Annotated in this window: 42 protein-coding genes (1 of these 42 running past the window's edge); 27 read left to right on the forward strand and 15 right to left on the reverse strand. The window is 63.8% G+C overall.

What is annotated here, in order from left to right; genetic code table 11:
* Nucleotides 1-790 precede the first annotated feature (790 nt).
* The 15 genes from mraZ (at nt 791) to lpxC (ending at nt 17665) form a co-directional block, all read left to right on the forward strand.
* Complete coding sequence (gene mraZ, locus V3330_RS18375; RefSeq protein ID WP_354696918.1) at nt 791-1243, forward strand: division/cell wall cluster transcriptional repressor MraZ; 453 nt, start codon at nt 791-793, stop codon at nt 1241-1243.
* A gap of 43 nt (nt 1244-1286) precedes the next feature.
* Nucleotides 1287-2216, forward strand: a complete 930-nt coding sequence (gene rsmH, locus V3330_RS18380; protein WP_354696919.1) for a 16S rRNA (cytosine(1402)-N(4))-methyltransferase RsmH — start codon at nt 1287-1289, stop codon at nt 2214-2216.
* Nucleotides 2213-2482 carry a cell division protein FtsL gene (gene ftsL, locus V3330_RS18385; RefSeq protein WP_354696920.1) on the forward strand — a complete coding sequence of 90 codons (270 nt, stop codon included), beginning with the start codon at nt 2213-2215 and terminating at the stop codon, nt 2480-2482. Before rsmH ends, ftsL begins: the two co-directional genes overlap by 4 nt.
* Nucleotides 2479-4200 (forward strand): peptidoglycan D,D-transpeptidase FtsI family protein, encoded by a 1722-nt coding sequence (locus V3330_RS18390; protein ID WP_354696921.1) that lies wholly within the window; start codon nt 2479-2481, stop codon nt 4198-4200. The genes ftsL and V3330_RS18390 overlap by 4 nt, the downstream gene beginning before the upstream one ends.
* On the forward strand, nt 4197-5660 hold the full coding sequence (locus tag V3330_RS18395; protein ID WP_354696922.1) for a UDP-N-acetylmuramoyl-L-alanyl-D-glutamate--2,6-diaminopimelate ligase: 1464 nt from the start codon (nt 4197-4199) through the stop codon (nt 5658-5660). The genes V3330_RS18390 and V3330_RS18395 overlap by 4 nt, the downstream gene beginning before the upstream one ends.
* Nucleotides 5657-7006: a UDP-N-acetylmuramoyl-tripeptide--D-alanyl-D-alanine ligase gene (locus tag V3330_RS18400; RefSeq protein ID WP_354696923.1), complete on the forward strand. Its 1350-nt coding sequence runs from the start codon at nt 5657-5659 to the stop codon at nt 7004-7006. Before V3330_RS18395 ends, V3330_RS18400 begins: the two co-directional genes overlap by 4 nt.
* Nucleotides 7006-8088: a phospho-N-acetylmuramoyl-pentapeptide-transferase gene (mraY, locus tag V3330_RS18405; RefSeq protein WP_354696924.1), complete on the forward strand. Its 1083-nt coding sequence runs from the start codon at nt 7006-7008 to the stop codon at nt 8086-8088. Before V3330_RS18400 ends, mraY begins: the two co-directional genes overlap by 1 nt.
* Nucleotides 8089-8099: 11 nt before the next feature.
* Nucleotides 8100-9284 carry a putative lipid II flippase FtsW gene (gene ftsW / locus V3330_RS18410; protein WP_354696925.1) on the forward strand — a complete coding sequence of 395 codons (1185 nt, stop codon included), beginning with the start codon at nt 8100-8102 and terminating at the stop codon, nt 9282-9284.
* Nucleotides 9281-10369, forward strand: coding sequence for an undecaprenyldiphospho-muramoylpentapeptide beta-N-acetylglucosaminyltransferase (murG, locus tag V3330_RS18415; protein WP_354696926.1), 1089 nt, complete (start codon nt 9281-9283; stop codon nt 10367-10369). The genes ftsW and murG overlap by 4 nt, the downstream gene beginning before the upstream one ends.
* Before the next feature lie 26 nt (nt 10370-10395).
* Entirely contained in the window at nt 10396-11799 is a 1404-nt protein-coding gene (gene murC / locus V3330_RS18420) for a UDP-N-acetylmuramate--L-alanine ligase (protein WP_354696984.1), read from the forward strand.
* Nucleotides 11796-12737 (forward strand): D-alanine--D-alanine ligase, encoded by a 942-nt coding sequence (locus V3330_RS18425; protein WP_354696927.1) that lies wholly within the window; start codon nt 11796-11798, stop codon nt 12735-12737. The genes murC and V3330_RS18425 overlap by 4 nt, the downstream gene beginning before the upstream one ends.
* On the forward strand, nt 12734-13501 hold the full coding sequence (locus V3330_RS18430) for a cell division protein FtsQ/DivIB (protein WP_354696928.1): 768 nt from the start codon (nt 12734-12736) through the stop codon (nt 13499-13501). The genes V3330_RS18425 and V3330_RS18430 overlap by 4 nt, the downstream gene beginning before the upstream one ends.
* Nucleotides 13502-13688: 187 nt before the next feature.
* Complete coding sequence (gene ftsA, locus V3330_RS18435; RefSeq protein WP_354696929.1) at nt 13689-14921, forward strand: cell division protein FtsA; 1233 nt, start codon at nt 13689-13691, stop codon at nt 14919-14921.
* A gap of 38 nt (nt 14922-14959) precedes the next feature.
* A complete protein-coding gene (gene ftsZ, locus V3330_RS18440) occupies nt 14960-16135 on the forward strand; it encodes a cell division protein FtsZ (protein WP_354696930.1) in 1176 nt (391 codons plus the stop codon).
* Between the two features lie 618 nt (nt 16136-16753).
* Nucleotides 16754-17665 carry a UDP-3-O-acyl-N-acetylglucosamine deacetylase gene (gene lpxC / locus V3330_RS18445; protein WP_354696931.1) on the forward strand — a complete coding sequence of 304 codons (912 nt, stop codon included), beginning with the start codon at nt 16754-16756 and terminating at the stop codon, nt 17663-17665.
* A gap of 138 nt (nt 17666-17803) precedes the next feature.
* Here the strand turns inward: lpxC and V3330_RS18450 are convergent, their stop codons facing one another.
* The gene (locus tag V3330_RS18450) at nt 17804-18220 is read right to left on the reverse strand and encodes a DciA family protein (RefSeq protein ID WP_354696932.1); all 417 of its coding nucleotides are present in this window, start codon (nt 18218-18220) and stop codon (nt 17804-17806) included.
* 160 nt (nt 18221-18380) lie between these two features.
* On the opposite strand from V3330_RS18450, the gene V3330_RS18455 reads away from it, so the two are divergent.
* Together V3330_RS18455 and secA are read left to right on the forward strand one after the other, a co-directional pair.
* A complete protein-coding gene (locus V3330_RS18455; RefSeq protein ID WP_354696933.1) occupies nt 18381-19133 on the forward strand; it encodes a M23 family metallopeptidase in 753 nt (250 codons plus the stop codon).
* A gap of 162 nt (nt 19134-19295) precedes the next feature.
* Complete coding sequence (secA, locus tag V3330_RS18460) at nt 19296-22097, forward strand: preprotein translocase subunit SecA (RefSeq protein WP_354696934.1); 2802 nt, start codon at nt 19296-19298, stop codon at nt 22095-22097.
* Here the strand turns inward: secA and coaE are convergent.
* From coaE to V3330_RS18510, 10 genes are all read right to left on the reverse strand, one after another.
* The gene (gene coaE / locus V3330_RS18465) at nt 22089-22694 is read right to left on the reverse strand and encodes a dephospho-CoA kinase (RefSeq protein WP_354696935.1); all 606 of its coding nucleotides are present in this window, start codon (nt 22692-22694) and stop codon (nt 22089-22091) included. The two genes, secA and coaE, sit on opposite strands and share 9 nt — an antisense overlap.
* Before the next feature lie 10 nt (nt 22695-22704).
* A complete protein-coding gene (locus V3330_RS18470; RefSeq protein ID WP_354696936.1) occupies nt 22705-23571 on the reverse strand; it encodes a prepilin peptidase in 867 nt (288 codons plus the stop codon).
* A 35-nt stretch (nt 23572-23606) separates the two neighbouring features.
* The gene (locus tag V3330_RS18475) at nt 23607-24827 is read right to left on the reverse strand and encodes a type II secretion system F family protein (RefSeq protein WP_354696937.1); all 1221 of its coding nucleotides are present in this window, start codon (nt 24825-24827) and stop codon (nt 23607-23609) included.
* Nucleotides 24828-24830: 3 nt separating this feature from the next.
* Nucleotides 24831-26543 carry a type IV-A pilus assembly ATPase PilB gene (pilB, locus tag V3330_RS18480; RefSeq protein WP_354696938.1) on the reverse strand — a complete coding sequence of 571 codons (1713 nt, stop codon included), beginning with the start codon at nt 26541-26543 and terminating at the stop codon, nt 24831-24833.
* A 43-nt stretch (nt 26544-26586) separates the two neighbouring features.
* Nucleotides 26587-26742: a hypothetical protein gene (locus V3330_RS18485; RefSeq protein ID WP_354696939.1), complete on the reverse strand. Its 156-nt coding sequence runs from the start codon at nt 26740-26742 to the stop codon at nt 26587-26589.
* Nucleotides 26743-26751: 9 nt separating this feature from the next.
* Complete coding sequence (locus V3330_RS18490; protein WP_354696940.1) at nt 26752-27225, reverse strand: pilin; 474 nt, start codon at nt 27223-27225, stop codon at nt 26752-26754.
* Nucleotides 27226-27522: 297 nt separating this feature from the next.
* Entirely contained in the window at nt 27523-27951 is a 429-nt protein-coding gene (locus tag V3330_RS18495) for a pilin (protein ID WP_354696941.1), read from the reverse strand.
* A gap of 218 nt (nt 27952-28169) precedes the next feature.
* Nucleotides 28170-29741, reverse strand: coding sequence for an O-antigen ligase family protein (locus V3330_RS18500; protein WP_354696942.1), 1572 nt, complete (start codon nt 29739-29741; stop codon nt 28170-28172).
* Complete coding sequence (locus tag V3330_RS18505) at nt 29734-31143, reverse strand: sigma-54-dependent transcriptional regulator (protein ID WP_354696985.1); 1410 nt, start codon at nt 31141-31143, stop codon at nt 29734-29736. The genes V3330_RS18500 and V3330_RS18505 overlap by 8 nt, the downstream gene beginning before the upstream one ends.
* Nucleotides 31144-31192: 49 nt before the next feature.
* Complete coding sequence (locus V3330_RS18510) at nt 31193-32887, reverse strand: sensor histidine kinase (RefSeq protein ID WP_354696943.1); 1695 nt, start codon at nt 32885-32887, stop codon at nt 31193-31195.
* Nucleotides 32888-33096: 209 nt separating this feature from the next.
* Here V3330_RS18510 and sucC point away from each other — a divergent pair, with 209 nt between their 5' ends.
* From sucC to V3330_RS18525, 3 genes are all read left to right on the forward strand, one after another.
* A complete protein-coding gene (sucC, locus tag V3330_RS18515) occupies nt 33097-34269 on the forward strand; it encodes an ADP-forming succinate--CoA ligase subunit beta (protein ID WP_354696944.1) in 1173 nt (390 codons plus the stop codon).
* Nucleotides 34266-35141, forward strand: a complete 876-nt coding sequence (gene sucD, locus V3330_RS18520; RefSeq protein ID WP_354696945.1) for a succinate--CoA ligase subunit alpha — start codon at nt 34266-34268, stop codon at nt 35139-35141. The genes sucC and sucD overlap by 4 nt, the downstream gene beginning before the upstream one ends.
* Before the next feature lie 119 nt (nt 35142-35260).
* Nucleotides 35261-36886 (forward strand): NAD+ synthase, encoded by a 1626-nt coding sequence (locus V3330_RS18525; RefSeq protein WP_354696946.1) that lies wholly within the window; start codon nt 35261-35263, stop codon nt 36884-36886.
* Nucleotides 36887-36907: 21 nt separating this feature from the next.
* Here V3330_RS18525 and V3330_RS18530 read toward each other — a convergent pair whose 3' ends face one another.
* Entirely contained in the window at nt 36908-37768 is an 861-nt protein-coding gene (locus V3330_RS18530) for an outer membrane protein assembly factor BamD (protein ID WP_354696947.1), read from the reverse strand.
* Between the two features lie 40 nt (nt 37769-37808).
* Here V3330_RS18530 and rluD point away from each other — a divergent pair, with 40 nt between their 5' ends.
* Both rluD and pgeF read left to right on the forward strand, forming a co-directional pair.
* Entirely contained in the window at nt 37809-38792 is a 984-nt protein-coding gene (gene rluD, locus V3330_RS18535; RefSeq protein WP_354696948.1) for a 23S rRNA pseudouridine(1911/1915/1917) synthase RluD, read from the forward strand.
* Complete coding sequence (gene pgeF, locus V3330_RS18540) at nt 38789-39622, forward strand: peptidoglycan editing factor PgeF (RefSeq protein ID WP_354696949.1); 834 nt, start codon at nt 38789-38791, stop codon at nt 39620-39622. The genes rluD and pgeF overlap by 4 nt, the downstream gene beginning before the upstream one ends.
* Here the strand turns inward: pgeF and V3330_RS18545 are convergent.
* Both V3330_RS18545 and V3330_RS18550 read right to left on the reverse strand, forming a co-directional pair.
* Nucleotides 39586-41715 (reverse strand): tetratricopeptide repeat protein, encoded by a 2130-nt coding sequence (locus tag V3330_RS18545; protein ID WP_354696950.1) that lies wholly within the window; start codon nt 41713-41715, stop codon nt 39586-39588. The genes pgeF and V3330_RS18545 overlap by 37 nt on opposite strands.
* 77 nt (nt 41716-41792) lie before the next feature.
* On the reverse strand, nt 41793-42836 hold the full coding sequence (locus V3330_RS18550) for a threonine aldolase family protein (RefSeq protein WP_354696951.1): 1044 nt from the start codon (nt 42834-42836) through the stop codon (nt 41793-41795).
* A 134-nt stretch (nt 42837-42970) separates the two neighbouring features.
* On the opposite strand from V3330_RS18550, the gene hrpA reads away from it, so the two are divergent.
* Nucleotides 42971-46681, forward strand: a complete 3711-nt coding sequence (gene hrpA / locus V3330_RS18555) for an ATP-dependent RNA helicase HrpA (RefSeq protein ID WP_354696952.1) — start codon at nt 42971-42973, stop codon at nt 46679-46681.
* Between the two features lie 28 nt (nt 46682-46709).
* Entirely contained in the window at nt 46710-48896 is a 2187-nt protein-coding gene (locus V3330_RS18560; protein ID WP_354696953.1) for a RelA/SpoT family protein, read from the forward strand.
* A 24-nt stretch (nt 48897-48920) separates the two neighbouring features.
* Here V3330_RS18560 and V3330_RS18565 read toward each other — a convergent pair whose 3' ends face one another.
* Nucleotides 48921-53462, reverse strand: a complete 4542-nt coding sequence (locus tag V3330_RS18565; RefSeq protein ID WP_354696954.1) for a glycosyltransferase — start codon at nt 53460-53462, stop codon at nt 48921-48923.
* A gap of 157 nt (nt 53463-53619) precedes the next feature.
* Here V3330_RS18565 and mrcB point away from each other — a divergent pair, with 157 nt between their 5' ends.
* The 3 genes in view from mrcB to yoaA are tightly spaced (each overlapping or abutting the next) and all read left to right on the forward strand, a layout consistent with a single transcriptional unit that may run on beyond the window.
* Nucleotides 53620-55980, forward strand: coding sequence for a penicillin-binding protein 1B (gene mrcB, locus V3330_RS18570; RefSeq protein WP_354696955.1), 2361 nt, complete (start codon nt 53620-53622; stop codon nt 55978-55980).
* Nucleotides 55964-56497: a tetratricopeptide repeat protein gene (locus V3330_RS18575; RefSeq protein WP_354696956.1), complete on the forward strand. Its 534-nt coding sequence runs from the start codon at nt 55964-55966 to the stop codon at nt 56495-56497. The genes mrcB and V3330_RS18575 overlap by 17 nt, the downstream gene beginning before the upstream one ends.
* Nucleotides 56475-57671 carry the 5' portion of a DNA repair helicase YoaA gene (gene yoaA / locus V3330_RS18580; protein ID WP_354696957.1) on the forward strand. It continues 756 nt past the right edge of the window, so the window shows 1197 of its 1953 coding nt (coding positions 1-1197); it begins with the start codon at nt 56475-56477; its stop codon lies beyond the right edge, outside the window. The genes V3330_RS18575 and yoaA overlap by 23 nt, the downstream gene beginning before the upstream one ends.

A 57671-nucleotide genomic window follows, 5' to 3' on the forward strand; every position in this document is an offset into this window, starting at 1 on the left:
GATGCGGCGCGTTCCCCTCAGGGGTCTCGCCGCCAGGACGGCGGCGCGAAGGCCCCAGGGAAGGGTCCACGCCGTCCACTGAGGGGAATGTGCCGCAGCACCTGCCTACTCGAAGGCACGGTTTCCATGAGCCTACCAGATAAGCGGAATTCAGCTAACGCGAAACCAACAAGGTCTCCAGGCTGTTGCACCAAAGCCCTGAGGGGAAAGCACCGCAGCACCTGCCTGCTCGAAGGCACGTTCTTCCATGAACCTTCCGGATAAGCAGAATTCAGCTAACGCGAAACCCGCAAGGTTTCCAGGCTATTTCGCCAGAGGCCAAAGGAGAATGCGCCGCAGCGCCTGCCTGCTCGAAGGCACGGTTTCCATGAGCCTTCCAGATGAGCGGAATCCAGCTACCGCGAACCCAGCAGGGAGCGAGAGCTGTTGGGTCAGTGGGCTGATTGGGGATGTGTTCGGTTTGGGCTGGCAATGAGAAGTGGGAATTGCGGTCGGAGACTGCTTGAACGGCCCAATGCTCATCGGAGCCCAGGTTGGACAAATGACATCGGCGAACGAAATCGAACACGAACGGCCGTGCAAAAAAGAGCGCATTGTAATTCCGGAATGGAAACAAGATGTTCCGCGAAAGCCGCCACTGAAAAGTCAGGATTCCGCCGCACCGGCTCCCGATGCGGTTGATTTAATGATGGCCTAAGTACTTGCCCTGCTTGACATACGACTTGAAATTCCACTATTGTGCACTTTAGTGGGAATAAGTGGTAAATAGTGTCATCCAGGTGGAAACATTGTGTTTTTCGGCGAAACAGCAATCAACCTGGACGCCAAAGGGCGTCTGGCCATACCGATGCGCTACCGGGACTCGATCCAGGAGCAGTGCGGTGGCCGGATGGTATTGACCTACAGCGCATTCGATTCAGGGGCGCTGTGGTTATACCCCGAACAGGAATGGGAAAGAGTCAGGGACGAAGTGACAAGCCTCAGTACCTTCAATCCAGGCCATCGCAGCCTCCAGCGCCGCCTCGTCGGCAGCGCGGCGGCCGTGGAGCCGGATGGGACAGGGCGAATCCTTCTGCCAGCCACCCTTCGCCAGGTGGCCGGATTGGAAAAACACGTCGTGCTTCTGGGCATGGGCAGCCGTTTCGAGGTCTGGAACGAAGCCATATTGAACCAGAAACGCGTCGAGGAAGAGCGCAGCCTGAGTGAGGCCGCGTCGGAAGAAATGGCCCGCCTGGTGCTTTGATGGGTGGGTGGAACCGAATTGCCAGAGGTGCTGATCGCGAACGATGAGCAATGACCAACACCAGCCGGTATTGCTGGAAGAAGTGTTGGAAGGGCTCAAAATCCGCGCAGACGGAAACTATCTCGACGGCACGTTTGGCAGAGGTGGACACAGCAGGGCCATTGCGGACTGCTTGTCCGGGGAAGGCTGTCTTGTAGCGCTGGACAAGGATCCTGAAGCGATAGCAGCCGGGTTGGGGATGTTCAAAGCGAACCCGTGCTTCAGGATTACCCAGGGCAGCTTTGCCGACATGGAGCGCCACGTCCGTGACTGGGGCCTGGAAGGGAATCTGGATGGAGTTCTTCTCGATCTCGGAGTTTCCTCGCCGCAGCTGGACAATCCGGAACGGGGCTTTTCGTTCATGGGCGACGGCCCCCTGGATATGCGCATGAACCCATTACAGGGTGTTTCCGCGGCCGAGTGGCTGGCGGAGGCGCCGGAACGGGAAATATCCCGGGTGTTTTGGGAGTACGGAGAGGAGCGCCACGCGCGCAGGATTGCCAGGAGCATCGTAATGGCCCGGCAGCAACGGCAGATGGAAACGACCGGTCAGTTGGCAAAACTGATTGAGGAAACCATCGGCCGTCGAGAACCAAAAAAGCATCCGGCCACACGGTGCTTTCAGGCAATCCGGATACATATAAATAACGAATTGGCAGATCTGGCCCAGGGGCTGGACGCCGCGATAACGGAGTTGCGCCCGGGAGGACGGCTGGTCGTGATCAGCTTTCACTCCCTAGAGGACCGCCTGGTCAAGCGGACATTCAGAGAAGCCGCACGACCAGGCAAGGTCCGTCGCAACCTGCCCGAGCATCCGGACCTGAAGCCCAGGCTCCGTCTGGTCGGGAAAGCCATTCGTCCATCCTCCTCCGAACTCTCCGCAAATCCCCGGGCCCGAAGCGCCATCATGAGGATTGCGGAGAAACTCGCTTGAATGCCCGGCTGCTGATAGTTCTGATCGTCCTGGTTGCCGTAATCGGCAGTGCGCTCGGTGTTGTGTATGCGCGTCACGACAGCCGGCGCCAGGCTGTGCGTCTGGGCGAACTCGAAAACGAACGAGACGCCCTGATTGCCGAATGGAGCCGGCTGCAGCTCGAACAGGCGTTTCTGGCGGACGCCGGACAGGTTGAGAGCCGGGCACGTGATGACCTTCGCATGCAATCGCCGGAATCCGTGAATATCCTGGTGGTGCGGCCATGAGTTCCGAAGAACGCACCGCCGTGCCGCTGACCCGGCTGTATGCTTTCCTGCTGGTGTTCGCGCTGTGTTCGGTCGCGCTGGTGGCGCGGGCCGTAAACCTCCAGGTGATGGAGTCCGAGTTCCTGCAGGGACAGGGCGAGGCCCGGTTCATGCGCGAGGTGGAGGTTCCGACCCGCCGCGGCAATATCCTGGATCGCAGTGGTGAACCGCTGGCGGTCAGCACGCCGGTCGATTCCGTTTGGGCTCATCCCGGCGAACTGTTGCAGACGCCGGAAGACATCGCTCCGCTGGCCGCGATACTCGGAGCGGACGCCGATGAAATCGAACGGCGGCTGAACCAGCGCTCCGGGCGGTCGTTCGTTTGGCTGCGTCGCCGTCTGCACCCCGACGTGGCGGAAGAAATTCGTGCCGCCGACCTCGACGGTGTGTACCTGCAGAAGGAGTACCGCCGCTTCTATCCTGCCGGTGAAGTGGCCGCACACGTCATCGGCTTCACCAATATCGACGACATCGGCCAGGAAGGCCTGGAGTTGGCCTACAACGATTGGCTCCAGGGCAAGCCGGGTCGCAAGCGGGTGATTCGGGACCGCCTGGGCCGGACCGTCGAGCACGTGGAATTACTGCGCGAGGCCGAGCACGGTCATGACCTCGCGCTGACGATCGATCGCCGCCTGCAGTACCTCGCCTATCGCGAGTTGAAGCGCACCGTGCTCAAGCACGGTGCGCGCTCGGGCAGTATCGTGCTGCTGGATATTCCATCCGGCGAAGTGCTGGCGATGGTGAATCAACCTTCGTTCAATCCCAACCAGCCCAATATCGACAGCGACGGCTTGCGCAACCGGGCTGTCACCGACGTGTTCGAACCCGGTTCGGTCATGAAGCCGTTCGCGGTCGCCGCTGCGCTCGAAGCCGGCATCGTGCGGCCGGATACGCCCATCGACACCACCCCCGGCACCATCAATATCTCCGGGCACACCATTTCGGACCATCGCAACTATGGCCCCATCGACGTCACGCGGGTGATCACGAAATCGTCCAACGTCGGCGCCACCAAGCTGGCCCTGGCGATGGAAGCCGAGCAGTTGTGGAGCGTTTACGATCGCTTCGGTTATGGCGATGTCACCGGCATCGGCTTCCCGGGGGAATCCGCCGGTGTGCTGCGTAACCACCGGCGCTGGCGCCGGGTCGAGCAGGCAACCCTTTCCTACGGATACGGACTTTCAGTGACCACCCTGCAGCTCGCGTCGGCCTTTGCCGCGTTGGCGGACGAGGGCCGCATGCGTCCGCCGAGCCTGATCCAGGGCGCGACGAATCCCGCCGTTTCAGTCCTCGATCCGGAAATCGCACGCCAGGTCGCCGCGATGATGGAAACCGTCACCGGCCCTGATGGTACCGGCAAGGCCGCGCGGGTCACCAACTACCGCGTGTCGGGAAAAACCGGTACATCGCGCAAGGCCAGCGCGGCCGGCTATGCCTCGCGCTACGTCTCGACCTTCGCCGGGTTCGCACCGTCCAGCGAGCCCCGGCTGGTCTGTGTCGTGGTCATCAATGATCCGAGTAACGGACAGTATTACGGTGGCGCGGTGGCGGCGCCCCTGTTCTCCACGGTCATGGCGGGCGCCCTGCGCCTGCTGGATATTCCGCCGGACGACTTCGCCGGCACGCTGGTGGACCATGCTGAGTCACAGCGTACCCGGGCGGGCGGAGAGGCGCCATGAGCTGCCCCATGAGTCTGGGAACCCTGCTGGAGGGCTGGTGTGACCAGCCGCCCGTCGTGGTCGTCACGGGTCTCAACCTGGATTCGCGCCATGTACAGCCTGGTGAAGCATTTGTGGCAGTGGCGGGTGGTCGTCAGCACGGTCTCGATTTTGCGTTGCAGGCCGAAGAACGGGGAGCGGCGGTCGTCATTCACGACGGGTTGGCGCCCGTTCCGCAACTGGGCATTCCGGCTGTGGCCGTCGACGGGCTCGGCGCCCGGTTGTCGGCGCTGGCCGCACGGTTTTTTCATGCTCCTTCCGAGCGTTTGACCGTTGCGGGCGTGACCGGAACCAATGGCAAGACTTCGACGGCTCACTTCATTGCGCAGGCCTGGCATCGGGCCGATGGGAGTGCCGGGCTGATCGGCACCCTGGGCTACGGGGCACTGGATCGTCTGCGGCCGGCCCGCCTGACGACGCCCGACCCCATTTCCGTGCAACGGGCCCTTTCCGAATGCATCGATGCGGGGGTGGAACGGGTCGCCATGGAGGTGTCATCACACGCGCTGGAGCAGGGTCGCTGCGCGGATGTGGCTTTCGAGGCTGCCGTACTCACCAATCTCAGCCGTGACCACCTGGATTACCACGGCAGCATGGACAATTACGCCGCGGCCAAGCGGCGGTTGTTTACCGATTGCCGGCCCCGTTTCGCCGTGATCAACGCCGATGATGAATTCGGCAGGTCATTGGCGGATGAGCTCGAAGGCGGGTGCCAGGTGCTCAGCTACGGAATGCGCCAGCGCGCGGAATTGCGGGCCGAGGTGGTTGGCATGGATGCGTCCGGGTTGAATCTAGAACTCGCGGGTCCCTGGGGCGGAGGCCGAATCCATACCGGTCTGATGGGTCGTTTCAATGTATCCAACCTGCTGGCCGCGGCCGGTACGCTCGCCCTGCTGGGCATGCCCTGGAGCCAGGTGCTGCATCAGTTGGAACTGATGCACCCGGTGCCGGGCCGCATGCAATGCCTGGGTGGCGAAGGCGGGCAGCCGGTCGTGGTCGTCGATTTCGCGCATACGCCCGATGCACTGCGGGAGGCGCTGACGGCGCTCGGTGCGCACCTCCACGGTCGTCTGACCTGTGTGTTTGGCTGCGGCGGTGATCGGGATCGCGGCAAACGCCCGTTGATGGCGGCCATCGCCGAGAAACTGGCCGACCGGGTGGTGCTGACCGCCGACAATCCGCGCGGAGAATCGCTGACAGAGATTTTCGCCGACATGCAGACAGGACTGGCATCACCGGACCGGGCGCTGGTCATCGCCGACCGGTCCGCCGCCATTCGCCGGGCCATTCAGGACAGCCGGCCGGGCGACATTGTCCTCATTGCCGGCAAGGGTCATGAAACCTGGCAGGAAACCAATGGACAGCGACTGCCGTTCAGCGATGAGGCGGCCGTTCGGGCCGTGCTGGAGGAGGCCGCATGATCCGCCTGTCGCTCAGTTCCATCTGCGAGGTCCTGGACTTGCCGCGGCCGGAGTGTGACGTGACGGTCGAGTCGGTCGCCACGGACAGCAGGAAAGTGCGATATGGCAGCCTGTTTGCCGCGCTCGAAGGCGAGCGGGTGGATGGGCATGAGTTCACTGGCGCGGCGGTATCCACCGGCGCGGTCGCGTTGCTGGTGCGGCGCCCCGTGGACGCCCCGGTGCCGCAACTGGTGGTCGAGGATGTGCTGAAAGCACTGGGTCGCATCGCCCGGCTGGTGCGGGATACCGCGGATCCTGTCGTTGTGGGAATTACCGGCAGCAATGGCAAGACGACGGTCAAGGAGATGGTCTCGGCCATTCTGCGCCAGAACGGACCTGTACTGGCTACCGAAGCCAATTACAACAACGAGCTGGGAGTGCCTCTCACCCTGTTCCGGCTCGAGACCTCACACCGCCATGCGGTGCTCGAAATGGGCGCGAGCCGGGCCGGAGACATCGAATACCTGGGTGAAATTGCGCATCCGGACATCGGGCTGGTCACGAACATCGGACCGGCACATCTCGAAGGCTTCGGCGATATAGAAGGTGTGGCTCGGGCCAAGGGCGAGATGTTCGCCGCGCTTCCGGCCGCTGGCTGCGCGGTGATCAACGCCGATGAACCGTGGCGCGAACTCTGGCAGTCCCTCAACCGGGCGGGTCGGACCCTGAGTTTCGGTACCGGCGCGGATGCCGATGTGCGGGTGAGTGCTGACGGGGATGTGACCTGTCTTGAAACGCCCGTGGGCGAATGCAAGGTGAAACTGAGCCTGCCGGGCGCACACAATCGGCTCAATGCTGCGGCCGCGGCAGCCGTGGCGGTGGCGCTCGACGTGCCGCTGGCCGATATCCGCGACGGGTTGGAATCGGTTGGGCCGGTGCCGGGACGGTTGAATCTGATTTCCACCAAAGCGGGATGGACCGTGATCGACGATACCTACAATGCCAATCCCGCATCGCTTTATTCCGCATTGCGGGTTCTGGCCGGCATGCAGGGCAAGGCGTGGCTGGTGCTGGGCGACATGAAGGAACTCGGCGAAGACAGCCGCAAACTGCACGCGGAAGTGGGTGACGCGGCGCGCTCCCTGGGCGTGGCGCGTTTGTTCGCCCTGGGCGAAATGTCCGCCAGCACAGCGGATGCCTTCGGTGCCGGTGCCGAACATTTCGACGATCGCAACGAACTGGTCGGTGCGCTGCGTGCCGCGCTGAGGCCCGGGATCAACTGCCTGGTCAAGGGTTCACGTTCCATGGGCATGGAGCAGGTCGTTCAGGCCATCACTGAATCCGCGGATGTGAAGGAGGCCTGCTGATGTTGCTCTGGCTGTTCGCCCGGCTGGCTGAAATCAATCCGGGATTCAACGTGTTCGGCTACATCACCCTGCGCACCGTGCTCAGTGCGCTGACGGCGCTGACCATCTCGCTGGTGCTGGGCCCGGCCTTCATCCGGCGTCTGGTGCGTAACCAGACCGGGCAACCCGTTCGTGAACTGGGACCCAAGTCACACCTGTCCAAGGCCGGCACACCGACCATGGGGGGGGCGCTCATCCTGTTCTCCATCGTGCTGACCACTCTGCTGTGGGCGGATCTGAGCAACCGCTACGTGTGGGTTGTGCTGGCGGTGACTCTGAGTTTCGGGCTGATTGGCTGGCTGGACGACTATCGCAAACTGGTGCTCCAGGATTCCGCGGGTCTGCCGGCACGCTGGAAGTACCTGGGGCAGTCCGTGTTCGGCCTGGCCGCCGCGGTTTTTCTGTACCAGACCGCCGAACAGCCCGCTTCCACCGAGCTGATCGTACCGCTGTTCAAGGGCGTGGTGATCCCGCTGGGTGTGTTCTACGTGGTGACCACCTATTTCATGATCGTCGGCTTTTCCAATGCCGTCAATCTGACCGATGGTCTCGATGGACTGGCCATCATGCCGTCTGTTTTTCTGGCTGCGGCGCTCGGTATTTTCGCCTACGTGGCCGGGCATGCAGGGTTCTCCGGTTACCTTGGCCTGCCTTCCATTCCGGGGGCCGGTGAGTTGGCGATATTCTGCGGCGCGTTGGGTGGAGCGGGACTGGGCTTTCTGTGGTTCAACACCTATCCGGCCCAGATATTCATGGGTGACATCGGCGCGCTGGCGGTGGGGGCGGCACTCGGTTTGATCGCTGTAGTCGTTCGCCAGGAGCTGGTTTTCATCCTGATGGCCGGCGTATTCGTGGTCGAAACACTGTCGGTCATGCTGCAGGTGGCTTCGTTCAAGCTGACGGGGAAACGCATTTTCCGCATGGCGCCGATCCATCATCATTTCGAACTCAAGGGCTGGCCCGAGCCGCGCGTGATCGTACGTTTCTGGATCATCTCGGTCATCCTCGTTCTGGCCGGTCTGGCGACCCTGAAAATCCGATGAGACGATCCGGCATGAAAACCCAGGCACGTGACGCCGGATTGGCGCGCCCCGTCGTCGGGCTCGATCTGTGGGTCATGTTGCCGGCCGTGTTGCTGGTGGCCATCGGCGTGGTCATGGTGGGTTCGGCGTCGATTGCCGTCAGCGAGGGGCAGGACATGCAGCCCTACCACTATGTGCTGCGCCACTGCATCTACGTGGGTCTGGGTGTCGCGTTGGCGCTTTCTTTCCGCATCGTTCCGATCGACTTCCTGCAACGGGTCAGCCGGCCGATGATGCTGCTCTCGTTGCTGGCCCTGCTGATGGTGTTCATCCCCGGTATCGGCCACACCGTGAATGGCAGCACCCGTTGGGTTCGGCTGGGGTTTGTCAACTTCCAGGTGGTGGAAGCCGTCAAGCTGATGGTGATCATCTATCTCGCCGGCTATCTCGCACGCAAGGCGGACCTGGTGCGGACCCGATTCTTCGATACCCTGAAGCCGCTGCTGTTCGGCGGGCTGCTTTCCGCGATTCTGCTGGTGCAGCCCGACATGGGCAGCGCGGCGGTGATCATCGCCATCATCGCCGGGCTGATCTGGCTGGCCGGTGCCGCCTGGCGGCACATTGCCGTGCTTGGCATGCTGACCATTCCGGTGTTCGGTTTCGCGGCCATGGAGCCCTACCGCCTGCGGCGCATCGTCAGCTTCATGGATCCCTGGGCGGACCCATTCAACAGCGGATTCCAGTTGACCCAGGCGCTGATCGCGGTCGGACGGGGCGAACTCTTGGGCGTTGGGCTCGGGGCGAGTATCCAGAAACTGCTTTACCTGCCCGAAGCGCACACCGATTTCATCTTCGCGGTGCTGGCCGAGGAATTCGGCCTGGTTGGCGTGGTTCTGGTGATGGGCCTCTACCTGCTGCTGGTCACCCGCATCATGGTGGTCGGAATTCTCGCCCATCGACGGGGGCGACCGTTCGCCGGTTTTCTGGCTTTCGGCGTCGGCTTGTGGCTCGGATTGCAGGCCATGGTCAGCATCGGCGTGAATCTCGGCGTACTGCCCACCAAGGGTCTGACCCTGCCGCTGATCAGTTCGGGCGGCAGCAGCATTCTGATGACCCTGCTCGCGCTGGGCATGGTATTGCGCATCAAGTTCGAACTCGATCTGGAAAGCGGCGCCCCGTTACGGCGGCGGACGTCGCTGAAACGGGCGACGGCATGACACGGGAGGTTGGTGGCGTGTTGATCATGGCAGGTGGAACAGGCGGGCACATCTTTCCCGGCCTTGCCGTGGCCGCAGAATTGCAGGGACGGGGCATTCCCGTGCGTTGGCTTGGCGCCAGCGGCGGCATGGAATGCGAACGCGTGCCCGCCGCGAACATCCCGCTGGATGCCGTCTCGATTTCCGGGTTGCGCGGCAAGGGTTTGGTCCGTTGGCTTGGCATGCCGTGGAAGCTGTCGCGAGCGGTGTTCCAGGCCTTTCGCGTCATCGGTCGTCATCGGCCGGAGTGTGCGGTGAGTTTCGGCGGCTATGCGGCGGGACCGGGTGGTCTGGCCGCGTGGCTGCGGGGTGTGCCGTTACTGGTGCACGAGCAGAATCGGGTGCCCGGATTGACCAACCGCGTCCTGGCACGCTTCGCCCGCAGCGTACTGCAGGCGTTTCCGGGATCCTGGCCGGCTGCTGCGGCGGCCGTCACCTGTGGCAATCCGGTGCGTGCGGATGTGGTCGGGCTGCCCGCACCCGAAGCCCGCATGGCCGCCCGAAACGGTCCCCTTCGCGTGCTTGTAACCGGTGGCAGCCAGGGCGCCCGCGCCTTGAACGAGAAGGTTCCGGCGGCGCTGGGGCTCTTGCCCGAATCACTCCGGCCTCAGGTCCACCATCAGGCGGGGCGCGACCGCGCCGAGGAAACCCGGCAAGCCTACCGGGATGCGGGAATCGAGGCCCGGGTGCAACCCTTCATCGACGACATGGCCAGGGCCTACGCCTGGGCCGACCTGGTGGTCTGCAGGTCTGGAGCCTTGACGGTTTCGGAGCTGGCGGCAGCCGGTATCGGGGCAGTTCTGGTGCCGTTTCCGCATGCCGTCGATGACCACCAGGCATGCAATGCCGATTACCTGGCGGCGGCCGGTGCGGCTGAAATGATCCGTGAGGCGGATTGCTCGGCGCAGGCCCTGGCGGACCTGCTGGCGAGTCTGCTGACCAGCCGGGAGCGTTTGCTGGACATGGCGCTGGCCGCGCGAGGTCTGGCGATGCCCGATTCCGCGCGGCGGGTGGCGGACCTGTGCCAGGAGGCGATGGCATCGTGAACCGTACCGCTTCCTACCTCCAGCCCATGCGACGCATCCGGCGTGTGCACTTCGTTGGCATCGGTGGCGCCGGCATGAGCGGGATTGCCGAAGTGCTGGTGAATCAGGGCTTCGAAGTATCGGGTTCCGACCTCGCCGTCAGCAGCACCACGCGCCACCTGCAGAAACTGGGTGTCACGGTTCACGACGCCCACAGTGCGGACAACATCGAGGGTGCGCACGTGCTGGTGGTGTCCAGCGCCGTGGGTGAGAACAATCCCGAGGTTCGCGCGGCGCGCGAGCTGCGAATACCGGTCGTGCCACGTGCCGAAATGCTGGCCGAACTGATGCGCTTCCGCCGCGGCATCGCCGTGGCCGGCACGCACGGCAAAACGACCACGACCAGCCTGACGGCCGGCTTGCTGGCCGAGGCGGGTCTCGACCCGACATTCGTGATCGGCGGTCTGGTCAATGCCTGGGGCAGTCACGCCCGCCTGGGTACTGGTGAATACCTGGTGGCCGAAGCTGACGAAAGCGATGGGTCGTTTCTCCTGCTGCAGCCGGTCGTGGCCCTGGTGACCAACATCGACCGGGATCACCTGGAGAATTACGGGGGCAGTTTCAGTGCCCTGAAACGTGCGTTTCTGGAGTTTCTGCACCATTTGCCATTTTACGGTGTGGCGGTGCTCTGCGCGGATGATGAGCATGTCGCAGCCCTGTTGCCCGACGTGACCCGGGCGGTCGTTACTTACGGCTTGACCGCGAACGCCGATGTGCGCGCGAGTGAACTGGTGCAGCGCGGGCGAATGATGCGCTTCAAACTGCACCTGCCGAACGACGACCGGGCCCACCAGGTGCGGCTCAATCTGCCCGGCACTCACAACGTCCTCAATGCACTGGGAGCGATCGCGGTGGCGTGGGAACTGGGAGTGGACGTGCCGGCCGTTCTGGACAGCCTGGCTGGGTTCCAGGGCATCGGGCGGCGCTTCGCCGAAGTGGGAACCTACGACGTCGAAGACGGGGATGTGCTGGTTATCGAGGACTACGGGCACCATCCCTCCGAAGTTCAGGCCACCCTTGAAGCGGCACGCTCGGGCTGGCCCGATCGCCGCCTTGTCGCGGTCTTCCAGCCGCATCGTTTCAGCCGCACGCGCGACCTGTTCGACGATTTCGTCCAGGTGCTTTCCGCCGCCGACGTCCCGGTATTGACCGACATCTATCCCGCGGGTGAGGCGCCCATCGACGGAACGGACAGTCGGGCGCTGTGTCAGTCCATCCGCGCGCGCGGCAAGGTCGAGCCCATCCTCATCCCCGAAGTCGGAGACCTCGCCGCCGAGTTGCCGTCCCTGCTGGAGGCGGGTGACCTGGTCCTGCTGCTGGGAGCCGGCAACATCGGGCAGGTGGCGCAGGACATTCGCGAGAACGGCCTCGGCCGGCGGGAGGCCGCGTGAACGGGGTGCCGGAACGGCGCATGGCGCAGGCCGCCGGGTTCGGCCGGGTCGGGCTCGTGATTGGCGGAGACAGCGCGGAGCGGGAGGTGTCATTGAACGGTGGCCGTGCGGTTGCCGCTGCGCTGGAGCGCAACGGAATCGACCACGAGGTCTTCGACGGACCGATGGCGTTGTTCGAAGGCATTCGAGCGGGCCGGGTCGATCGCGTTTTCAATCTCCTGCACGGCCCGGGTGGAGAAGACGGCAGCCTGCAGGGCGCGCTGCAACTGATGGATGTCCCGGTCACCGGCGCCGATCTCGCATCGTCCGCGCTGACCATGGACAAGGTGCGGTCGAAATGGGTCTGGGAGCGCAACGGCATCCTGACCCCGCCGTTCGCAGTTTTGCAGGGGCCGGACATGGACGGACGCGATGCCATTCACAGCCTCGGCCTGCCGCTGTTCGTCAAACCCGCGGGGCTGGGCTCCAGCATCGGTGTGAGCCGGGTCGAAAACGACGAAGAACTCGAAACGGCCATTGCACTGGCCCGCCGCTACAGCCCCATCGTTCTGGTCGAGAAAGCCATCGAGGGCGGGGAGTATTTCGCCGGTATCCTCGGGCGCACGAGCTTGCCCCTGATCCGGGTGGAGACCCCGCGGGCGTTTTACGACTACACGGCCAAATACGAATCCGACGATACGCGTTACGACTGTCCCTGCGGTCTGCCCGCCGCGGTCGAAGACGGTTTGCGCGAACAGGCGCTGCGCGCGTTCGATCTGCTCGGCGCCTCGGGTTGGGGGCGGGTCGACTTTCTGCTCGATGACGAGGGTCAGGCCTGGTTCCTGGAGGTCAACACGACTCCCGGCATGACCGATCACAGCCTGGTCCCCCAGGCCGCGGCGGAAATGGGTATCGGCTTTGACGAACTCGTGTGGCTGATTCTGGAGACCAGCCTGTGAACCGGCGATTGACACCGGTGCGAGGCGGCCTTCGCGGCCAGGGATTCAGCCGGGGCGTGCTCGTGCTGTTGATTCTGTTCGGCGTGGCCATTGCCGGCACCGCCTGGGTCGGCACCGGAATCGTGGCGCGCGAGCGCTGGCCGATTCGCTGGCTGGAACTCAACGGTCCGTTCCAGCGCATCAGTGCCGAACAGTTGCGGTCCAGTCTGGCGCCACTCGTGAGTGCGAGCTTCTTCACCCTGGATTTGCAACGTTTGCGTGATGCGGCGATGCGCAATCCCTGGGCGGCGAGTGTGGTGGTGCAAAAGCAATGGCCGGACACGGTGCGGGTCACCGTTGAGGAACATCGGCCCGTCGCGCATTGGAACTCGGGCCGGCTGGTGTCGGCCCAGGGCGTGGAATTTCCGGCGCCGGACGCCGACGGCATCCAGGGACTGCCCTGGCTGCGGGGTCCGGACGAGCGTCTGGACGACGTGCTGGCGCAATGGGTGCGGTTCAACACCATGCTCGATTCGGCCGGCCTGGAAGTCGACCGACTGGTGCTCGATCAGCGCGGGTCCTGGTCGATGATCGTCAGTGGCGGTACCCACCTCGAACTGGGGCGGGATGAACCGGTGGAGCGCCTCGAGCGGTTGATGGCGAGTTGGAACCCGTTGTTGCGGAACCAGCCGCTACCCCCGTTGGCCGTGGACCTGCGTTACACCAATGGATTTGCCGTCCGCTGGCCGGAACCGTCCGCGGATCTGGCGGGGAACGACAACTGAGCCATGGACAAAAAGTCATCAGGACAAATGCAAATGCTTCGTTTCCGGCTCAATAACATCAAGGGTTTCAGAGCCCTGTATCCCTTCCGGCGCAGGGGTTCTGTGGATCGCAGCGGGCATTCCCGGGGTGTCGCTGCGTCGCGGTGCCCAACCGTCGATGGCATTGGAATGCACGGGAACATTTGAGATGGCTGCCAGAAAAAACGAGAAATCACTGGTCGTCGGCCTGGACGTGGGAACGTCCAAGATCGTGGCCATCGTCGGAGAAGTTCAGGCCGACGGAAACGTCGAAGTCATCGGCCTGGGCTCGCATCCATCGCGGGGCCTGAAACGGGGCGTCATCGTCGACATGGCTTCGACCGAACAGGCGATCCAGCGGGCCGTCGAGGAAGCCGAACTGATGGCGGGCTGCGAGATCCATTCGGTCTTCGCGGGAATTTCCGGCAACCACATCCGCAGCCTGAACTCCGATGGCACGGTAGCGATCAAGGACAAGGAAGTGTCTGAAGGCGATGTGGACCGGGTCCTGGACGCCGCCCGGGCGGTACCGGTGGCCGCCGATCAGAAAATCCTTCACGTGCTGCCGCAGGAATACGTCATCGACAACCAGGACGGTATCCGGCAACCCATCGGCATGGCGGGGGTTCGGCTCGAAGCCCATGTGCACGTGGTGACCGCGGCGTTGAGCGCGACACAGAATATCGGCAAGTGCGTCGCACGCTGTGGCCTGGTCATCGACGAACTCATCATGCAGCCGCTGGCCGCCAGCCACGCGGTGCTGACCGATGACGAGAAAGACCTCGGCATCTGCCTGGTCGATATCGGGGCCGGCACCACGGATATCGCGGTGTTCACCGAAGGCGCCATCCGTCACACCGCCTGTATCCCGATTGCCGGTGACCAGGTGACCAACGACATTGCCGTCGCGCTGCGTACGCCCACGCAGCACGCCGAAGACATCAAGATCAAATATGCCTGCGCGCTGGAGCAGCTGGCGCGCAGCGACGAGACCATCCAGGTGCCCAGTGTTGGCGACCGGACTTCGCGCCGGCTTGCACGCCAGACACTGGCGCAGGTGGTGGAGGCCCGCTACCGGGAGTTGTTTTCCCTGGTGCAGGCCGAACTGAGGCGCAGCGGCCTGGAGAGCATGGTCGCCGCGGGCCTGGTGCTTACCGGCGGTGCATCACGCATCGAAGGCGCCGGTGAACTGGCCGAGGAGATTTTTCACATGCCGGTCCGGCTGGCGACCCCGCAAGGGGTTTCCGGTCTGTCCGACGTGGTTTCGAATGCGATTCACGCGACCGGTGTCGGTTTGCTGCTGTACGGCAGTCAGGCGGACTACGGCCGCGCGGTCCTGACCCCGGGAGGCGGCGAAGCCTTCTTCGACCGGGTGCGTAGCTGGTTCCGGGGCGAATTCTGACGATACGAATAAACGGCGAGCGAGAGGAGATAGTAAAAATGTTTGAACTAGTAGAGAACTTCACACCAAACGCGATGATCAAGGTGATCGGCGTCGGGGGTGGGGGCGGAAATGCGGTTGCACAGATGATCGACGCCAGCATCGAGGGCGTCGAGTTCATCGCGGCCAACACCGACGCCCAGGCCCTGCGGCAATTCAAGGGCAAGACGATCCTGCAGATCGGGTCCAGCGTGACCAAGGGCCTGGGAGCGGGCGCCAACCCGGAGGTGGGGCGCCAGGCCGCCCTCGAGGACCGCGATCACATCATGGAAATGCTGGGTGGTGCCGACATGGTGTTCATCACGGCCGGCATGGGCGGAGGCACGGGCACCGGTGCCGCGCCGGTGATCGCTCAGGCGGCCAAGGAAATGGGCATCCTGACGGTGGCTGTCGTCACCAAACCATTTCATTTCGAGGCCAAGCGGCGCATGCTGATTGCCGAAAAGGGCATCGAGGAACTGGGGGCCCATGTCGATTCCCTGATTACGATTCCGAACTCCAAGCTGGCGGCGGTGCTGGGTGGTGAGACCCTGCTGCTCAATGCTTTCAAGGCAGCCAACGACGTACTTCAGGGTGCGGTACAGGGCATCGCCGAGTTGATCACACGACCCGGATTGATCAACGTCGATTTCGCCGACGTACGCACGGTCATGTCGGAAATGGGCATGGCGATGATGGGTGCCGGCCAGGCCGCCGGAGACGATCGAGCCATCATGGCGGCCCAGGCGGCGATTGGCAGTCCTCTGCTGGAGGACATCAACCTGTCGGGTGCCTGCGGCATCCTGGTCAACATCACGGCCGGTCCGAACCTGACGATGAAGGAATTCGAAGAGGTGGGCGGAACGGTGGCCGATCTGGCCTCCGACGATGCCACCGTCGTGGTGGGTACGGTCATCGATCCCGATCTCGGCGATGATTTGCGGGTGACGGTGGTCGCCACGGGTATCGGGGATTCCCTGCGCGCCCGGGCATCGGAAGACAAGCCCATGCGCCTGGTGGCCAATGGCACTACCGGCAGGCCCGACTTCGAGGCGGAAACCGGAGGTGAAGCCGATGATGCCCTGTCCGACCGCGACCGGCGGTTGGCCAAGGCGGAGAACAAGGACCTCTTCGCCCATCAGCGGGACATCGACTACCTGGATATTCCTTCATTCCTCAGAAACCAGGCGGATTAGGATAGTCACGATGTTGAAAGGGTGTTGTCTCGCTCTCAGACCTGCCTTCTCGCGCCTGCGGCGCAAACCGGCAGGCATCGATCGAGACGTTCCCAGCGGCTGTATGCGGCTTCACTGGACGTTGCGTCGGGGTTCGTCGGCGCAAACCGGCAGGCATCGATCGAGGGTGGGACAGTCACTTGGTCGACGCGGGGTTGTCTCGCTCTCACGCCTGCCTTCATGCGCCTGCGGCGCAAACCGGCAGGCATCGATCGAGACGTTCCCATTGGCTGTGTTCGGCTTCTTGGGAGGTTGCGTCGGGGTTCGGCGCAAACCGGCAGGCATCGATCAGGACGCTCCCGCTGGCTGTGCGGGGCTCTTGTGATGCCGGATGGTCGGGATTGAGGTCGGAGGTTTGATGGGGAGAGGGTAGAAAGCGCTGCGGCCGGTCGTCTTTCGCTCGCCGCCCTGGCGGCCGGCTGTGGCGCTGATTTTGGGAAATGTGTCGGTTTTGTTAGGGGTTTGTTAATTTGTTGTTAAATTACAACACTTGTGGTTAAAAACCCCACATAATTCTTTGTTCAAAAGGGGTGCTGTGCTAGTATGCCGCAGGTTTTGCGGGCTGCGAGGAGTCCCATAATGATAAGACAACGCACCCTCAAGAACGTCATTCGAGCCACCGGTGTGGGTATTCACACCGGTCAGAAAGTATTCATGACGCTGCGTCCCGCAGCGGTCAACACCGGCATCGTTTTCCGTCGCATCGACCTCGATCCGGTGGTCGAGGTCCCCGCGTTCGCGACCTGTGTCGGGGACACGAGCATGAATACCACGCTGGAGCGTGACGATGTGAGGGTTTCGACGGTCGAGCACCTGATGTCCGCATTCGCCGGCCTGGGCATCGACAACGCATACGTCGACCTGAGCAATGCCGAAGTTCCGATCATGGATGGCAGTGCCGGTCCGTTCGTGTTTCTGATCCAGTCGGCCGGTATTGAGGAACAGTCGGCGGCCAAGCGTTTCATCCGCGTACTGGAACCGGTGGAAGTTCGCAGTGACGACAAGTGGGCCCGGTTCGAGCCGCATGCCGGGTTCCGGGTCTCGTTCAAGATTGATTTCAATCACCCCGTATTCAAATCACACCAGTCGTTCGCCTCGGTGGATTTTTCCACCACGTCCTACCTCAAAGAGGTGGCGCGTGCGCGGACGTTCGGGTTCATGCGCGATATCGAAATGCTGCGTGAACGTAATCTCGTGCTGGGTGGCAGCATGGACAATGCCGTGGTGCTGGACGATTACCGGGTATTGAACGAGGACGGTCTGCGCTACGAAGACGAGTTCGTGAAACACAAGGTGCTGGATGCCATCGGCGACCTGTATTTGCTCGGCCACGGCTTGATCGGTGCTTTTTCCGGTTACAAGTCCGGCCACGAATTGAACAACCAGCTGTTGCGCACGTTACTGGAAAAACCTTCCGCCTGGGAAGAAGTTACCTACGACGCGTCCGACAGCGTGCCGGTGTCCTACGCACATCCGGCAGAGGCCGTCTAGGAGCGGTACACCGCTCCAGGCCTCGATTCCCTGGACTCCATATTTCCGGCAGGAAGCCGGGCACACTCGCCGCCCGGAGGCCTGGCGGGCGTTGCCGACTCCGCCGTACGGCCGGGTGGATCCTGGATAGCGCTGTCTTCAGCGGCGGCGCCGCACCAGATGGTGCATTTGGTCCAGCGCTTCGGTTGCGGCCGGCGAAAGCGGACGACGGACCTTTTGCGGCGCCGAGCTGCGTACCAGCGGTGCCACGCGGATATCGATATGCCGGATCGTGTCCAGGCCGGCACGGCGCAGGCCTTCCAGCAGTTGGGGAGCCTGCATGCGCAGTCGGGTGGCCCAGGCTGCGCTGGGCGCCAACAGGATCAGGCGGTCCTCGCGGCGGTTGGCCACCTGGACATGTCGAGCGGTATCGGGGTCGGTCAGCCCGGCAAGAATATCGTCGAGGCGCGCCAGTTCGCGGGCATGGCGCCACAAGGGGCCCAGAGAGCTGTCGCGGCGTGCGACCACGTCGTCGATCCGTGAAGCGGCCTTGCGGGAACGAGGAGGATTAGCCATAGATATGAAGCCTACTGCAGCCCGTATGGGAAACGCCAGCATCGAATCCGCGACCCGTGGTCGCCGGATTTTGTCGGCCGTTCTGATCACGGGTGGGCTTGTGCTGGCATTTGCGGCCGGCCGGAGCTCCGTCGACGCACCGCCTTCGGTGAGCCAGGCCATGGCTGACCTCCGTGTCGAAATTCTGCTTCAGCAACGTACGGTCGATCGGCTGCGGCGTGAGCACCGTTCCGGTTTGAATGCTCTTTCAGCGCGCCTGGCGGAATTGCAGGCGGCGTCCACCCGAATCGACGCACTGGGCGAACGTATCGCCCAGATGGGCCAGTTGACGCTCGACGAATTCGACTTCAACGACCCGGCCCCGATGGGTGGTCCGGCCGAACCGTCTGCCACACCCGTGGACAATGCCGGTCTGCAACTGGCCATCGGTGATCTGGGTGAGCGGTTGCGCCGGCAGGCATCGCAACTGGACGCCCTCCAGTACCTGATGGTGAACCGGCAGATCGAGGACGACACGACGCCGGCGGGCTGGCCGGTGCGCAAGGGTTGGATCTCATCACGTTACGGCGAGCGAACCGATCCGTTTACCGGTGAACAGGCGCATCATCACGGCCTGGATTTCGTAGGCACCCGCGGCAGCGACGTGCTGAGCGTCGCCAGCGGGGTGGTGGTGTGGGCCGGACGGCGCCAGGGCTACGGAAATACCGTGGAGATCGATCACGGTAACGGATACCGCACCCGGTACGCGCATAATGACGATCTCGTGGTCAAGCCGGGGGATCCGGTACGAGCGGGCCAGCTTATCGCCCGTCTGGGCAGCACCGGGCGTTCGTCCGCGCCGCATGTCCATTTCGAGGTCCTGCACAACGGCCGCAGTGTCAACCCCGCCCGATTTGTCGAAAACCTCCGCTGAGCCGGATTCCTTTTCCCGGTGGCCATGCGCTCCGGTGGCGGTATACTGCACCCGGTCCGAGAGCTTGCGGACCGGGACGTGCGGCTTGTTTCCGCCGCGATCCGTCCCCACATTCGGCAGAGCAACTGCTTACCCGACCATCCTGTCCGGAAATGAATTCCGATGCTGAATAAGCTTTTTACGAAAATTGTCGGCAGCCGTAATGACCGGCTGATCAAGAAGATGCGCAAAACCGTGCAACAGATCAACGATCTGGAGCCGGATATGCAAGCCCTGTCCGACGACGACCTCAAAACCAAAACCGGGGAACTGCGCCAGCGCCACCAGGAAGGTGCTTCGCTGGACAACCTTCTGCCCGAGGCGTTCGCGCTGGTGCGCGAAGCCTCGCAGCGCAGCCTGGGATTACGTCATTACGACGTGCAGATGGTCGGTGGCATCGTGCTGCACCGCGGCATGATCTCGGAGATGAAGACGGGCGAGGGCAAGACCCTGATGGCGACCCTTGCGGTCTACCTGAATGCCCTGACTGGCCAGGGGGTTCACGTCGTCACGGTGAATGATTACCTGGCGCGGCGTGACGCGGAATGGATGCGCCCGGTCTACGAGGCCCTGGGCATGACCGTGGGTGTCGTCGTTCCAGGCATGACGCCTCCGGCGAAGCGGGCAGCTTACGCCTGTGACGTCATCTACGCGACTAACAATGAACTGGGATTCGACTACCTCCGGGACAACATGGCGTTCTCGTCGGACCAGAAGGTTCAACGCGATCGTTATTTCGCCATCGTCGACGAGGTCGATTCCATTCTCATCGACGAGGCCAGAACGCCACTGATCATATCCGGTCCGGCCGATGAGTCGCCCCAGCTTTATGTTCGGATCAACCAGCTGATCCCGAATCTCAAACGGGCCGAAATTCTGGAAGAGGCCGAAGGCGAGGTCGGTGAAGGTGACTTCACCATCGACGAGAAGCAGAAGCAGGTTTACCTCACCGAAGACGGCATGGCGCACGTCGAAGAGTTGATGGTACGTTCAGGCCTGCTGAAGGAAGACGACAGCCTGTACGATGCGCACAACCTGAATCTCGTTCATCACCTCAATGCGGCGCTGCGCGCGCATCACCTGTTCGCCCGCGATGTGGACTACATCGTCAAGGACGGCGAAGTGGTCATCGTCGACGAATTCACGGGCCGCACCCTGGCCGGACGGCGTTGGTCGGAAGGCCTGCACCAGGCGGTCGAGGCGAAGGAAGGCGTGCCGATTCAGCGCGAGAACCAGACCCTGGCCTCGATCACCTTTCAGAACTACTTCCGTCTGTACGACAAACTCGGCGGCATGACCGGTACCGCGGATACCGAGGCCTACGAATTCCAGACCATTTACGGTCTCGAGGTGGTTGTCATTCCGACTCACCTGCCGATGATCCGCGATGATCGTGATGACCTCGTTTTTCTGAAAAGCGAGGCCAAGTACGAGGCCATCATCGACGATATCCGGGACTGCTCGGAACGTGGACAGCCCGTGCTGGTTGGCACCACGTCGATCGAAACCTCGGAATTGATATCCGGTCTGTTGAAGAAACAGAAGGTTCCGCATGAAGTGCTGAATGCCAAGCAGCATGCGCGCGAGGCTGCGATCGTCGCGCAGGCCGGGCGCCCGGGTGCGGTGACCATCGCGACCAACATGGCGGGCCGCGGTACCGACATCGTGCTCGGCGGCAACCCCGAGTTCGCCGCCCGGGTCGAAGTGTATGGTGAAGAACAGGCCTGCGTTCCGGGTGCATGCGACGTGACGACCGACGAGTACAAGGCCGCGCTGGAACGGCACCGCGAAACCTGCGCCGCGGACCGTGAGAAGGTGCTGGCGGCCGGCGGGCTGCACATCATCGGCACCGAACGTCACGAATCACGGCGCATCGACAATCAGTTGCGAGGTCGTTCCGGCCGTCAGGGCGATCCCGGCTCCTCGCGGTTCTACCTGTCGCTGGAAGACAGCCTGATGCGGATCTTCGCGTCCGATCGCATGTCGTCGATGATGCAGCGCTTCGGCATGAAGGAAGACGAGGCCATCGAGGCCGGCATGCTGAATCGCGCGATCGAAAATGCCCAGCGCAAGGTGGAGGCGCACAACTTCGACGTGCGCAAACATCTGTTGGATTACGACGATGTGGCCAACGACCAGCGGCGCGTGATTTACCAGCAGCGCAACGAATTGATGGAGGCCGAGGAAATCCAGGATACGGTCAGCGACATGCGTGCTGACGTGGTGGAAGATGCGGTCAATACGTTCATTCCGCCGGGAAGTATCGACGAGCAGTGGGATCTGCCGGGTCTGGAACAGCGTCTGGAAGGTGAGTTCGGCATCGACCTGCCGCTGGTGAAATGGCTGGAAGAAGACGAGCAGATCCACGAAACCGTGCTGCGAGAGCGCATCATGGAAGCCGTGGACGGGCATTTCGCCGCCAAGGAAGAGCAGACCGGTCCGGAGGTGATGCGGCACTTCGAGAAGGCGTTGATGCTCAACGTGCTCGACCAGCAGTGGAAAGATCACCTGGCGCGCATGGATTATCTGCGGCAGGGCATCGGTTTGCGGGGCTACGCCCAGAAGCAGCCCATGCAGGAATACAAGCGTGAATCCTACGAGATGTTCACCGAGTTGCTGGGTAACATCAAGCACGAGGTGATCCGGATTCTCGCCCGGGTTCAGGTCAAGGCCGAGGAGGATGTCGAAGCCGTGGATGCACAGCGGCGAACTGATGCGCCGCTGCAGTACCGCCACGACGAAGCGGGCCCGGCGGCGCCGCCGGCTCCCGGTCAGCCACCCGCGGGGGCCGCCCAGGGGGCGCCCGGCTCCGCGCCGGAAACCCCGGAAACCTATGTGCGTGACGGTCGCAAAGTCGGGCGCAATGAACCGTGCCCCTGCGGATCAGGCAACAAGTACAAGCACTGCCACGGAAAATTAAGCTGACGAGTATTGCGCGTGCAGGTGGTCCACCGCCGCGTACAGTTCGTCCAGGCTCCCTGAATTGTCGATGATGTCATCGGCCAGCGCGCGGCGTTCTTCCCGGCTGGCCTGTGCGGCCAGAGCCGCCTCGGCCTGTTCCCGGCTGGAGCCGTCACGTGCCGTCAGCCTGCGAATCTGGGTTTCTTCGTCGACATCCACCAGCAGAACGCGATCGGCCCAGGAAAACAGCCCGGTTTCGGCCAGAAGGGGTACGACCAGGATGCAGTAGGGCCCTGAGGTCGTAGTCCGTATTCTCTGCAGCGCCCGCTCGGCGATGGCCGGATGCAGGATGGATTCCAGCAGGCGGCGCCGCTCGGGGTCGCTGAATATCAGGTCCCTCATGCGGCTGCGGTCGAGTTCGCCGTCCGCGGTCAACACCTCGTCGCCAAACGCGCTGACGACTTCGGTCAGTGCGGCTTCGCCGGGCTGAACGACTTCACGGGCGATCAGGTCGGTGTCGATGACCGGCGCACCGAGTTCGGCGAAACGATCGGAAACGGAGGTCTTGCCGGATGCGATGCCGCCGGTGAGTACGATGACCCTGGGCCGTTCAGTCGGCATCGCGCTACGATCAGCCGAATCCGCTCGATCGCGTGTAGTAGGCCATGATGCGTTCTCCCCAGATCAGCGCAATCCAGCCGGCTGCCGCGATGAACGGTCCGAAAGGCATGGGCTTGTCGCGGTTGAGCCGCCCGGTGCCCATCAGCACCAGGCCGACCACCGCGCCAACCACCGATGACAGCAGAACGATCAGCGGCAGGAACTGCCAGCCCATCCACGCACCCATGGCCGCCAGCAATTTGAAGTCGCCGTAGCCCATGCCTTCCTTGCCGGTCATCAGCCGGAAAAGATGATAGATGGACCACAGAATGAGGTAGCCGGCGATGGCGCCCAGCACACTGGAACCCAGATCGGTGTAAACGCCGAAATAATTGACCAGGATGCCGGCCCACAGCAGCGGCAGGGTCATGTTGTCGGGCAGTAACTGGGTGTCCGCGTCGATGCCTGTCAGTGCGACCAGCACCGCGGTCAGGGGGAGGGCGAGCAGTCCCTGGGCCGTCGGGCCAAAATGCCACAGGGTGGCCAGAAACAGCAGTGCCGTGGTCAGTTCGACCAGCGGGTAGCGCAGGGAAATTCGTTCCCCGCAAGCCGAGCAGCGGCCGCGCAATACGAGAAAGCTGAGCACGGGAATGTTTTCCAGCGCCGTGATTCCGTGCCCGCAGTGCGGGCACATCGAACGTGATACGGCGATTCCAAGCGGCCGTTCTCCCGGTTCGCTTTCGTTCTGCAGCAAATCGTGACACTGGCAGCGCCAGTCGTATTCCAGCAGGGGCGGCAGGCGCAGGATGACGACGTTCACAAAGCTGCCGATAAGCGCGCCGAGTACGAAAACCCCGCCGTACAGCAACAGCGGGGTCGAAATCAGTGTTTCCAGCATTCAGATTCTCGTCGGGTGCGGCGCGCAGGCCTGGGTCAGAATACCGCGGCCATCTTGAAGATGGGCAGGTACATGGCGACGACCATCATGCCGACCACAACGCCGACGAATACGATGATGGCCGGTTCAAGCAGGCTGCTGAGCGCGTCGACCGAGTTGTTGACCTCTTCCTCGTAGGCTTCGGCCACCTTGGTCAGCATGGTGTCCAGCGAACCCGCTTCCTCGCCGATGGCGGCCATCTGGATGACCATGTTGGGAAATACTTCGGTTTGCTGCATCGCCAGCTGGAGCTGATGGCCGACGGCAACGTCGCCGCGAATCTGCAGGGCGGCATCGTTGTACACCGCGTTGCCGGTGGCGCCGGAAACGATTTTGAGCGCATCGACCAGCGGTACGCCCGCCGCGAAAGTAATGGCCAGGGTGCGGCAGAAGCGCGCGATGGCGGCCTGCTCCAGGATGCCGCCGACAATTGGAATTTTCAACGACATGCGGTCGATCAGGTGCGAGAACCGTTTGGATCGCTTTTTCGCCGCGATAATGGTGACAATGGCTATCACGAGCACCAGTAACAGGTAAACGCCCTTCGCCTGCATGAACTCCGAGGCCGCGACGATCATCTTGGTGAAGGCCGGCAGATCGGCACCGAAGGCCACAAAAATGCTCTGGAACTGTGGAATCACGTAGATCAGCAGAATGGAAGACACGATGATGGCGACCGCGATGACCGCGGCCGGGTAGTAAAGTGCCTTTTTGATTTTCCCCTTGATGGTCTCGATGCGCTCCTTGTGCGAGGCGACGTTGTCGAGAATGCCATCGAGTACACCGGCGCTCTCGCCGGCCTTGACCAGGTTGACGTACAACTCGTCGAACTGTCCCGGGTACTGCGCCAGTGCCTCGTGCAGCGCGCCACCGGACTCCACTTCGGCCCGGATTTTGTCGACCACGGTGCGCATGCGCGGATTTTTCAGGCCGCCCGAGATGATCTGGAAAGCCGTCACCAGCGGCACACCGGATTTGAGCATGGTGGCGAGCTGGCGGCTGAAAATCGTGATGTCTTTGCTGGAAATGCGGCTGCCGGCGCCGCCGAACAGCGGCTTGCTTTTTTTCTTGACCGAAATCGGATTGATGCCCTGGCGGCGCAGTTCGGCGCGTACCAGGTTGGGACTGGCCGCGATCTGCTGGCCCTTGAGTTTCTGTCCGCGTTTGTCCCGGCCCTGCCAGAGAAAGACGGTCGGTTCTGCGTGTCCAGTTGCCATGACCTAGTCCTTGGTTACCCGGTTGATCTCGATCAGGTCGGTCCTGCCCGCGGCCACTTTCTTCAGGGCCGATCCGCGCAGGTCCGCGACACCTTCCTTGCGTGCCTGCTGGGCGATTTTGAGGGCGTTCCCTTCCTCGAGAATGATGCGTGAGATTTCGTCCGTGATCGGCATCACTTCAAAAATACCCGTCCGTCCGCGGTAGCCTTCGTTGCATTCACCGCAGCCGACGGGTTTGTAGAGTTTGAGGTCGTCGACCTCGCTGGCGTCGAAGCCGGCCTGGAGCAGGGCTTCGCGCGGGAGATCGTCCGGTTGTTTGCACAGATGCAGCGTGCGCACCAGACGCTGGGCGATCACCAGGTTCACCGCCGAGGTGATGTTGTACGACGGCACCCCCATGTTCATCAGTCGGGTGATGGACTGTGGCGCGTCATTGGTGTGCAGGGTGGACAGCACCAGGTGACCCGTCTGCGCCGCCTTGATCGCGATTTCGGCGGTTTCGAGGTCACGAATCTCCCCGACCATGATCACGTCGGGATCCTGGCGCAGAAAGGCGCGCAGGGCACGGGCGAAGGTCATGCCCTGCTTGGTGTTCTGCTGCACCTGGTTGATGCCGGGGACGCGGATTTCCACCGGATCCTCGACGGTCGAGATATTGCGGCCCTCGTCGTTGAGCATCTGCAGCGCGGTGTACAGGGTGACGGTTTTACCGCTGCCGGTCGGGCCGGTAACCAGGATCATGCCGTAGGGTTTGCTGACCGCCGATGCGTACAGCTTGCGTTCCTCGGCCTCGAAACCCAGTTCCTCGATGCCCAGCTTGGTGGCCGAGGAGTCGAGAATACGCAGCACCACCTTTTCACCAAACAGGGTGGGGCAGGTGCTGGCGCGGAAGTCGATGGACTTGCTGCGCGACAAATTGAGCTTGATGCGGCCATCCTGCGGCACCCGTTTCTCGGCGATGTCCAGGCCGGCCATCACCTTGAGGCGTGACGACAGGCGCCGGGCCATCTGGATGGGCGGCGCGGCGACGCTCTTGAGCACGCCGTCGAGGCGGTAGCGGATGCGGTAGCGGGACTCGTACGGTTCGAAGTGAATGTCCGATGCCCCCTTGCGGATGGCATCGAGCAGCACCTTGTTGATGAAGCGGACCACCGGTGTTTCGTCGACCGCCGGGTCGCCGCTTTCGTCCTCCTTTTCCTGGTCGACGGAAAATGCGACGTCTTCGAGCCCCTCGTCTTCCTCGAGGTCGTCGAAGACGGGGTTGGTCGCCTCCATCGCGCGTTCGATGGCCGGTTCGATCAGGTCGGCCGACACCAGGATGGGTTCGACGTGGAAACCGGAACTGAACGCGATTTCGTCCAGCACCTGGTGGTCGGTGGGGTCTTTGAGGCCAATGAAGAGCTGGTTGCCGCGAAGGTGCAGCGGCAGGGCCTGATGCTTCTCGATCAACGCCTCGCTGACCAGGCTGAGCGGTGCCTGGCTGAGATCGAACGCCCGTATGTCGATCAGCGGAATGCCGTATTCGTCGGAAGCCGCGGTTGCCAGGCGGCCCGGATCGACGGATTTGGAGGTGAGCAAAAAGGCGAGAAGCGAGCGGTTTTTCTTGCTGGCGCGGGCACAAGCGTCCTCGACCGCAGCCTCGTCGAGCAGATTCTCCTCGACCAGTCTCCGGGCCAGGCCGTTCAGACGGCTGGTGGCCTTGAGTTCCGTGTTCATCAGCGGGTCGCTCCTTTTTCCCGGCCAATATTATACCGTTTTGTCACCTGATGTCTGCAAGTGTCTGTCCGGTATTGGAAAAACCAGTTTTGTCCGCCGGCGTTTCCGTTGAAACTTCCATCATCCGCATTCCGCGAAATAAATCAAGTACAAATGAAGGGCGGGCGTGGCGCGAGCCCGACAGCAATTTCTTTGCCATCCAAATGGCTCAACTCCTGCACGTCGATGGCAGGTGATAGGATTCCGCGGTCGAAGTGCAAAACCAGGTAACGGCCCCATCGTTGCTGGCAAAACTGCCGGTAAGCGTGATGACCGGATCACCCGGGGCGCCAGTATTCTGCGTGTTGACCGTAATGATGGGCTGTACGCAGTCCCCGGTGACGACAATGTTTTGAATCCAGGTCGACGGGCTGAATGTATAGCCGACAGTCTCATTGTCAATCCCGGTCAGGGTGAGGTCCTCGTGGCAAGTTGACGCCACGGCGGTTTTTGTAGCTGCGGCCACCGCCAGCGCTTCGCCAATTTTCGCCCGAATGGTGTAATTGGTGTAAACCGGAAGCGCGAGGGTCAGAATAATGGCGATAATCGCGATGACGATCATCAGTTCGATCAGGGTGAATCCAGTGGGGCGTTTCACCGTATTGCAGGCACTGTCGTCGGCGAGTTCGTTGTTACTTGTCATTTGTGTGGTGTTCCCGGACCAGCCTGTCCTCGGCCGCCAACAATCAATGGCGATCCGAACACCGGTGCAGTATTTCAGATTCCTTGTCACGTTCTGCACGCTTCCTTGTTTGAGGTGGTCTTGCGCTTCCCCTATTTTCTCCATTTAATCTCACAGCCGGGTGCCGATGCAGGAAAGTTTATTCCGCGCTCACGACCGGTCGACCGTTCTTTCCCTATCAAAAACCCCCGCCGGGGCGGGGGATTTAGATGCTCCACACTCCGATAAGAATATCGGAACGTCAAATCTATTGTGCGATTACGAGCGGCAGGTGGCCGGAACGTGACGGTTTTCACCTGTAGTGTTCTCGCACTCCCAGCTATAGCGCCCCGCGCCGTCCGTATAGTTGCCCGTGAGCAACAGCGTAACGTCAGTGCTAGCGCCTGTGTTGGCTGTAACTACGGTCACCGTTGGAGCACCGCAGCTGCCGCCGACGGTTACGGAAGTCACGTACGGGCTGCCGGTAAATGAGTATCCAACGGCGTCGTTTCCGGGCGAAATGGTGGGATCGGTCTGGCAACTCTCCGAAACGGCGAGCTTGGCGGAAGCGCCAACACTCAGGCCTTCACCGACCTTCGCCCGAATGGTGTAGTCCTGGTAGGCCGGAATGGCCAGTGCCAGCAGAATGGCGATGATCGCAATCACGATCATCAGTTCGATCAGCGTAAAACCTTTACTGTTTTTCACAATTTTACCCTCCTGGTAAATAGACGGTTCGCAGGGAGCCGCCGGTTAGTCCCTTGGAATCGGGATGCTGGGATGTAATGCAATATGAGTGCCAAGCAAACAACTCTAATAAAAACTGCGGTTTGGCACGGTATCGATTTGTGCGGAATGGAAGTCCGGTGTGGAATTGCGTCACAAACTGACAAAATACGTCAGGTGTTTTGTCACTTTGTGCCAAATCAGGGCTCTGCGCCCAGCGCGCAGACTTTGCCATTTTGCCAGAAGCGCGGAATCAGGCGGTCCATGGAGGGTGTTTGTTCCAAACGCAGTCCGGCGTGCGCATGCTCGCGGTGCGCGAACGCCGCGAGCAAAAGGGTCAGGGCAATGGCGCTTATTAGTAATAACCGTGCCATAAGCGAAGCTCGACCTGTGTCACCCTGTATGGGCAGGGACCCCAGCAGCCATCCTCCGACCAGCACGCCCGTAAGCTGGCTGGCCGGCATGACAAGCACACCGCTCAGGCAGGCGTGCACACCGGCGGCGGCGACGCCGGTTGCGAGCGCTGTGGTCAGAACGCGGCCTGGAGCCTGGGTGGATCGGCCTTGGCGCAAATGGGTAATTAATCTGCGTCCGGCGAGCAGCGTGGCGATCAGGATCAACACCATCGCAGGAATGCCCCACTCGTACATGAGCTGAACCGGCATGCTGTGCGGATGGCCGGCTCGATAGACCGGGCCGTGGCAGGCGTAGTTCATCGGACCTTTTCCCAGCCACGGCGACTCCAGGGATTCGTGCCACGCTTCACGCCACATGGCGATGCGTCCTGATGACGTGAGGACCCGTTTACCGGTCATCGGCTCTGTAAATTTGCCGCTCGTCAGGGTTGACGGAGTTTCCACCGATTGGCCGGCCACGTTTGGCTGCTCCGGGTTCGGGTCGGATGGCCCCGGCTCCAATAGACCGTGCCCATATGCCACTGCAGCATAGACGAGCACCCCTGTGACCAGTCCGGTGGCGTGATACCGGAGTAACACCCTGCGACCGGAAGACGCCAGCAAGGAAACCAATGCGATGGCAGAAACGACACCCAACATTGTCCCGCGGCCGCCGGTGGCGATGACGACATACCAATGGAGTGCGAGAGACGCGACACATAGCACTCGCGCGAGCGGCTTGCCGGGAAATAGCAGGGGCAGGGCCGCGATGACCGGGATGCTCCAACTCTGTATCTGGTTGTAGAACCGCGGCCAAGAGAAATGCATCAATGCGATGCGAGGATGGAATTCCAGGCCCGAGGCCCATGCGGCCGCGACCCCCACCAACTCCTGCATACCGACGCACACTCCGAGCAGGGTGAGCATCAACAGTGCAATCCGGTCAAACGACTCCCCGCCCAGAGCGCGGGCGGCCGCCATGGCGTAGACACCGACGACCAGCAGTGTGAGCAGGGCGACTTCGGCGGCGGAATAAGCGAGTCCGAGAATTGTGGTGGCGTTGACCCAGGCGGAGAAGACACCGAGGCTCGCGGCGATGAGCAGAGGAACCGCGATCGATCTGGGCGTTCGCGTCAGTTGTTCGAAGAACTTGCGGCGCAGGGCCGGGACAATCGCTGTCAGCAGCAGAACCGCAAACAGCAACCACAGTTCAAACAGGCGTTTGATATCGTATTTCCACGCCGGGGCAAACAAAGGCACCGTCGAAGTCAGCAGCAGAACGACACCGATGGCGGTTGGTGGTAGCAGTGAAAATATGAAACCGGGCAGTCGGGTCGCCCGCTCCGGGTTCGGGTGTTGCGGCCGGGTTTCAGTCAATCCCGAACTTCTTCAGTTTGTAGCGGAAGGAGCGGAAACTGATGCCCAGGATCTCGGCGGCCCGGGTCTTGTTGTAGCGCGCCTTCTTGAGAGCGTCCTCGAGCATCTGTTTTTCGATGTCTTCCATGTAGCTGTCGAGGGACACGTCGTCGGCGCTTTCGAGCACCTCGGCGGTGGGCGGGGCGGGTGCGGGTGCTTCCGGTGTGCCGACGTGTTCGAGCATCAGGTCTTCCGGCTGGATGGCCGACCCTTCGCACATCGTGACCGCACGTTGCAGGATGTTGATGAGTTCGCGCACGTTGCCGCTGTACTCATGCTGTTTCAACGCGGCCATCGCCTCTTCGGAGATTTCCGGCGGGCCGTCCTCGTGCCATTGTTCGGCGATGTCGTCGAGGAAATGCCCGGCCAGCAACGGGATGTCTTCACGTCGTTCCTGCAGACTGGGCATATGGAGTTCGATCACGTTCAGGCGGAAATAAAGGTCGCTGCGGAATTTGCCGGATTCGACCAGCGGTTTGAGGGCCTGGTGGGTGGCGCTGAGGATGCGCACGTCCACCTTGACCTCTTCGCGTGCGCCGATCGGCATCACGGCCTTTTCCTGGATGACGCGGAGCAGTTTCACCTGCATGTGCAGCGGCAGGTCGGCGACTTCGTCCAGCATCAGGGTGCCGCCGTCGGCAGCCTTGAACAGACCGTCCTTGTCGGTGGAGGCACCGGTGAAGCTGCCTTTCCGGTGTCCGAAAAATTCGCTTTCCATCAGTTCGGATGGAATGGCGCCGCAATTCACCGGCACGAAGGGGCCGTCGCCGCGCGGGCCGAGTTCATGGATCAGCCGGGCGGCGAGCTCCTTGCCGGAGCCCGAATCCCCGCTGATCAGAACCGGTGCCTGGCTGCGGGACAGTTTGGCGATCATGGTTTTGCACTGGTTGATCGCCGGTGACTTGCCGATCAGGCGGTCCAGCGCCGCTGGCTGCTCGGGCTCCCCGCCGTCGTCCTGGGTCGATTCCCGCTCGTCGGATTCGGCACTGCGCAGACGCAGGGCCGTATTGACCAGTTGGCGCAGGATGGCCAGGTCGACCGGCTTGGAGACGAAATCGAAGGCGCCGATCTTCAGCGCGTTGACCGCGTCTTCGACCTTGCCGTGGGCGGTAATGACCGCGGTCGGGAGATCCGGGTATTTCTCGGAGATTTCCTCCACCAGATCGAGCCCGTTGCCGTCCGGAAGCCGCATGTCGGTGAGGCAGAAACTGAAGGCGCTGGAGGCCAGGGCCCTGCGCGCTTCGGTCAGATCCTCGACCGTGGTGACGTCCAGCCCCATGCGGCTGAGTGTCAGATTGAGCAACTCCCGAATGTCCGGCTCGTCATCGATGACGAGTACGCGCTGCGACCCGGACTGTGCCATGGGGTTCATGCGTCCCCACTCACCCTGCGGTGGCGGATTTCTGTTTTTTTCATGTTTGGCCAGACTCTGCGTGTGCTGTAGCTACGGACCTCGATCGGGTCCTTCCGCGCGGCGCCAGCCCCATGCGGATATGGAAAGCCGTGCCAACGCCCGGTTGAGAGTCTACCGTAAGTTCGGCCTGGTTTGCCTCACATAATTGCCGGGCGATGTACAGACCCAGGCCGGAGCCTGCCTTGCGGGTGGTGAAAAACGGCTCGAAAATGTCCGTAATCCGGGACTTTGGAATCCCCGGACCATTGTCCTGCACGGTGATCACACAATACCCGGCGCTTTCGTCCTTGCGCATTTTCAATTGCGCCCGGGGCGGGCGTTTGACGCTGGCATGATGCACGGTGTTGTCCAGCAGTTTCCACAGGCTCTGGTGCAACTGGCTCTTGTCGAACACCACGTGGGTTTTGCCGGTTTCGACCAGGATCTCGAAATCCAGGTCTTTCGCGGTCTGCGTGGTGCCGAACTCCTTGGCCAGGTCTTTCAGGAACTGGTTCAGTTCAACCGGCTCCGGCCGGGATTGTTCCTGCCGTGAGAGCTGCAGGATGTTCTCGACGATGCCGTTCATGCGCTTGGACTGGTCCAGGATGATGTTGGTCAGGCGCATGTCGTTCAGGGTGATGGACGGAGATTCGTCCAACAACTGGGCCGCGTGGGTCAAGGCCGCCAGCGGGTTGCGGATTTCGTGCGCGATGCTGCCCGAGAGCTTGGCCAGGGAGTTGGCCGACAGTTCCAGAGCCCGTTTGGATATCACGCTTTCGTCGTTGAGGAACACCAGGGCTCCGGGTTCATCCTCCCCGGGCATGACGGCGAAGGCCGGCAGGACATTGGCCTGGCTGGTTTCCAACACCACAGGCCGCAGTTCGACGCTCGGGTTGGCCTGCCATTTCTCCACGGTCCGGTCGAGCCGGGGAGACAGATCGGCCAGCAGTAATTCGCGCACCTTGGGGCTGCCCAGCAGGAACCACGCGTACTCGTTCATCAGCTTGATGCGTCTGTCGGCATCGATGACCAGCACCCCGGTGGACATGTTGCGAATGATGACCTCATTGAGTTTCTCGAGATCCGCGATCTGGGATTCCTGTTTTTCGGCCGTGACCCGGTAATCGCGCGCCCAGTAAGCCAGCCGGTGGCACAGCATACACGCGACCATCGCGGTGGCCCCGTACATGCCGGCTGGCAGCAGAATGCCCAGCGGATAAAGGGACAGGGCCAGGCCGGTCACGGCCTGGCCGATCAATGCCAGGGTCGCCACCGACGTGATGAACAGGGCGAAGCGCAGGGGCAGCAGCATGCCGGCCAGGGCGCTGGTGAATACCAGCAGGGTGCCGACGCCGCTGCCCAGCCCGCCCAGCACGAACAGCAGGCCCGACAGGAAGAGCACATCCGCCAGCAGGGCATAGCGAACCAGCCGGTGTGCATTGGAGGTATGCCGGCGCGCCATGAACAGTTCGAAGCTTGCGAACAGCAGGTAGGCAATAATCAGCAGTGCCGCGAAGGTCCGCGAAAATGACTGGTTCTGCAGATCCCGGATCAGGTCGAAGTTGCCCGCCGCGAGCAGGCTTGCGATCACGATCCGGTAAACGCTGAGGTAGCCCACGATGCGCCGGGTGAGTGTTGCCGGCAGTGGATAGGGATTGCCGTACAGGGAACGGGTTCTTACGGGTTTTCGGGAATCGGACTGTGCTGCATTCATGCATCTGACCCTGGGAAGCGCTGATTGTGGTTGCACGGACGCGGGGCGCAGTATATCACCCGGACCGAAGGGTGGGTTCGACGCGCAAACCGAAACCGCGCGCCCCGGCGGATGGAGCGAGCGGCACGGCCCTTTGCTTTGCATCGCGGTTCGGGTGAAAATAGCGGACTTTGCCCAGGCCTTTGCGGCCCAGCTCGTCAGGAGTACAAATGAATTTCCACGAATACCAGGCTAAAGAACTGTTTGCCGACTACGGCATTCCGGTTCCGGCGGGCCGCGTCGCGTCCACGCCGGAGGAGGCGGTTGCCGCCGCGCGCGAACTCGGAGGCGACATGTGGGTGGTCAAAGCCCAGGTGCATGCCGGCGGACGGGGCAAGGCGGGCGGGGTGAAGCTGGCCCGTTCCCTCGACGAGGTTCGAGGCGAAGCCAAACGCATGCTGAACATGAAAATCTCCACCTACCAGACCGGCGGGCTGGAACTGCCGGTGGACAAGGTGCTGATCGCGGAAGCCATGGACATCGAGAGTGAGCTGTATCTTTCCGCGCTCACCGACCGGGTCAATCGCTGCGTGACCTTCATGGGGTCGGCCGCCGGTGGCGTGGACATTGAGGAGGTCGCATCCAAAACGCCGGAGAAGCTGGTGACGGTGAATATCGACAACACCGCCGGCCTGCAGCCCTTCCAGGCGCGCCAGATGGGTTTCGGTATGGGTCTGAATCCGGCCCAGGTCAAACAACTGGGCAAAATCATGTCCGGCCTGTACCGCCTCTACAAGGACAAGGATCTGAGCCTGATCGAGGTCAATCCGCTGGTGATCGGGGACGACGGCAATCTCTCGGCGCTGGATGCCAAGATCAATGCCGACGACAACGCACTGTTCCGGCATCCCGAACTGGCCGCGATGCGCGACGAGTCCCAGGAAGACCCCACCGAGGTGGCGGCCAGCCGACACGACCTGAACTACGTCACGCTCGACGGCAACATCGCCTGCATGGTGAACGGGGCCGGGTTGGCGATGGCGACCATGGACGTGATCAAATTGCAGGGCGGCGAGCCGGCGAATTTCCTGGACGTGGGCGGTGGCTCCAACGCCGAACGGGTGCGTGAAGCATTCAAGCTCATTTTGTCCAGCGACCGCGTGGACGCCATTCTGGTCAATATCTTCGGCGGCATCGTGCGCTGCGACGAGATTGCCGAGGGCATCATCGCCGCGGTGCGCGAAGTCGGCGTCGAGGTGCCGGTCGTGGTGCGGCTGGAAGGCACCAACGTGGACAAGGGCAGGGAGTTGCTCGACCAGAGCAGTCTGAAAATCATCTCGGCCAGCGATCTGAATGACGCGGCCACCAAAGTCGTCGCTGCGGCCAAGGAGAAAGCGGCATGAGTGTGCTGGTCGACCGTAATACCAAAGTCATCTGCCAGGGGTTTACCGGCAATCAGGGTACTTTCCACTCGAAGCAGGCGCTGGAGTACGGCACGCAACTGGTCGGGGGCGTGACGCCCGGCAAGGGCGGAAGTGAGCATCTCGGCCTGCCGGTGTTCGATACCGTGCGCGACGCGGTTGCGGAAACGGGCGCCGAGGCCAGCGTGATTTACGTGCCGCCGCCGTTCGCGGCCGATGCCATCCTCGAGTCGGCCGAGGCCGGCGTTCGGGTCATCGTCGCGATCACCGAAGGCATTCCCGTCAAGGACATGATGACGGTCAAGGCGGTGCTGCAGAATCAGCCCGACACCTGGCTCATCGGTCCGAATTGCCCGGGCATCATCACGCCGGAAGAATGCAAGATCGGCATCATGCCCGGCCGTATTCACTCCAAGGGCCGGGTCGGCGTGGTTTCGCGTTCCGGCACCTTGACGTACGAGGCGGTCTACCAGACCACCCTGGCCGGTCTGGGGCAGAGTACCTGCATCGGCATCGGGGGCGATCCGATCCAGGGCATGAATTTCGTCGATGTGCTGCGCCTGTTCCAGGAAGACGACGAAACCGACGGCATTATCATGGTGGGCGAGATCGGCGGTTCGGCTGAAGAAGACGCCGCTGAATTCATCGCCGATCACGTGACCAAACCCGTGGTCGCCTACATCGCCGGCGTGACCGCTCCGCCCGGAAAACGCATGGGCCATGCGGGTGCCATCATTGCCGGGGGCAAGGGCACGGCCGATGCGAAGTTCAAGGCACTGGAGGCCGCGGGCGTGGAAACCGTTCGCTCACCGGCGGATCTCGGTCAGGCCATCGCCGGCCGGCTCGGCGCCTGACATCATTGGCGGGGCCGCCCGGTCCCGTCTGATGTGGACCCGCTCGTCCCGGCCGGTGAACCGCCGGCCGGTGGCATCGATGCAGTGGCGGCGAAAGGCTTGGGTGGAGGCCATTGGATATGATCCGGATAGCGCTGGCGCAGCACGATTTCCTGGTTGGCGATATCGCCGGTAACCGGCGCAAGGCCGAGTCCCTGATCGAGCAGGCGCGGGAGGCGAAAGCCGACCTGATCCTGTTCCCCGAACTGGCGCTGGCGGGCTATCCGCCGGAAGACCTGCTGCTGCGTCCGGGCTTCCTGCGCCTGGCCCGGCAGGCCGTGACCGACCTCGCCGCAAACGTCCACGGTATCGATGTGGTCATCGGCCACCCATGGCTGGAGGATGGCGCGCGCCGCAACGCGGTGAGCTGGATTCGAGACGGCCGGGTCATCGGACGTTACTTCAAGCACCGCCTGCCCAACTACGCCGTATTCGATGAACACCGCTACTTCACGCCCGGTTCCGAGCCATTGGTGGTCGAGTTGGCCGGGTGCCGGATCGGCGTGGTCATCTGCGAGGATTCCTGGGAGGCCGGTCCGGTTCGCGAGGCCCGCGAGGCCGGGGCCGAACTGCTGTTGATTCCCAACGCGTCGCCCTACCGGGACGACAAGCTGGCCGATCGCGAGCGCATGATCGACCTGCGGCAGGCCGAAACCGGCTTGCCCATCGTGTACTGCAACCTGGTCGGCGGGCAGGACGAACTGGTGTTCGACGGCCGCAGCATGCTGATCGACCGGGACGGCACCCGGACAGGGCCCGGGCCGCTGTGTCACGAAGCCTTGTTGCTGGCCGATTACGACCCGGCCAGCGGTGGATTCCAGGCGGACGACTGGGAACCGGCCCCCACCGAAGCGCTGGACGAAATCTACCAGGTGTTGGTGCGCGGCCTGGCGGATTACGTGCACAAAAACGGATTTCACGATGTGGTGTTCGGTCTGTCGGGCGGTATCGATTCGGCATTGACCCTGGCCCTGGCGGTGGATGCGCTGGGTGCCGATCATGTCCATACCGTGATGATGCCGTCGCGCCATACGTCCGGTGAGAGCATCGAACTGGCGCAGACCCAGGCGGTGGACCTGGAGGTGGATCACCGCGTTATACCGATCGAGCCGGCCTACGAGGCCTTTCTCACCGTACTGGCGGGTTCCTTCAGTGGTGTCGAGCCCGACGTGACCGAGGAAAACCTTCAGGCCCGCGCTCGCGGAGTCATCGTGATGGGCTTGTCCAACAAGTTTGGCTGGCTGCCCTTGGTGACCAGCAACAAGAGCGAACTGGCGGTTGGTTACTGCACGATATACGGTGATATGTGCGGTGGTTACGGACCGTTGCTGGACTGCCTGAAAACGCGTGTCTACGCTCTGGCGGAGTTCCGCAATCGTGACAAAGGGGTAATCCCGGAGGGCGTGCTGCGCCGCGCACCATCCGCGGAGTTGCGTGCCGACCAGACCGACCAGGATTCACTGCCGCCCTACGAACAGCTGGACCAGATACTGAGTCGCTACGTCGAACGCGACTGGTCGATTTCACAGATCGTGGAAGACGGCTTCGAGGATGCGACCGTGCGGCGGGTCGCGCGGCTGGTGCTGTTGAATGAGTACAAGCGGCGCCAGGCGCCCCCCGGCACGCGCATCACCCACCGGGCATTCGGGCGCGATCGCCGCTACCCCATTACCTCGGGCTGGCGAGAGGACAGCGTACCGCCCTGAGCCGGGTGCGGAAGCCGGCGGTCAGTCGAAGGGCCAGAGCCGCTCCGCCCAGGATTTCTTCTTCTTGCGCCCCTGCACGTAGTAATTGTCCGGGTAATTCAGTTCGAGCACCGACATCGCACCGGCCGCCAGTTCAGGCAGGTCGAGTTCGGTATAGGCCTGGTGCAGCACCACCAGGGCTTCGGCGCTCTCCGGTGTGTTCGGGTAGTTCTCCAGCGCGTAGCGCGCCCGGTTGGCCGCCGCCACGTAGGCCTGACGGCGCATGTAGTAATCCGCCACGTCCACTTCGTAGGCCGCCAGGTTGTTGCGCAGGTAGACCATGCGCTGACGCGCGTCGGCCACGTAGCGGCTGTCGGGGAAGCGCCGCAGCAATTCGTTGAAATCCATGAAGGCGTCGCGGGCCGCCGACTGGTCGCGGTCGCGCACCCGCTCGGGCATCAGCCGTTCGAGGAAGCCCAGGTTTTCCTCGTAGTTGACCAGTCCCTTCAGATAGTAGGCGTAATCCACGTTGGGATGCGTTGGATACGTCCGGATGAACCGGTTCAGGGTCGACAACGCGCCCTGCGGCTCACGCGCCTTGAAGTAGGCGTACGACAGGTCCAGCATCGATTGCTCGGTGTAGCGCCCGAAGGGATAGCGGGTCTGCAGATACTTGTAGGTCTGGATCGCCCGGTCCCAGGACTTGTTGTCGAGGTATTGCTTGGCGTCCGCATACAGTTCCGAGGCGCCACGATCGTCCATCCGGTCGCGGTCTTTGCGGCAGCCGGTCGCCATGGCGAGCATGAGCGCGAGCAGGGTGAATGCGAGGAGTCGGATGACCCGCGCAGATCGATGATTCAGGAATTCCGGTTGCATGGCATGAGTCGAGGATCGCAAGGCCATGAATCATAGCCGAATCGCGCGGCATGATACAGTCGCGCGCGTGACGAACCCTGTTGACAAGCCGAGCGGGAACGACGCGGGCCGCATCCGTCTGCGCGCGGTGGCCGATAGCGCCCAGGCCGGATGCCGCTTCGATCAGGCCGCGGCGGTGCTGTTTGCCGACTATTCCCGCGCGCGCCTGCAGAAATGGATTCGCAGTGGTGCGCTGACCGTGGATGGCCGCCGGGAAAAGCCGACCTTCCGTCTGCACGGCGGCGAGGTGTTGCGCATCGACGCCGAACCCGAACCGGACACCCGTGCCGAAGCCGAACCCATTCCACTGGACATCGTGCACGCCGATGACGACCTGATCGTCGTCAACAAGCCGGCCGGGCTGGTGGTTCATCCGGCCGCCGGCCACCCCGCGGGCACGCTGCAGAATGCGCTGCTGCACTTCGACCCGGAACTGGCGGCGGTGCCGCGCGCGGGTATCGTTCATCGCCTGGACAAGGACACCAGCGGCATCATGGTCGTCGCGCGTTCGCTGCGTGCCCACACGCGCCTGGTCGCCCAATTGCAGTCACGCAGCATGAGCCGGATCTATGAAGCCGTGGTTCGGGGGGAAATGCGCCGCAGAGGCACGGTGGATCAGCCCATCGGGCGTCACCCGCGGGATCGCAAACGGATGGCGGTGGTGCCGGGCGGCCGCCCGGCGATCACGCATTACCGGGTGCTGACGGCTCTGGGCGCTTTCACCCATCTTCAGGTGTCGCTGGAGACCGGTCGAACCCACCAGATTCGGGTTCACATGAGCCACCTGGGGCACCCCCTGGTGGGCGATCGCCAGTACGGCAGAAAGCCGGGGCCGGTGCGGGGTCTCGATCCCCGAGTGGTCGCGGCGGTCCGGGAATTTCCCCGCCAGGCGCTGCATGCCCGAACCCTGGTGCTGCGGCATCCGGCCGATGATGCGGAGTGCCGTTTCACCACCGACCTGCCCGAGGACTTTTCCGGCCTGCTGGCCCGGTTGCGCGGGGGGGACGATTGAGCGATTCCTGGATTATCCCGGACTGGCCGGCCCCGCCCGGCGTCCGTGCGCTGAGCACCCAGCGTACGGGGGGCTGCAGCCGCGGCCCGTATCGAAGTTTCAACCTGGGTGCTCACTGCGGGGACGATCCCGCATCCGTTCAGCGCAACCGCCGGCGCTTGCGCGAAGCCCTGCCGGCGGAACCCCGCTGGCTGCGGCAGGTACACGGTACCGACGTGTGGACGGACCGCGACGATGAGAGGCAGGTGCGTGACAACGCGTCTATCGCACCCGCCAGCACCGGGGGGCTGCCGGTGGATCCCGGTCCGTTTCCGGCCGCCGATGCCCGGGTGACCGGGCGGGCCGGTGTCGTCTGCGCCGTTCTCACGGCCGATTGCCTGCCGGTGCTGCTGTGCAGTCAGGCCGGGGACGAGGTGGCCGCCGCACATGCCGGCTGGCGGGGCCTGTCCGCCGGGGTGCTGGAACGAACGGTTGCCGCGATGCGCTCCGATCCGGGCTCGCTGATGGCGTGGCTGGGGCCGGCAATCGGGCCCGCCCGGTATGAAGTCGGGCGGGACGTGGTCCGGGCATTCGCTGCCCACGAATCCGGGGGCGCGGGAGCCATTCTGGCCTCGGGTGACCGCTGGAGGCTGGATCTGTACACGATGGCGCGCCATTGTCTGCGGCGCGCGGGTGTCACGGCCGTCAGCGGGGGTGAATGGTGCACCTTCGATCAGCCGGAGCGGTTTTTCTCCTATCGAAGAGACGGCGTCTGCGGCCGCATGGCCAGCCTGGTCTGGCTGGAAGCACCGGATCAGTCGCGCGAAGTACCCTTGTCCGCCCGCGTGTAGGCGTCTAGCGCCTGACGAAGCTCCGCGTTGTCCGGATGCCGTTCCAGCGCGTCGCGCAGAACATCAAGTGCCCGGGCAGACTGTCCGCTTTCGTACAATGCCACTGCATGAACGTAGGCGTACCTCGGGTTGCCTGGGTCGTTCGCCGCTGCCCGGGCCAGCGATTTCACGGCGGCGTCCAGCCGGCCCTGGCGGACATGCAGCAGTCCCAGCGCGTAATGCGCCGGTGCATGATCCGGAGCCTGATTCAGCGCGTCGTTCAACAAGCCCGCTGCAACGGTGTCCATGCCGCTGGCGCGGTACAGGTCCGCCAGGTTGAGCAGCGCCGGCAGGTAGCCCGGCGTGATTCTCAGCGCCTGGCGATAAGCGCGTTCGGCCGCCTCTGCCTGCCCGGAACGGGCCAGGAAATTGCCGAGGTTGAACTGGCTCTCCGGCAGGTCGGCATTGTACTTCAGGGTTTCGAGATATTCGCCGCGCAGGTTTTCCAGCGCGCCCCGCGCCGGTTGCGGGAGCGCGGCCGGTGACACGTCGGCCAGTTGCATCGCCACGTCGGTCCGGACGCTGCGGCTGGGGTCGTCGATCAGCGGTTGCAGCAGCGCATACCGGTGGTCGGGTGGCAGCGCTTCCAGCGCCCGAACCGCGGCACTCCGGACCAGTGGATCGGTCGCTTGCATGCCGGCGCGTGCCGCCGCCACCACTTCCGGGCCGGGGAAGCGGCCGGATTCCTTCAGCGCGGTCGCACGTACGATGGCGCTCGCGTTCGGGTCCGCGGCGATGGACAGCAGCGCTGGCAGGGCCTGGTGCCGATTGGCGCGTGCCGCTGCGAGGGCGGCGGCATGCGGAGCCCGCGTTTTCGAGCCCGGGAACCACTGGACAAGGTGGCTGGCCGCCCACTGCGCGGTGCGGTCCTCGTGGCAGCCATTGCATGCATTCGGGATGCCATGATCGATACTGAGTTGCGGTTCGGGCACGCGCAAGCCATGGTCGCGGCGCGGGTCGATACCCATGTAGGTCGTGGCCGGCATATGACAGTCGACGCACCGGGATCCGGCGCCGGATACTGGATGGTGATGGTGCTCCGCTTGATCGAACACGTCCGCCGAATGGCAGCGGGTGCACAGCGGGTTGCCTTCGGCCCGCGTGCGGCCCGAATGGGGATCATGGCAATCCGCGCAACTCACTCCCGCGCGGTACATGCGGCTTTGCAGAAAGGAGCCTTGGACGTATACCTCGTCTCGGATCTGCCCGTCCGCGTAATACAGACCGTCCTCCAGCAGACTGAGCTGGTAGAGGTCATGAAAATTCGCTCCCGGTTTCGGCGCCGCGATCTCGGCCCGGCGGGCATGGCAGCCGGCGCAGACTTCGACGGGGCGGGTCGAATCGGGGGCGGTGGACCGGGAAGCCGTGGCCTGTTGCGGCGCCCGGGTCCAGGCGCCGGCCCCGGGCGGGGCATTGGCGAAGCCCGGATCGGGTTGAGACCGCTCGCCGGCAGCCCAGTCGCGGTGGGCGCGGCCGGGCCCGTGGCAGGCTTCGCAGGCGACATTGATTTCCGCCCAGGAGGTCGACCAGGTGTGGTCCCCGGTCTGGAAATTCTTGCTGAGCCCGGTGGAATGGCAGGCGGCGCAGCGGCCGTTCCAGTTATGGAAACTGCCGGTCCAGTGCAGGAGGTCTTCGTGGTCGATGGTCTCGTTCGGATAGAGGTGATACCAGCGCTGGCCGCCGCTACTTTCGGGGCGGTTGTCCCAGGCGATGCTGAGCGCCTGGTAGCGGCCGCCGGGAAACGCGATCAGGTACTGCTGCAGAGGTTCGAACCCGAAGGTATAGGCGATTTCGAACGTCTGCATTTCGCCGTCGGCATTGTCGGTTTCGACCAGGAAACGGTCGCCGTCGCGAAAGAAACGGTGGGTTCTGCCCCCATGGTCGAAGGTCGCGCCTGAGAAATCGCCCAGCACCGTTTCATCGGTCGCCGGCAGCATGGCCTGATAATGGTGAGACTCCCGCCAGGCCTGAAATTCAGAAGCGTGGCAGCCCGCGCATGCCGATGAACCCACGTAACCGGAGTCCGTTGCGCCCGCCACGGCATTCGGGTTCATGCACATGAGTGCCGGCAGAAGAAGCACCAACCGGCTGATCGGGGGCCAGGCTCGCATGTACGGTTGCCCCCGGTGGATCAGGCGGGCGCGACCGAAGCCAGCGCCTCGCACAGCGCCGCGGTTTCCTCGGCCCGGGTGGCGTGTGAGAACACGAAACGCGCCAGGTTTTCATCGCCCGGCCAGCGCAGAAACTGCATGCCGGCGGTTTCGAGCGCGGAGAAGCCGGCGGGTGTCCAGCGCACGAAAACCTCATTGGCCTCCACGGAATACTCGCTTCTGGCCTGCGGGTGCTGAGCGATCGCTTCCGCGAAGCGGCGGGCCTGTGCATTGGCGCCGGCCGCCAGGCGCAGCCACAGCCCGTTGTCGATGTAGGCCAGCAGTTGCGCGGAGACATAACGCATTTTGCTGAGCAGATGGCCCGAACGCTTGCGCAGCCGCTCGGCGCGTTCGCGCAGAGCACCGTCACCAAATATCAGCAGCGCCTCGGCAGCGAGGCAGCCGTTCTTGCTGGCTCCGAACGACATCATGCGCACCCCGGCGTCCACGGTACACGCACCGGGAGCGCAACCCAGCGTGGCGATCGCGTTGCCGAAACGGGCGCCGTCCACGTGAACCGACAGACCCTGGTCACCCGCCGCCGCGCACAGCGCGGCGATTTCATCGGGCCGGTAAACCGTTCCTGCCTCGGTGCTCTGCGTCAGGGTGAGGGCGCCGGCCGCGTAACTGTGCACACCGTGGCCCTCGCTGCCGTTCACTGCATCGACGAGTGTCCCGGCCCGCAGCTTGCCGTCATCACCGTCCAGTGGCATCAGCCGCAGCCCGTGACCGAAAAACTCGGGCGCGCCACCCTCGTCGTTGAACACGTGGGCACCGCGGTGACAGAACACCAGATTCCACGGCTCCGTCAGACAGGCGAGAGCGATGCTGTTGGCGGCGGTACCGGTGCTGATCGGGATCACCGTCGTGGTCGCCTCGAACAGTTCGCTGAAAGCCCGGTCCAGTGCGCGGCTCCAATCATCCTCGGCGTAGGACCAGGCCGTGCCCTCGTTGGCCTGGCTGAGGGCCTGCATGATTTCGGGTGCGGCGGGTGATTCGTTGTCGCTGCGAAAGTTCAATTCCATGGTGGGACGTCCCGTAAGTGACAGCCGATTATAGGCAAGGCCGGCCGGCTTGTCCGGCGTGGGCAGGGATGTCTCCCGACCCGTGTGATCCGGCGGTCTTCGCGGTTCGTCCGTTCGCTGTATCATTCGGCGCGATGGAGACGAAGGCAGCGCCGCACCCGACCTACGATCCCGCCCTGCCCATCACGGCCTGCAGGGAACGGATTCTCGCCGCCCTGGGCGCTCACCAGGTGATCATCGTCGCCGGGGAGACCGGTTCGGGCAAGACCACGCAGTTGCCGAAGTTCTGCCTCGAGGCCGGTCGCGGCGATGAGGGATTGATCGGATGCACCCAGCCGCGGCGCATCGCGGCCCAGGCCATGGCCGCCCGTGTGGCCGAAGAACTCGGTAACGAGGTGGGTGAAACGGTCGGGTACCAGGTCCGGTTTCGCGACCGCACCGGGCCGAACAGCCGCATCAAGTTCATGACAGACGGCATTTTGCTGGCGGAGTCGGTATCCGATCCCCTGCTCAAGGCCTATGACACCCTGATCATCGATGAAGCGCACGAACGCAGCCTGAATATCGATTTCCTGCTGGGTTACCTCAGAACCCTGATGCCGCGACGGCCCGATCTGAAGCTGGTCATTACGTCGGCGACCATCGATACGGAAAAATTCTCGGCTCATTTCGGCGGCGCTCCGGTCATCGAAGTGTCGGGTCGCGGTTATCCGGTCGAAATGCTGTGGCAGCCGCTGGAAGACGCCGGGCGTGATGGCGATACCGGCGGGCGGGACCTGTACCGGGCGATCGCGGAGGCCGAACGCGGACTGCGCCGCCGGGACCCGGCCGGCGACATCCTGGTTTTCCTGGCCGGCGAACGGGAGATTCGTGAAGCGGGGGATTTTCTCGGCCGGCAGCGGCTTCCGCACACGGAGATCCTGCCGCTGTATGCCCGTCTTTCTTCCGCCGAGCAACGGCGGGTTTTCCATCCCGGCCCGGAGCGGCGGATCATACTCAGCACCAATGTCGCGGAAACGTCGTTGACGGTGCCGCGCATTCGCTTCGTCATTGATAGCGGATTCGCTCGCATCAGCCGTTACTCGCACCGCAGCCGGGTGCAACGCCTGCCGATCGAACCCGTGTCCCAGGCCAGCGCCAACCAGAGAGCAGGCCGGTGCGGACGTCTGGGGCCCGGCGTCTGCGTGCGGTTGTACAGTGAAGAGGATTTTCAGGGCCGGCCCGAATTCACCGAGCCCGAAATCCTTCGGACCTCGCTGGGTGCGGTGATTCTGCGTTTATCCGTGATGGGTCTGGGCAACGTGGAGACCTTTCCTTTCATCGATCCGCCCGCGCCGCGCATGATCAACGAGGCCTACGACCAACTGGTCGAATTGGGCGCCATGAACCGCAAGCGCCGGCCGACCCGGCTGGGCCGCACCCTGGATCGCTGGCCGGTGGACGTGCGGATAGGCCGGATGGTTATCGAAGGGGACCGGCTGGGCTGCCTGGAGGATACGCTGGTGCTGGCCTCGGCGTTGAGCATCCAGGATCCGCGTGAACGCCCGCTGGACCTGCGCCAGGCGGCCGACGAGGCGCATCAGCGCTTTGCCGACGAAAAAAGCGATTTCGCCGGACTGCTCCGGCTCTGGGACTACCTGCGCCGCAAGCGTCACGAAGTCTCGGGCAACCAGTTTCGCAAGCTCTGTCGGCGGGAGTTTCTGAGCTGGCAGCGGGTGCTGGAGTGGTTCGACCTGTACCAGCAGTTGCGTGACCTGGCGCGGGAGAATCGAATGCGGTTGCGTGGCAAGCGCGGCAGCTACGAGCAGATTCATCTCGCCCTGTTGTCCGGCCTTTTGAGCCATGTTGGACTGAAGCACCCGGAAGGCAGGGACTATCAGGGCGCGCGCGGCCGCAGTTTTCACATCTTTCCGGGCTCCGGACTGTTCGGCCGCATGCCGCGCTGGATCATGGCCGCCGAGATCGTCGAGACCAGCCGCCCCTGGGGTCGTACCGTGGCGGACATCCGGCCGGAATGGATCGAGCGCCAGGGTGCCCACCTGCTGAAACGCCACACCTTCGACCCGCACTGGTCGCGTAAGCGCGGGGCGGTGTTCGCCTGGGAGCAGGTCAGCCTCTATGGCCTGGTCGTGGTGGAAAAGCGGCGGGTGGACTACGCCCGCATCGACCCGGAGGAGGCGCGGCGGATTTTTCTCCTGGAGGCCCTGGTGCGGGGTGAACTCGATACCCGATCCGAATTCCTGGCGCACAACAGCCGCTTGCGTGAAGAAGTGGAGGAGTTGGAGCACAAGCGGCGCCGGCGGGATGTGCTGGCCGACGAGCAGGCGCAATTCGACTTCTTCGACGCCCGGGTGCCGCAGGACGTGTGCAGCGCGCGGAGCCTGGAGCGCTGGCTCGGTCAGTTGGGTGAAGCGGGCCGAAAGCGGCTGTACATGGGCCACGATGTGCTGATGCGAGAAGACGCCGCCGGCGCGCCGGAAGACCGCTTCCCGGACAGCCTCGAGGCAGGCGGACATCACTTGCCGCTGACCTATCGCTTCGAACCCGGCCACGAAGCGGACGGGGTTACGGTTCGGGTTCCTCTCGAGCAGTTGAACACGCTGGATGCCGGCCGACTGCAGTGGCTGGTGCCCGGCTTGCTGCGGGACAAACTGATCGGCCTGATGCGAACCCTGAAGAAATCACAGAGACGCTCATTGACGCCGGTGCCGGTATTCGCCGATGCCCTGCTGGATGCCCTCGGCGGGCGGACCGGTGATGCCTTGCTGACCGCGTGCGCGGAGGAACTTCAACGCATGACGGGGATGACGCTCGGTGCAGGCGATTTCGACGAAGCGGCTCTGCCCGCGCATCTGCGCATGCGTGTCGAGGTCGTGGACCAGGACGGCGAGTTGCTGGCCGCCGGGCACGATCTTGCTGAATTGCAGGCGAGTTTCGGTGAGGCCGCCCGGAAAGCCTTCATGGCGGGAGAGGGTGCCGATCTCGCGGTCGACGGAGCGCGGGAATGGACCTTCGGTGAGTTGCCGGAACGGACCCGTACCCCGTCCGGGGTGACCGCCTGGCCGGCACTGGTCGATCAGGGCGATGCGGTTGGGCTGCGTCTTTTCGACCAGGCCGAAGAGGCCGCGGCCGCCCACGCGCAGGGCGTGCTGCGGTTGCTGGCCCTGAATCTGGCCGACAAGGTCTCCTACCTGCGCCGGCACCACGGCCTGAGCCGGGAAGCCCAGCGTGCCTGGCGCGCCTGGTCGACGGTGGAGACCCTGGCAGACGATCTTGCGTGGAGCAGCCTGGCACTGGCAGCCGGGGTGGTATGGGCGGTCCGGGACCTGGAAGGTTTTGATCGCCTGGCCGATGAGGTCCGTTCGCGGATGGGCCGGGTCGGCCGGCGCCAGTCAGACCTCCTCAACCAGGTGTTGCCGAAAGCCGGCGGCCTGCTGGAATTACTCGCCGGCCGCATTGGGCGCCGTTGGCCGGAGGTCGCGGAGCGGGTGCGCCAGCAGCTGGATGACATGATTTATTCCGGTTTTCTCACCGACCTGATGTCCGGCCGGCTGGAGCACTATCCCCGTTACCTGGACGCGATCGCTGAACGGCTGCGGCAGCTCGAGGAAAATCCCGCCCGGGACAGTGAACGGGAGGCCCGGGTCGAGCCCTTCTGGCAGCGTTACGTGGCTCGCCTGGAAGCCGGAAAGCTCTATGATGAGGCGCTGGATGATTACCGATGGAAACTCGAGGAGTACCGGGTGTCCGTTTTCGCCCAGCAGCTGGGCACGGCCGAAAAAGTGTCGCCCAAACGATTGGAATCGAGCTGGGCCCGGGTGTGTGCGGCCGACGAGACTGACTGAAGCAACCCGGGTTTCGATGGACAGGTGAATGGGTACTGAAACCGCGGACAATGGCAATCTGCTGCGCGACTGGCTGTCGGAGTACCGCGAATCCGTGGGTTCGGGGGCGGACGAATGCGAGGTCGTGCTGGATCTGATCGAGGACGAAGCACAGCTGGATTCCGGTGGTCGCGCGCGCATGCTGGAATTGCTCGGAATCCTGCAGGCACTGTCGCCCGACCCGGTCACCGTCAGTTGTGCCCTGGTCCTGGCGGCCGGGCAGTCCGGGGACGTGCCGGCCTCGCTTCACGAACGGCTGCCCGCTGCCGTCGGCCGGCAGGTTTCACAATTGCAAAAACTCAAGCAGTTCGAGATCGGGCAGGGACTGACCGACAGCGAGCGCAGTGCGGAAGGTCTGCGCCGTTTGCTGCTGGCCCTCGTCAACGATGTGCGGGTGGTGCTGGTCGATCTGGCGTGGCAACTGGTGCTGTTGCGCAACGTTGCGGCCGACAGCGAGCAGGCTCGCGCGCTGGCGCGCGAAACCATGCTGATTCACGCCCCTCTGGCGAACCGTCTCGGTGTCTGGCAGGTCAAATGGGAACTCGAGGATCGGGCTTTTCGACACCAGGATCCGGCGCAGTATCAGCGGATCGCAAAACTGGTAGCGGAACGGCGGGCCGAGCGGGAACGTTTCATCGAAGCGTTCATGGAAAAACTCTCGACGGCCTTGCATGAAGCCGGCATCCGCGCCAGCGTCAAGGGACGGCCCAAACACATCTACAGCATCTGGAAAAAGATGCAGCGCAAGGGCATCGACTTTCACGAACTGTTCGATGTTCGGGCGGTGCGTGTGCTGGTCGATGACGTACCCGACTGCTACAGCGTGCTGGGACTGGTGCACACCCTGTGGCAACCGATTCCGGGCGAATTCGATGACTACATCACCACACCCAAGGGCAACAACTACCAGTCGTTGCATACCGCGGTGTCCGATGCCTCTGGCCGCGCGGTCGAAGTCCAGATTCGCACCCTGGAGATGCACGAACACGCCGAACTGGGCGTCGCCGCCCACTGGCGCTACAAGGAAGGGGGTCCGCGCGACCCCGGTTTCGAAAACAAAATCGCCGTCATGCGTCAGTTACTCGAAGCCAGTGGTGATGAGCTGGACGACGAGAGTCTGCTGGACAGTTTCCGTTCAGCCACCTCGGAGGATCGGGTCTATGTGTTGACGCCGCGCGGGCAGGTGGTCGACCTGGCGGCGGGTTCCACGGTGCTGGATTTCGCATACAGCGTTCATACCGAAGTCGGTCACCGGTGCCGCGGCGCCAAGGTGAATGGCCGTATCGTGCCGCTGACCCATGGCGTGAAGACCGGTGACCGGGTGGAAATCCTCACGGCCAAACAGGCCGGACCGAGCCGCGACTGGCTGAATCCCCGTCTGGGCTACATCCGCGGCGGGCGCGCGCGCAGCAAGGTTCGGCAGTGGTTCAAGAAGGAAAGCCGCGAGGACAATCTGCGCGCCGGGCGCGAAGCGGTGGAGACCGAGGCACGGCGCATGGGTCTCGAACCCAGGGACATGGACGCGGTGGCCGCGCGGTTCAGTCAGGGCGACGTCGAGGATCTTTACGTGGCGGTGGGCAGCGGCGACCTCACGGTCGGGCAGGTCATCAGCGCGGTGGAACGCCGCCAGGCCGAGTCGGCGCAACCCAGTGCCGAAGATCTCCTGACCCGGACACCGGTACGCCAGCGAGGGCGTGCGGGCCGGGGCGCGGACGATGTGACCATTGAAGGTGTCGGTAACCTGATGACGACCATGGCGAAATGTTGTCAGCCGGTCCCGGGCGATCCGGTCGTCGGCTATGTGACTCGCAGCCGCGGCGTCACGATTCACCGGGAAGATTGCCCGCAGGCGCTCCGTTGGCAGCGCGAACAGAACCCGCGCCTGTTGCAGGTGCGCTGGGGTGAGGCACCGACCACGCGCTACCCGGTGAGTCTGGAGATCAGGGCATTCGACCGGCGCGAACTGATTCGTGACATTTCCAATGTGCTGGCCACCTCGGATGTGCAGGTGACCGACATCAACAGCCGGCTGGACGACATGACGGACGAGGTGACCATTCGGCTGGTTCTCAGGGTGCGGGACTACGAGCAACTCAGCGAGTTGCTGAATCGCCTGTCCAGCGTGCCCAACGTGCTCGGCGCGCGCCGCCTGGCGGAAGGTGCCGCGCGGGACTGACCCGGCTCCAATGGCTTTGGTGCCTCAACCGTCACCGGCCCGAAGTGCCCGCTCTGTTGCGCCCGGGTCCGTTTCCTGGTGCGGCGGAACCGGCTTGCCGAGCGCATCCAGCAAGCGCGCCAGATTCGATTGCGCTACGTCCACCGAGAAATGCCGGCGAACGTTTTCCCGGCCTCCGGCGGCGATGCGTGCCCACAGGGCCGGGTCGCGGTAGAGCCGCACCACCGCCCTTGCGAAGTCTTCGGCAGTTTCCGCAACCAGCACGTCTTCCCCGTCGCAGGCGAACAGGCCTTCCACGGCCATCGGGGTGGCGACCACTGGCTGGCCGCGGCTCATGCTCATATTCACTTTCCCCTTGACGCCGGCGCCGTAACGCAGCGGCGCGACTGCCAGCCGGCAGCCTTCCAGCCACGGGTCCAGATCCTCGACGAAACCGTGAAACTCGACCCCGTTTCCGGCGAGGCTGCGTACCGCTTCGCTGGCCTTGCTGCCGATCAGGTGGAAGCGGATATCCGGAAGCTGTTCGCGAATCCGTGGCCAGATGCTGCCGACGAACCACTGCGCCGCGTCCACGTTGGGCGGGTGCTGATAGCCGCCGACGAAAAAGATGTCCTGACGCTCGTCGAAGGGTTTGCCGGTGCCGCCCAGGCGATGAATGTTCGACAGAACATGCACGCGCGCCCCGGGAAGGTCGCGTGACAACACTTCCTGCTCCACCGGACTGACGACCAGGGTCGCGTCCGCGGCCCGGATAACGCCCAGTTCCGAGCGCCGGGTCTGCGCGGCAACGCGCTTGAGGGGCAGGCTGTTCTCCAGTTCGGCCAGGCGCTCCTCGCGCAGGTAATGCAGGTCGACCGTGTCGAACACGAATTTCGCCCGCGGGCAATACCGGCGGATCAGGCTGATGTAATTGACGGCCACGTAATGCCGGCTGATCAGCACGATGTCGAACTCCGGGCCACGCTCGGCGAAAAAGTCCCGCAAGGATTCGAGCCAGGGGTTGTAGAGCACCTCCACGCCGGCCTGCTGCAGGGCTCGGGAGTAGACCGGCTCGTAACCGCGATTGTCCGCGAAAAAACTCACGCCGTAGCCGAGCCGCTGGAAACAGTGGAACAGATGGCGCAGCCGCAGGCTGCCGGAATCCTGGTCGGGTTGCGGGGTGTGCGCGTCGATCACCAGCACGCGTCCCCGCAATCGGTGATCGCGAGCCCTCCGCACGGCCTCCGGGTCGTCGGGGTCGGCAATCGGTGCGGGCTGCTTGGCCAGTGCTTGCGCCCAGCGTTCCCGGAATTTGCGCTGATTGACCTGCTGATAACGCTTGGCGCCGCTGTTCAGATCGGTGCCGGACGAAACGCCTTCGTGGTGCACGATGGTGGCTTCGGGTTGCAGGCGCACCTTGAGGCCGGCTTCGCGGACCCGGAACGCAAGGTCGGTGTCTTCGTAGTAGGCGGGCGCATAGCGCTCGTCGAAGCCGCCCAGCCGCCGCATCAGATCGGTCGGTAACATGATGCAGGCACCGGAACAGTAGTCGACTTCGCGCACGTAGGCGAATTCGGGTCGGTCCCCGTCATCGCCGCGCCCGTAATTCCACCCGGAGCCGTCATTGAAAATCAGGCCGCCGGCTTCCTGCATGCTTCCATCCGGGTAAATCAGCCGGGCTCCGGCGAGGCCGGTGTCGGGATGTTCGTCGAAGGTGCGCAGCAAGGCATCCAGCCAGCCATCCATCACCTGGGTGTCGTTGTTCAGCAGCACCACGTACCGTCCGCGAGCCGCCTCGATGCCACGATTGCAGCTGCGCACGAAGCCCGCGTTGCGCCGGTTTCGCAGCGCGGTCAGTCCCTCAATGCCGGCGAGTCGCGATTCCGTTTCATCGCTGGAATGGTCGTCGACGACGATGATCTCGAACCGGGCCTCGGCAGGCGCGGCGAGCAGAGAGCGCAGGCAGGCGGCGGTGTAGGCCCACTTGTTGTAGACCGGTATCACGATACTGACATCGGGCGCCTCGACCCGGGGAAACCGGTCCGGCGCCTGCGGGTTTCCAATGGGCTCCAGGCCGTCGATGGTGCGGGCCCGGGGTGGCTCCGAATTCGCCGGAGATTGCTGGGACCGGTCGAGTGCGCCGGCCAGGCCCTGGGTACTGACGGTGCGTACGGCCTGTGACAGCAGCAGGGGCCAGCGCATCGGATTCCAGGCCCGGGCACGGCGGAGATTGGCGCTGACCCGGCGTGCCACCCGGAGCGGGCGCGTCACGCGCCAGGACGAACTGGCCAGGACCTCGGCGAGTTGCGTACGCTCGGAATTCAGAGCCTGTTTCAAAGCCTTGACGTGGGCTTCAAGCCGGCCGACCCATTCACGGCGCCGTTTGATCTCCTGTTGCAGTGCGCGGTCCCGTTCGAGCGCCCATTCCGTGCGCCGCTCGAGTTCGGCCTGCTGTTGTTCCGACCGTTCGGTCAGACCCCGGTTTTCGCGTTCCAGCCGGGCGGCGAGATCGTCCGTGGCGGCCTGCTGAATCCGCCCGTCGCTGACCGCGCGGGCCGGCGATCGTCCGGCCCCGGTATCCCCTTGCCGCACCGGACACAGCCGGTCGTAGGCGGCTACCATCGCCGGGGTGTCGTAGGGCTCGATACCGTCGAGATGGGCGCGCATCGAATCCAGTAATTCCGGGTTGTCATGCAGCCTGGCCACGCACTCGTTGAGCGCCGCCGGTACGGGATCGATCAGCAGGCCGTTGTGTTCATGTCGAATGCGTTCCGCCAGGCTGCCCACCCGGGTGGCGACGACCGGAATTCCGAGTTGGCGCATTTCGGACAGGGTGTAACTGAACGTCTCCGGTACGGTCGAGACCAGGGCGGCCAGGTGCGGCCCGATCGTGTGCAGCAGCGCTGCCAGATCCTCCCGGCGGTATTCGGGAATGACGTGAACGCCCGAGCGGCCGAAGAAGGATTCGCCGTCCTTGCCCGCGCCGAGCAGGTAAACCTGGGCGTGGCGGGTCAGTTCGGGCAGTGCATCGAGCAATAACTGGCGGCCCTTGCCTTCGGACATGCGGCCCGGGATGACGATGCGCAGTCGTTCGTCATCGCGGGCGCGGGCCATGACCGGGCCGCAACCCGGCAGGTGGGGCAGGCCGTGATGCACGACCTCCACGGAAATATCCTTCCAGCCCGGATCGAGCCGCCCGAGCAGGTCGACCACCGAATGACTGGGGGCCACCATCCGCACCTGGTGCCGCACGACGGTCTCGCGCCACTGCCCGGCCACGTGTTGCCAGGCGGCGGCATCGCGGTCGCTCAGGTCCGGCAACAGCCGGTGTTCCCCCAGCGCCGCTGACAGTGGGTGGTCCGGGGCGGCTTCGATAAAGGGCTCGGGATTGATGCCGAGCAGTGGCCAGCAGGGGTAATAATCGTGCATCACCTGCAGGGTGGGGCGATCGGTCCGCAAGGCGTCCAGACTGTGTCCAACCAGCGAGGAGACCAGGACTCGGCCGATTCCGCGCCGGTCCAGCAGGTCGCCGAGAATTTCACGGTACTGGGCATGCGCCGGCGTGCAGGACGGGATGGCCGGATTCAGCCACCAGGTGGCGATGGGTGTTTCCTCGCGGGTACCCGCGTACAACGCGAGACGCTGTCCGGCCCCGGCACCGGAACGCGGGCCTTCCGAGCGCAACTGGAAATGACGGCCGTCCGGGTCGGCTTCGATGAACGAGTCGACCCAGCGGGCGACCCCGCCGCCCCAGCTGTGGGTGATGTGCAAAGTGGCGGAACGGGATTCCGCCGCCACCGAAAAAGGCAGACCGGGGTTGCGACTGGTCAGCCAGCGCGACAGGCGCGCGCGCAGCAGACCCCAGGGCGGTGGGCGGTAGTCCTCATGGGGCGCGAGTTCCTCGCCTGCGCTGAGTGGACGGCCGGGATCGTGCGCGTAAATGGCATCACTGACCCACAGGCCGCCGCCAGCATCGCGCAGACGGGTTGCCGCGGCGGAGGCATCGATGGTCTGGTCGGCGAGGCTGTCCACGGCCCGGGGCGACAGCAGCACGAAATGGCCCGGCCACCGGTCCAGTGCCAGCAGGGAACCGGAACCCAGCAGGGACACCAGCCGGTCCGCGCGTTTGTCGTCCCCATCCGCTACCGGCTCCGGCGCGGTTTCGTCTGCGGACCCGCGGTCGTTCGAATCGGGCACCGGTTCGCGGCCAGCCTGGAGAAATCCGGTCGCGTCCAGTCCGCAGAACGGATCGAGACCGGTTTCGACGTTACTGAGCACGCTGATGGCGAACGGGGCGGCATCCCGGTCGGCGGGACACAGGGCCGCGATCCGGCGGGCCGTCTCCGGTGGCAGTTCGAAATCGGCACTGACGATCAGCAGCGAACGGCCGGGATGCGCGGCCGCGAATTCGGTCAGTGCCTGCCCCAGACGGCGAACTGGCAGATCAGTGGCCGGATTCCACTCCGCCCAGTCCAGGGCGGCCGCAAGCCCCGGTGAGCCGCCGCCGGGCCGCCAAATCAGGGGCGCCGGCGCGCGGGACTGGTGCGAGTCCGATTCCGGCGGGTTGGCGGTTGAAGGTGACGTCATGGATGGGGAAATCTGGCAGAATTCGAAACCTGGCGAGCAGGCATGTAACCTGCCGTGCCGCGGGCAGGGATGAAATCACGCCATTATGGTCAAAGGCCGGGTTGATGTCACCCGCGGCCGCTGATTGAGTCCGAATTACAACAAGCACAGGAAGGCGATGGCAAGATCCCGGAAAAAGCGCGTCAGCAAACGGTCCAGGCCGGTTCGTAAGGCCGCCCGGAAACCCGTCCGGCGCTGGCCGGGCAGAATCTGGCGCCTGAGCCTGTTCCTGGGCGGAATCACTCTCGGCGTGCTCGTGCCCTGGGTGGTGTATCTGAATTATCAGGTCACCACCGAGTTCGAAGGACGGAAATGGGATCTGCCGAGCCGGGTCTACGCTCGTCCGCTGGATATCTATCCGGGGCTCGCACTGACGCGCAATGATCTCGAATTCGAATTGCAGGCCGCCGGCTACCGGCCTTCGGGAAACATCGATCGCGCCGGACGGTACCGGGTGTCCGGGGGGCATATCGATATCCACCGGCGCTCCTTCCGCTTTGCGGACCATCAGGAGAAGGCGGGACGCCTGCGCGTTTCCCTGGCCGGGGGGCGGGTTGCGGCGCTGAAGGACCTGGACAGCGGCGCTGCGATCGACCTGGCGCGGCTGGAGCCCGCGGAACTGGCTTCGATCTACCCCCTGCAGCGCGAAGACCGAACCCTGGTGCGCCTGGCCGACGTGCCGCCGTTGCTCGTGACCGGGCTGCAGGCCGTGGAGGACCGCAATTTCAAACACCATCCCGGCATCGATTGGCGCGGAATCGGGCGCGCGCTGTGGGCCAACCTCAGAGCGGGCAGGGCCGTGCAGGGCGGCAGTACGCTGACCCAGCAACTGGTCAAGAATTATTTCTTGACCGATGAGCGGACCCTGGCGCGGAAATTGAACGAAGCCATCATGGCCGTGCTGCTGGAACTGCATTACGACAAGGGCGAAATTCTCGAAGCCTATGTCAACGAGGTCTATCTGGGTCAGCAGGGTTCCCTGGCCATCCACGGATTCGGGCGGGCCAGTACATTCTATTTCTCGCAACCACTGGATCGCCTGGAACCGCATCAGATCGCCCTGCTGGTGGGCATGGTGCGCGGAGCTTCGCTGTATAACCCCCGGCGCAATCCCGAACGGGCCCTGGATCGCCGCAACCGGGTTCTGGGCATGTTCGCCGAAACCGGACTGCTGACTGAAGATCAGGCCCGGCAGGCGGTCGCGATGCCGCTGGAAGTGACCCCCAGGGGCCGGTTGGGTGAAACACGCTACAGTGCATTCATCGAACTGGTGCGCCACCAGCTGGCACAGGTGTATCGCGAGGAGGACCTGAAGTCCGAAGGGCTGCGCATTTTCACCACTCTGTCGCCCTCGGCGCAGGAAAAGGCCCAACGCGCCGTCAGCGACGGACTCGATCGTCTGGCCGAGGCCGGCTTGCCGGATTCACTGCAGGGAGCGCTGGTACTGGCTGACGTGACCAGCGGCGAGATCCGGGCCCTGGTCGGAGACCGCTACGCCGGACGGGTGGGGTTCAACCGGGCCCTGAACGCGCGCCGGCAGATCGGGTCGGTGATCAAACCGCTGGTGTACCTGCTCGCGCTGGAACACCCGGAACAGTTCAATCTGCTGACCCGTATCGATGATGCGCCGGTCACTCTGCGGCAGGCCGACGGCAGCGACTGGACTCCCGACAATTTCGACCGCATGTCGCACGGGCCGGTAAGCCTGCTGGATGCTCTGACGCAATCCTACAACCAGGCGACCGTGCACCTCGGACTGCAGGTCGGCATCAATTATCTGCTGCGCAAGCTGCAGCAGCTCGGCATATCCGTCGACGTCGACCCGGTGCCGTCGGTGTTTCTGGGCGCCGTTGAGCTGACTCCGCTGGAAGTCGCCCAGGTCTATCAGTCGATCGCGGCCGGTGGCTACAGTGTGCCTCTGCGCTCGGTCATCGCCGTGCAGACCGAGGGTGGCGGTGAACTGGTGCGCTACCCACTGCGGCTGCTGCCGCAGCCGAACCGGGAGGCCATCGGTGTGCTGAACTATGCGCTGACCCAGGTGGTCGAACGCGGAACGGCCAGGGCACTGCCCGGGCTGCTGGGTGAAAATACGGTGATTGCCGGCAAGACCGGCACCACCAACGATCGCAGGGACAGTTGGTTCGTCGGCTATACTCGGGACCTGATCGGCGTGGCCTGGGTAGGGCGCGACGATAACCGGCCGGCCGGAGTAACCGGCAGCAATGCCGCCATGCGCGTCTGGGCGCGTCTGTTCCGCGAACTGCCCCTGGAGCCGGTCGACCTGCGCATGCCGGACGGTGCGTTCTGGCTGTGGGTCGACCGGGTTGATCATTCGGTGACCGCCGAGGACTGTCCCGGCGCCATCCAGGTGCCGTTCGTCAGCGGTTCCGAACCGACCCGGGTCAGCGACTGTCTCGCCGTACTGAACGAAAACGATGATGAAGCTTTCTGGAAGAAGTGGTTTGACTCAAAGGATTGAACCAAGAACCCACCGGGCCGTCGCCGCGCTGCTGCTGGCGCTGCTGCTGGGCGCCTGCGCGGGGCCACCGCCCGGACCGCCCGGCGGCGCGCCGGACCCGGACCGTGAAGTGCAGGAGCGCGTCAGGGAACCCGCGCGGCAACAGTCCGAGGGTGTGCAGGTTTTTCCGATGCAGAATCCGGCGGTCAAGCAATTGATCGCCAGCGCACGTGAATCCGAGAAGGCGGGGCGCTACGATGCCGCTGCGGTTTCGCTGGAACGCGCATTGCGCATCCAGCCGCGTGATCCGGAGATTCTGCAGTTCATGGCCGAAGTCCAGATACGCAAGCAGGATTACCCGCAGGCGCTGAATTTCGCCACGCGTTCCTACGATGCCGGGCCGCGGGTCGGCGAACTGTGCAGCCGTAACTGGCATACCATCAGCCTGGCCTACGAACGCATGGGCGATGGTGGCGGTGCCCGCCGCGCCGATCAACGCGCCAGCGAGTGCATGAGTGCCAAGCCGCGGGGCTACTGAGCCGGGCGCCGTCACGGGAGCCAGCTCTCGCGCGCTGGATCAGGGCGGGCCGTTTGCCGGTAAGCTGCCGGGATTCGCGCCGCGCGCAGAGCAGATTCGCATGGCCGCCGCCGTCGAGGCGGCGCTGCAGGATCCGAGCGCTCTCGTGATCGAGGCCGGGACCGGTATCGGCAAGACACTGGCGTATCTCGTGCCAACCCTGCAGAGCGGACAGCGGGCGATCGTTTCAACCGGAACCAAAACCCTGCAGGACCAGTTGTACTTCCGCGATCTGCCCCTGGTCGCGGACGCGCTCGGCGTCGACATTCACTCCGCGCTGCTGAAAGGCCGGAGCAATTACCTGTGCCTGCACCGCATGGATCTGGCGTTGCACGAGGGCCGGCTGCCGGGGCGGACCGCCGTGGCGGAATTACAAGCGGTCAGGGAGTGGTCGGTACAGACCGCGGATGGTGACCTGTCCCTGACTCCGGTGGTGACCGGGGACAGCGGACTGATGCCCCTGGTCACGTCCACGGCGGACAACTGCCTGGGCTCCGAGTGCCCCCGATTCGACGACTGTTTCGTCGCGCGGGCGCGCCGGGAGGCGCAGGAGGCCGACGTGGTCGTGGTCAACCACCACCTGTTGTTCGCCGACATGGCCATCAAGCAAAGCGGATTTGGCGAAGTTCTGCCCGGTGCCGGCGTGTTCGTCGTGGACGAAGCACATCTGGCGCCCGAAACGGCCGCCCGTTTTTTCAGCCTGAGCCTGTCGGCACGGCAGGTCGAAGACGCGTGCCGGGATCTCATCGCTGAATGTGCCGGGGTCAGCGGAGCGCTGGCGCTGTTGCAGGAACCGGTCGCCCGGACCCAGCAGATGTTGCGTGAACTTCAGGTCGTCATGTCGGATCGGCCCGCGGAACGCGGGCCGTGGCAGGAACTCATGCGCAGCGACGAGGTGCGCCAGGGATTGCAGGGGTTGGACACCGCCGTGATCGAGCTTTCCCGGATCGCCGGCTCCCTGGAGGGGCGGACGAGACCGCTGGATCACGGCATTGATCGTGTCCGGGATCTGCAGGCCATGTTCGACCGGTTCGACGCGGATGCCGACCCGGCCGAAGTGCGCTGGTACGAGCGCCGTGGGCGCGGTTTCGCGCTGAATATCACGCCGCTGGATGTGGCTTCGACCTTCGGCGGT

The organism is Elongatibacter sediminis, assembly GCF_037892215.1.
GTDB lineage: Bacteria > Pseudomonadota > Gammaproteobacteria > Xanthomonadales > SZUA-36 > Elongatibacter > Elongatibacter sediminis.

Coding starts and splice junctions, on each gene's coding strand:
- V3330_RS18510 (WP_354696943.1), bottom strand. CDS start 32,887: ATGAATGCAGCACAGTCCGATTCCCGAAAACCCGTAAGAACCCGTTCC.
- rsmH (WP_354696919.1), top strand. CDS start 1,287: ATGAGCAATGACCAACACCAGCCGGTATTGCTGGAAGAAGTGTTGGAA.
- sucD (WP_354696945.1), top strand. CDS start 34,266: ATGAGTGTGCTGGTCGACCGTAATACCAAAGTCATCTGCCAGGGGTTT.
- pilB (WP_354696938.1), bottom strand. CDS start 26,543: ATGAACACGGAACTCAAGGCCACCAGCCGTCTGAACGGCCTGGCCCGG.
- mrcB (WP_354696955.1), top strand. CDS start 53,620: ATGGCAAGATCCCGGAAAAAGCGCGTCAGCAAACGGTCCAGGCCGGTT.
- V3330_RS18390 (WP_354696921.1), top strand. CDS start 2,479: ATGAGTTCCGAAGAACGCACCGCCGTGCCGCTGACCCGGCTGTATGCT.
- lpxC (WP_354696931.1), top strand. CDS start 16,754: ATGATAAGACAACGCACCCTCAAGAACGTCATTCGAGCCACCGGTGTG.
- mraY (WP_354696924.1), top strand. CDS start 7,006: ATGTTGCTCTGGCTGTTCGCCCGGCTGGCTGAAATCAATCCGGGATTC.
- V3330_RS18450 (WP_354696932.1), bottom strand. CDS start 18,220: ATGGCTAATCCTCCTCGTTCCCGCAAGGCCGCTTCACGGATCGACGAC.
- V3330_RS18485 (WP_354696939.1), bottom strand. CDS start 26,742: ATGGCAAAGAAATTGCTGTCGGGCTCGCGCCACGCCCGCCCTTCATTT.
- V3330_RS18505 (WP_354696985.1), bottom strand. CDS start 31,143: ATGGCACAGTCCGGGTCGCAGCGCGTACTCGTCATCGATGACGAGCCG.
- V3330_RS18525 (WP_354696946.1), top strand. CDS start 35,261: ATGATCCGGATAGCGCTGGCGCAGCACGATTTCCTGGTTGGCGATATC.
- V3330_RS18565 (WP_354696954.1), bottom strand. CDS start 53,462: ATGACGTCACCTTCAACCGCCAACCCGCCGGAATCGGACTCGCACCAG.
- ftsZ (WP_354696930.1), top strand. CDS start 14,960: ATGTTTGAACTAGTAGAGAACTTCACACCAAACGCGATGATCAAGGTG.
- V3330_RS18395 (WP_354696922.1), top strand. CDS start 4,197: ATGAGCTGCCCCATGAGTCTGGGAACCCTGCTGGAGGGCTGGTGTGAC.
- V3330_RS18550 (WP_354696951.1), bottom strand. CDS start 42,836: ATGGAATTGAACTTTCGCAGCGACAACGAATCACCCGCCGCACCCGAA.
- V3330_RS18560 (WP_354696953.1), top strand. CDS start 46,710: ATGGGTACTGAAACCGCGGACAATGGCAATCTGCTGCGCGACTGGCTG.
- V3330_RS18475 (WP_354696937.1), bottom strand. CDS start 24,827: ATGGCAACTGGACACGCAGAACCGACCGTCTTTCTCTGGCAGGGCCGG.
- ftsA (WP_354696929.1), top strand. CDS start 13,689: ATGGCTGCCAGAAAAAACGAGAAATCACTGGTCGTCGGCCTGGACGTG.
- sucC (WP_354696944.1), top strand. CDS start 33,097: ATGAATTTCCACGAATACCAGGCTAAAGAACTGTTTGCCGACTACGGC.
- murG (WP_354696926.1), top strand. CDS start 9,281: ATGACACGGGAGGTTGGTGGCGTGTTGATCATGGCAGGTGGAACAGGC.
- coaE (WP_354696935.1), bottom strand. CDS start 22,694: ATGCCGACTGAACGGCCCAGGGTCATCGTACTCACCGGCGGCATCGCA.
- V3330_RS18545 (WP_354696950.1), bottom strand. CDS start 41,715: ATGAACCCGAATGCCGTGGCGGGCGCAACGGACTCCGGTTACGTGGGT.
- V3330_RS18470 (WP_354696936.1), bottom strand. CDS start 23,571: ATGCTGGAAACACTGATTTCGACCCCGCTGTTGCTGTACGGCGGGGTT.
- ftsW (WP_354696925.1), top strand. CDS start 8,100: ATGAAAACCCAGGCACGTGACGCCGGATTGGCGCGCCCCGTCGTCGGG.
- V3330_RS18455 (WP_354696933.1), top strand. CDS start 18,381: ATGGCTGACCTCCGTGTCGAAATTCTGCTTCAGCAACGTACGGTCGAT.
- secA (WP_354696934.1), top strand. CDS start 19,296: ATGCTGAATAAGCTTTTTACGAAAATTGTCGGCAGCCGTAATGACCGG.
- V3330_RS18490 (WP_354696940.1), bottom strand. CDS start 27,225: ATGACAAGTAACAACGAACTCGCCGACGACAGTGCCTGCAATACGGTG.
- V3330_RS18400 (WP_354696923.1), top strand. CDS start 5,657: ATGATCCGCCTGTCGCTCAGTTCCATCTGCGAGGTCCTGGACTTGCCG.
- hrpA (WP_354696952.1), top strand. CDS start 42,971: ATGGAGACGAAGGCAGCGCCGCACCCGACCTACGATCCCGCCCTGCCC.
- murC (WP_354696984.1), top strand. CDS start 10,396: ATGCGACGCATCCGGCGTGTGCACTTCGTTGGCATCGGTGGCGCCGGC.
- V3330_RS18530 (WP_354696947.1), bottom strand. CDS start 37,768: ATGGCCTTGCGATCCTCGACTCATGCCATGCAACCGGAATTCCTGAAT.